The following is a 52181-nucleotide window of genomic DNA, read 5'->3' as shown; positions in this document are numbered from 1 at the left end:
GAAGCCGATGTCCGATCCGAAGCGATAACGTGCCAATGTGATCTCATCATCAGAGAAAAAAGGCGTTACCAGACCGGCGCCGGCCTTGTAGGCATGTTCAGCAATTTTTCGCACAAACGGCAGCGCCGCGGTCGGCGCCGTGACCAGCAAATCCTGTCCCGGTTGTAGCCGAAGTCCCACTTTGATTGCGACTTCAGCGAGGCGATCCAGTTTAACGGGATCGATTGGAGCGATGATCTTGCCGTCTTGAGTGTGCATGGTGGGGAAGGGCCTGACTTGAGATGTTGCGTTTGAAGAACAGCTTTACAGCAATTTCAGGCATTTGATTACGAGAGATTTTGCCTAAATGTTACCCGACATTTCAGTCCTACGGTGTCCTTGGAGACCACGGCCCCCGAATGAGAAGAATTGCCGACAGACGACTCCTTCAACACAATCGGCCAAGAAGAGACATTCGGACTAAAGCCGAAACCAGGGCATCGTGAGGTAAACGCACCCGATCATCGCTGCCACGGGAATCACCCACAACCATCCCAACCAGAACGGTCGCAACCAATTCTCGGGCAAGAGTGCGGCGCCGACGCCGAATATGAGCGCTCCCAGCGCGGCCGCGGCAGTCCAACCGTACCAATACATCGCGGGCAGAAAGCCCCCCATCGACGGCCCGACGCTGTCTCGCGAATGATGAGTGCCGAGAAGTACGACGCGAATCGTCGGATAGACGGTAAACAGCGCGAGGTCGAGCTTGAGTGCGACCACGTAGAGCATCGCAAACGCTATACCGAATGCAAATGAGAACCTGCGAAACCATGGCGCGGGCATCATTTCCCGAACCCCATGATGTTGTTTACGACGTGTCCGATCAGAAAGCTCCACCACACGATGAAGGCGAGTATCAAGGTCAGGGCGGCAGGTGTTCGGGACGGTTGGTCGGGTCGCTGTTGTCGCCAACAGACCCAATAGGCCGGCAGCAACGCAAATCCGATAGAAACGAAATGCTCTTTGAGATCAAAGAGGCCAAGCGCCTGCCAATGACCAGCGCGCTCCAAATCGGGCCGGATTTCGACGCGGAATGCCAGATACAAGGTCGCTCCCAGCAACGCCGAGACAGAGTAGAGAACGATGATTGCGTTGCTGAATGACTTGGGTGGAACGCCGCGAAACCGCATTAAGAAGGAGCCACGCTTGCCGTGCGTGGGAATCCACGCCGCGATCGATTGATGAGTAATCGCGCCGAGCAGAGCGACCGCGACCAGCCCGTGAATGATCAGCAGAGCGGTGACCAGAAGTATCCTCCCGTCTTGATCAGACCTTTATCACTTGAAAAGCTCCACAGTCGCGAAAGGCTCGGCCGACCACGGCCGGAAGCGATTGAGGGTGAACTTGGTCTTCTGTCCGGGCTCAACATCCACCAGGACGTAGTTGTACTCTTCCTTGGGCGGCTCACCCTTCCAATAAAGGTCCGGCGGATAGTCTGCCGGCAACTTGATGCTCGTTCGGCCCGGGAGGATCGGGTCCTGCTCGGCGCCGCCACCGCCAAGCATAAGGTATTTCACGTTTTCGACGTCAAAGAGTTCGGTCGTGTGGACGTGTCCGTTAAATACCACCACCTCCATGTCCTTCGCGTAAGCCGCAATCACCTTGTGCGGATTATCCGGGGCAGGGATGGCGCCGAGGCCGGACCGGGCGAACGTCGGGTAGTGGAAGGTGATGAAGGCCTTGCGAATGCCCGCGGTTTTGGCTTCGTCCATCCACTGCTGCAATTGCTTCATCTGCTCTGCGTATTTCGGCCGATCGGCATCCCACAGCGAAGGCGACCGGTAATCATACTTGCCGCTCCACAGATAGATGAAGCGGACGCCATTAAAATCGAATTTGTAGATAAGGTTCTCCGGTGTGACCCCGAACTTCTTCAGGTAAGGCACAGCGTCCAGAACACCATCAATCTTCGGGTCGCCCCACACTTCGTGATTGCCCACGCCCATATACCACCGGCCCTCCAGACCGGCTGCGCGCATCTCGCTATCGGCGGGCGGAAGTTGCTTCAACATGGTCTCATTCACGCGCTTCCAGTACGGGCTGTCGCCGACTGTGCGGCCTTGGTTTCCCCACCAGACCACGTCGCCACTGTTCACCACGAATTTGGCACGCCCGGATTTGACGTCCTTCACGATCTCGCGCGCCACCCATCGCCGCCGTGAAGCCGGAACATCGTGCGCTGCACGCCGGGAAGCAGTTTGACATCTTCGACGGAGGCCTCCGTGACCCATCCCTTGTCGAGCGTCAACGTCATGACTTCCGACTTGGACTCGAATGGCATCACGACTTTGACAAGCTCCTTGGTGGCCGGATCGAAGATCGTCTTCACATCTCTCTTCACCACCGCTTCAGCGATCTTTTCCGGCATGACCAGCCCGAACATTTCAACGAACAACTGGTTGAGTTCCGGTTGCCCCTCCTTGTACGGGAGATACATCATCGGTCGCGAGTCACCGTACACCGCAAATGAAAAGGCAGCCGGAGGAGCTTGCTGCGCCGTCGCAGCCCATGGTGAAAAGGCCGGAAGCAGTGCCAAAGTCGAGAGCAGAACGCGGCGGGACATTCCGAAGCGAGAAAAAATCGGTTTCATGATTTCCTCCTTCGAGTTGCGTTGCGCATTGATGCGTGGCTGGCTACTCGCGCCGCAGCAAGACGTACGCTTTGGCAGCCAAATTTTTCATCCGCCTCCACTCTGGAGCGTGCAAATCGCGGACGCCCCGTTATTACCGGTGCCGCGGGCTAACCTCCAATCTTTGCTACGCGCGCGACTGAGACCAAACCCGAACGCCATAGAGCGACCCATTGAGCCAATATACGCTCTGGGCGGCCTGTCGAATATTGTCCTTAGTGAATTCGCGGGCGCAATCTGGTTCCCAACTGTGGCACCTGGGGTCCGAAATGAGTCCACAAGCAGACATTGGACAGCGGGGCAGGATCGCTTTTTGAACAATTGACAAGCCGCAGTTCGGTTGAATCCGAATATTTTCTGACGATGGATTTTGTAGTCGGAGGCGCTCCGGGCGCGGGCGGTGAGATGGAGAAGGTCAGCCAGGTATTCCAGCCGGTGGCCGGTTTTGCCGCCGCGGATGTGGCCCGGAAGATGCTGACCGCCAGCTTCATTCAATCCCGCATGGCGATTGCGCGGATTATCTAATACTTCTCGTTCTCCTCTCAGGCCTTATTGCGAAAATATACCCGCAGGAAGTTATCTTGTACTGGATTTCGTCCACGATTCCCCTGGGCTATGCGATGGATATACTCTCCGACTGGATGTTTTTCGGGATTGTCCCCGCGTTTGGCGGTAGTCCTTTGCAGATAATGGCGGCCCTGCTTCTTCTCTCGCTGACGTCTGTATACGGGGCGGTATTGTATTATCGAAGAGCACTTTAGGAGTGGAGGTCGGAGTTGCGGTGCCCGGCCTTTCGTGGACATAACTCAAGCCGCGGCGATGTCTAATTTCTGGGTCGAAATGGACATCATTCTGAATCGGGCGCCTCCGGGCCCTTAAGCGCTTCCTCGCAAGCGAACATAAATTCACAGCAGCGCAGTTGAACTGACTTTCAAACTGTCATTGAAAATCCCGCGACTTCACCTTGATTGTATCGATGTGTAGATCTGGGATGTAAATATCCCGCGTACGCCACCCTTTAGGCAATCCGCGGGGATCGGGAGTTGGCGACCCGTGATGGAAATTGTCGCCCCGGCCGTGCGGCAGTGGAAACGACGCATCTCGTCCGCCGACACTTGCAAGGTCCGCTGACAAGTCTGTTAGCTGTTGTGCCACGAGATGGACATGCGCCTGAGCATCGCGTACGATTTGAGCGGCTGCATAGAAACCCATCGGCTGCGAGTTGAGGAGGGCAGCGCAAAATACATCCGGATGCCAGCATTTAAGCCAAGAAGATGCATAGGCGATCAGCGCAAACGAGGCCGCGTGAGACTCCGGGAAGCCGTAGCTGCCGAAGCCCTCGATCTGAGTGAACGTGCGTTCGGCAAATTCGGGTTCGAAACCGTTGGCAACCATGCCGCCGATAAGCTTGGCTTTGAACTTGGAGACGCCACCGGAGAACTTGAAGGTTGCCATCGATTTGCGAAGCATGTCGGCTTCGCCCGGCGTAAAGCCGGCACACTCAATAGCCACGCGCATGGCTTGCTCCTGAAAGAGCGGAACTCCGAGTGTCTTGCCGAGCACCTTTTCGAGTTCGGGCTTGGGATAGTAAACCGGTTCAAGGCCGTCGCGACGCCTGAGATAGGGATGAACCATGTCGCCCTGAATCGGGCCGGGCCGCACGATCGCAACTTGGATAACGAGGTCGTAGTAGGTCCGTGGCTTGAGGCGGGGCAGCATAGACATCTGCGCCCGTGACTCGATCTGGAAGGTCCCAAGCGTGTCGGCCTTCCGGATCATGGCATAGGTCCGCGGGTCTTCAGCAGGGATCGAGGCAAGGTCGAGATTGATGCCCTTGTAATCGGCCAACATATCGAAGCCGCGCTTCATGGCCGAGAGCATACCTAGCGCCAGGACATCAACCTTCATGAACCGAAGTGCGTCGATGTCGTCCTTGTCCCATTCAATGATCTGCCGCTGATCCATACGGGCAGGCTCAATCGGTACCAACTCATCAAGGCGATCGTGAGTGAGGACGAAGCCGCCCGGATGCTGCCCGAAGTGACGAGGTACATTTAGCAGTTGGCGAGCGAGTTCGAGAGTCAGGCGGAGCCGCCGATCACCCAAATTGAGGTTGAGCTCCTGTACATGCTTTGCGTCGACGCCAGTCTCGGACCAGGCCCAGACCCGAGACGAGAGCGTTTTGATCAGATCTTCAGTCAGCCCGAGAGCTTTGCCGACGTCTCGTAGCGCGCCTTTGGTGTGATAGCGGACGACGGTTGCGCAAAGCGCAGCATGATCGCGGCCGTAGGTGTCGAACACCCATTGCATGACGATCTCGCGGCGCTCGTGCTCGAAATCGACGTCGATATCGGGCGGTTCGCGCCGCTCTTCGGAGACAAAGCGCTCGAACAGCAGGTCGTTTCGGCCGGGGTCAATAGAAGTGATGCCAAGGACGTAGCAAACGGCGGAATTGGCGGCGGAGCCACGTCCTTGGCAGAGAATTCCTTTCGATCGGGCAAAGCGTACGATCGCGTTTACTGTGAGGAAGTAGGGCGCGTACTTCAGCTTGTCGATCAATGACATCTCATGATTGAGCACGGCACGCACCTCGTCAGGCAAGCCTACGTTCTCGGTGAGGGGCGTTTCGAAAGGCTGCATTATTCGTCGATCGGGCGCTGCAGCGCCACGGTAAAGTTTACATCATCCAGCCCTATCGCGAGCACGAGATCTGGCGCGGGCGTGCCAAATAACACAGGGGCACGAATGCCAGTGTTCTTGCATGGGTGCCAACCACGGAAGCGGTAATGACGGATGCCGGTTCGAGGTCCCCGACACCTTCTCGACCCGTTGCGGCGAGCGCGAGCTCGCCTGTCGTCTGCTCACTGCCCGGTAGAGACGAATGCCTGATCAGACGCCTATGTCATCGGCAATGGATAAATTTTGTGACCGCGCCATCAAGAAACATCCGCTCGATGTGATGCCCGGCGCCTTCAACGAGACTGCGTGCCACCATCGGCAGCTCCCGGACGGAGCGCTGCACGTCATCCATCGCGATCGGCTCGTCGCTTTCCGGTACGTCGATCCGTGTGACGTTGTTCTTACCGACCAGCAAGTAGGCTTGGCCGAGGGCATTGCGGGACTGCGCGCGGGAGGCCGCATTGAAGGAACGCAGGAAAGCCCAATCCTTGATGCCGCCGTTGCGCGCCCGCTCATCGACGGTGAAGGTGGACTCACCCGTTCCCAGGCTCAGGATACGCACGTCCTCGCGCGCGATGTCAAAGCAGGCGAGGGCGTCGACTAGGGCATTCATGACCGGATTGTTGGCCCAGATGCCGCCATCGATCATGACGTAGCCGTCGTCCTCGACACCGGGGTAATAAGACGGGGCCGCCGTCGTGTGGAGCGCCACATGTGCAAACTTCTTGTGGCGGTCCTTCTGGTAGTCCGGGTGGTGCGGCGTCTTGTAGAGGAACGGCTCGCCGTGGCGCCCTTCGAAGCTCGGGATAACCAGCCGGGTGACGGCATCGTCGAGCACGTTGTCGCCAAAGATCCGCAGTAGTTCCTCCTTGAGGGCGGCCTGATCGTGCTTCGGCTTATACACCCAGCGCAGCACCCTCGATACCTTGCCCAGCCCAGCTGCCGGCGGAAAGATACGCTCGCCGCGATCGAGATAGATGTTCAAGGCCTGTCGGGCCGTCATTCCGTGGGCGAGCGCGATGATGCCGCCCGTTGAGGTGCCGGCGATCATGTCGAAGTGATTGGTGATGGAGGCACCGCCCAGGAAGCGGTTCTCGAGTTCGGCCAGGACGGCTGCCGGAAACACGCCGCGAATTCCGCCGCCGTCGATCGACAGGATGCGGAACGGGCGGCCCTGCGGCCAGGGCTGCTTCAGGCGAGCATGTTGGATCGTGCCGTCGGATCGGCGCGGCGGAATATAGTTCATTGCTTGGTCTCCGTTACCTCGGCGGATTCCGATCCGGCGTGCCGTCCGCCGCCGGTCCAGCGCCCGGTCATCAGCCAAAGTTCGTAGCAGGCGAGCCAGTCGAGCGCCCAAGGGACGGTCGTGCTGGCGATAGTCATCGCCGGTGACCATTCCCTCTCACGAGGATCGAAAAGGCAAAGAGTCGGATCCTCGGCCGGCGGATAGACATGGGGCAGCTGGCCCTCGGCGTTTCCGGGCATGCGGATCAACTCCGGTGAAAGCACTCGCACCTCGGGGAACGACCCGAGCTCGTATCGGATCTCCAGCGAGTAGCTTGCATATTGCGGCCGCACGCTTCCCACCCACCGGGCGGACTGAGCGCGGCGGTCGACACGGCGTGCAGCGAACTGCGGCCAGGTCGCCTTCATCGCGGCGACCTGCTCGTCGATGGAGAGGATCGCCGCCATCATCAGATCTTGCGCCCGAAGAAGGTGTGAGGCCGCGCCGCCGAAACCGCGGGGTTGACGGTCGATGCCCCAACCACGGTGGCGGTAGGTAACAGCACGCCGCCGCGTCGCGTGTAGAGCTGACGCGACTGCTGGATCCCGCCACCGACGTCCGTTGCAATCTGGTCGGCGGCGCGGGTCACGACGCGGTCGCCGAAGTTGTCGCGCAAGACGTCCATCATCGTATTGGGGAACATCCCGCCCTTGCGCATCGCCTCGAGCGAACCGACGAGCTCGTGCAGATGTTCGGCGAATTCATCCTGCTGAGCGATGGATTCCGGCCAGCGGTCGGTGAATACATCGGTCTCGCAGACCGGATTGGCGACATGCAGGAGCCGCCCGTACAGCGAAGCCTGCTCGATGTCGCGGATAATCCAGCTCGCGAGACGAACGAGCATGGTGCTGAGCGACGTGTTCGGCTGCGCGGCGAGTCCGGCGTAGTAGGAGAGCATCACCGACGGCGGGATGCGGCCGCTGTAACTGGCATAGCGGATGTTGCGGAAGCGCTTCAGGAGTTGGAGCGCGAGGGTCGCGGTGTTCTTGACGATGAAGTCGCACTGGTCGGGAACGTCGTCGACATCGGCGTCAGCACGCGCGGCAAGGCCAGCATGGTCGAGCCACCGCCGGTGAAACTCCTTCGCCATGCGCAGCTCGAGCGGCGTCCTGCTCGCATACCATTGTGCGAATCCATAGGCGTTCATATCGACGAAGCGGTCGTCGGCCGACCGCTGCGGACCCTTAGCGTGAGTGATCAGGCTTTCACGATCAAGCGTGCCGTAGACGCGAAGCGACGGCGTGACGTCGAGATGCATCTTGTCGGCGTAGAACAGGGTGACGCAGCGCGTCTGCCGCAACACCCGCTGCACAGGATAGTCACTGAGCGCAGATTCGAGCTTGGCCAGGATTTCGAGAGGCATCATTCCACGAAAGCGACCGCCGAGCTGCGAGACGATGTCGAGATCGTATTCGTCGTCGGTGCCGCGCGTTGAGATCGTTGCGTCAATTGCCATGGAGCCCTGCGGGTAGAAGTGCTCGATCTGGTCGCAGAAGGCGGTCGTGGCCTCGAGATGGCGCCGCACCGCCTCGTAGCGCGACTTCGCTTTGTCATGCAGCGAGGGCGGCAGCTGAACGCTGAGCGCGATCTCGGCGAGGATGCGGTCGAGAGGGTCGTCGAAGGGATTGAGGCCGGTCGGCGCAAGCTGGATGTTCACATCGATCTCCGCGGCGGGTGGGCTGAATCGGTGCATCTCGCCACCGCCCGCGCGATGTTCGGGATGATATGAATCTACGTACGTCTACTCCGAACAAGATGGGGAGCTTGAATGCGTCTGTCAAGGGACCTACAATATAGCTACTCCGAACGCAGTTGGGCGGATCGAGTGGAAGGACCGGCTATGAAATTTGGCGAGCGGATCAAGGACTTACGAACGAAGAAAGGCCTCACGCTGGATCAGCTCGCGCAGGAGACCGGCTCATCAAAGAGCTACATCTGGGAGCTCGAGAACAAGAATCCGCCCCGGCCGTCGGCCGAGAAGCTGTCCGCGATCGCCGGCGCCCTGGGGGTGACTGTCGACTACCTATTCGGGGCCGACACGCAGACGCTCAGCGAGGCGGAGGACACCGCCTTCTTCCGGCAATATAGCGGCTTGCCGAAAGATACGCGCCGGCAGATTCGCGAGATGGCCCGCATCCTCGACACGAAGACCCGCAAATGAGCGAGCCGAGCCGTCCCCGGCCGCTGAGGGAGGCGGCGCGCATTACACAGATGCTCGACTTGGTTCTTGGAGCTCATCGGTTTGATCGCGCGCCGGTCGACGTGATCGGTCTCGCGCTGGAGTACTCCCGCCAGGTTGCGCCCGATAGCCCCATCCATGAGGTCGTGGAGCGCAACATTCCGGGCTGCGTTGGCGCCTTGGTTTATGGGGAGGCGCGGCCGCGCCAATGGGCGATCATGTATCATCTCGGTCAGTCCGCGGGACGCCGCTCGTTCACCGTTGGGCACGAGTTCGCACACTACGTTCTGCACCGCGAGTTGATCGAGGAGGACGGTCGTTTCGACGGCGGGATCTATTGCGACGAGAACGCGGTGGTTCGTCGCGACGGGTCCGGTATTGAACAGGAAGCCGACGAGTTCGCCGCCGCGTTGCTCATGCCGTTTCATGACTTCCGTCGCCAGTTGCCAGCCAAGGATCGCGCCGATTTTGAAGCACTCGGTCGCCTTGCAAAGCGCTACGGCGTTTCGCTGACTGCGGCGATCTTGCGCTGGCTCGAGTACACTGAGACGCGGGCAATCATGGTGGTGTCGAACGAGGGGTTTGCCCATTGGTCTAAGCCCAGCAAAGCGGCGCTTAGATCGGGATGCTACATCCGCACGAGGGACACCGTGTTCGAACTTCCTCTGCAGGCCTTTGCGGCACGACGCGACTTTTCCGATGCGGCGCTGACCGGCGTCATGCAGCAAGCCGGCGTCTGGTTTGCCGAGCCGGTGCACGAGATGTGCCTTCGCTCTGAGCGATATGATCAAGAGATCACGGTGCTGCAGTTTGAAGCGGATGAGCAACCCCATCCGTTTGATATTGGCGCGGGCGCACCTGGCGCCACTTTGATCACGACTGACGTGGCGAGCCGGGATTTTGTCGATTGGGCTGACTTCCGGATCAACCTCAGTGGCCCTGGGCAAGATCCTCTCTATGTCAGCGACGGGGTCGACACTTACTACCACGATTGGCAGGTTTTGCTTGTCGCGGACGCCCTGGAGATGGGTGTCCGTTTGATCTTCGATACCCGTAGGCCGGAGTTGCTCAAGCGTGCGATGAGCGGGCGGCTGGCTGATATTTCCACGGACGCGACCTATGGTACCGTCTCGTTTGAGGGGCCGCGCGGTTTGGCGAAGGGGCTTGAATGGGCGCATTGGTTCGATGCAGCGGCTAAGGTTGAGGCGGTGAGGTCGCGTAAGCTCGCAGCCTTGGCAATGGGCAAAAACGGTAACGTTTTCACCCTTGAGGGTTTGGAGCTCATTGACTTCAATGCCGTGCAAAAGCGCAGCGCAAAGCACGCACTCGCCACGATTGCCGCCACTCGCGATCATGCCCGATCATTCTTGATCTATCTGTGCGAGCGCTGGGACGAATGGAGACGGCGAGGGCGGAACGAGGTAGCCGGCGAGTATAAGCGCCAAATTGGTCTAGCACTCCGCATGGCGATGCATGCGTTCGACAGCGACTTCAAAGGCTTCACGGTTGAGGTGGGGCGCGCCACTGGCCATTGTGCGAATACGCTCGACGTTATCTTCCCTGATTGGAAGCAGGATGCCCGCGATAAGGTCGAGCTGTCGCTGAAGCATAGTGTCGTTGCTAAGGCACCGACTGCTGAGGCTGCTCTAGCGTTGGACGATGCGGCTATCACAGATTTTCTGGATTGGTTGGAGCGAAACGACCAGTGGAAAGTCCATCTGAGTATCGAGGCTATTTTGCAGCATCAGTTTAGCGCCTCGTCCGTTGATCACAGCACGCTCGCGAAGGAGGTGGAATCTCTTTCGGCGACTTTTGAGCATCTCACCAATGCGCTGCTCAATGAAGCCGGTGTGAGTTCATCTGGGACGCTGATGAAAAAAGTGCAGGCGTTCTGGAACACTTCAACAGACGTTCACCAAATCCTGACGACCCAATTCGCGCTGGTCAGTACCAACGTTGCACCTCGCGCCAACCGTCTTGCGGCGATCTCGGCATTAACGCCGAACGGTCCCAACGTTGACGTTGCCCGAACGATTCTGGCTGCGGTGCTCTACCGGAACGACGGCCTGCACAATGGTATGGCATCTTGGACTGAGGCGGAGCTGCACGAGGCAGCGCGAGTATTCCTGACCGCCATGATGTTCTGCCGGAAAAATTTATTCGTCAGTGCTCCGACACCCTAACGATGTGTCTTCGCCATGGAAGGTCGTAGGATAGATCGGGATAGCCTAGCGCAGTTTGATGCGTCGACGGTTGGCTATGTCGCGGATAGGTCTGAATAGAATAAGTGGCCCCGGGAGTAAGTGTAAGTACACGATGTAGGAAGTCACCCAACGAAGAATTTTGCCTTACCTTCGCTGCGTTCCTGGCAGGGGAGACTGAACACGCGGGACTCAGCGGGGGCCACTGATTTGGTCTCGCTGCCATTTGCTGCGCGCGGGCTTGCGGTCAGAGCCCGACGGGAATCGACCGCTCTGGACAATCGCGGGTTTTTAATTCAACCTAGCGTAGAACTGCACTCTACAAGATAGTAGGCGCGCGCGACTGGGGGACAGGCGTGGCGAACGATATCTTATGGCTGTTCGACAAGTCGGGATTCACGCTGCACGCCGAGGCACCGCCCGGCGGCGAGACGTTCAGCGCCACGACGCTTGAGGTGGCCGGAACGGCGGGGCCGAGTAGCATCAAGCAGACGCTCAAGCTCAAGTCCCCCATCAACATTCCGCGCAAGCTGCTGAAGACGGGAACCGCGAACGGCCTCGTGTTCCGCAACAAGGATGAATTGGAGCAACTCGCGCAGGAGGAGTGGGCGGCGATGCGCGAGCGCCTGCGCCGCCGGCTGGCGCAACCGTTCGAAGTCTCGGTCGACAACGCCGATACGCTATTCGAGCTGCAGGCGATCGCGAGCCAGAAGGTCGCGGCGCGGCTCTGGCTGATGCCAGAGGTCCTAGATCCGGCCGCGATCACGGCCGACACCGTGCTGGTGCGGGTCGAGGCGGACGCGAGTGTCGACATCGACCTGACCTTGACGGCCGGCGCGGCCGCGTCGCTCAAAGGCCGATGGCGGCTCGACCTGCGCGTGAGAGCGGCGGCGTTGCAGGATGCGGTGGATGCTCTGCTCGCGCTCGATCTGCCGAGCCTGCCCGCCTTCGATCTCGACTGGCCGCGCTTCAAGCTGCCCAAGCTGAGCTTCGCGGGGCTAAGCTTCCCGACGTTCGGCAAGCTACCGTCGTTGTTCCCGATCTCCCTGCCGCCGTTTGCGACGAAGCTCGCCTTCACGCCGGACAATCCGTTACCGGATATCGCGGTCAGCCTGGTCAATGGCGATCTCTCGCTTGCCACCACGGGCCCCGCCGGCGGCAAGCTGTTCTACGGCGCCACCGAGATCTGTAACGTCAGCAACGCGACGTTCAGCTATGACGGCGTTGCAAAGAAGCACAGCTTCACGGCGACGCTTCAGGTGACGGACATTCCGGTCGGCCAGCCGTTCCCGGTCGATTTGGTGAACGACAAGCGCCTGCCGTTCAGCATCAAGATCGCGGCGGTCAGCACGACCGTGAAGTTCGACCCGATCGTGATCAATCCGACCAACGGCGCCACGGTGCAAGGCGTGACGCTCGCGCACGAGTTCAAGGGCATTCGGATCGCCGCGATCGACGACCCGACCTTGTTCATCGTGCTCGATGCCAGCTTTGAGACCTCGGTCCAGCCCGGCGGCGGCATCCACTCCAAGCTCACCGAGCTGAAGATCGTCGAGCCCTATCCGCTGGTGCTGATCGCCAAGGTCGCGACTGCGGCGGTCGAGGCGGTGGGCGAGCTGATCCGGCTGATCACCGCAATCCCGCTGCCCAAGGCGAACATGCCCGGCTTCGACATCGAGAAGCTGAAGGCGCTGCTGACGCTGCTCGGGCGCATGCTGGCCGCGGCGATGACGTGGCTCGCCAAGCAGGCTGGCGAGGGCGCTGGGCTGCTGGTCGGCGCCGTCGAGGCGGTCGCCAGGCTGATCGGCAAGCTGCTGGATGCGCTCGCGGACGCCGCGATTGCGGCCTACAAGGTGGTCTGCATCGAGATTCGGCTCGATGCGCGCAGCTACCAGATCCGCCAGATCGTCCTCACGCCGGCAAACGATCAGCCGATCGGCGGGGCGCTGAATCTCTCCGCGCTCGGATTCGATCTCGTGATCGACGCAAAGGTGAAGCCATCGCTGCTGATTGATTTCGGCCCCGAGAGTTGGTTCGGACTGATCGTCGAGCCCGTGGCCGGCGCGCATGCGACACTATCGACCGATCTCTGGCTCGACAAAGAGACCGGACCGCAGCAACCGCTCGGCACCCTGGACGACAACAGCGGCGGAGCCTCCGGTCCCGCGGAGCGGCTGATCGTGCTGAAAGCGGAGCCAGGGCAGGGCGGTGCCGATGGCGCGAAGCGCGACATCGTCGTCGCGGCGGTGCAGCGCGGGCGACTGCGCCTGTTCCTGCGTTTCGTCACCACCGGCGCCGGTCGCGCCAAGGACGTGACGCTGCAGACCGGCAATGCGACCTTTACGGTGCTCTCGAAGTACCAGTCGGCGCGGCTCGTGCCGGCCACCATCGGCGCCGACGCAGCGAACCACGATATCGTCCTGACGCCCACGGTCGGCAACGTCAAGGACCGGATCCTCGGCCTGCTGCCGAAGGCCGGCGACGAGACCGGCGGCGGTGGCGAATTCGCCAAGATGTTGGCGCAAAAGATTCAGATCGACCATCCCGAGCTGACCTTCAACGGCCCTGACCGAACCGCGACGCTGACCCTTGATGTCACGGTCCACCTCGGCAAGGATTTCTCGCCGCAGACCAAGCTCAGCATAGCCGCGTCGCTCGATGACCTGTCGATGAAGGTGACTGGCGGCGATCGCATCGCAATCAAGGCGAAGAACAAGGAGACGCGTCACTACCGGCCGCTCGGCTTCGACCTGGAAGTGCGCCGCAAGGAGGGGGTCACCGACGACGAGTACGAGCAGTTCTACCTCGACCTGTCGGCCGGCGGCGAGAAGCTCGGGCTCGGCCGCCAAGCGGACGCCTTCCTTTCCTACGATCGGGTCGCGTCGGCCGGGAAAGGGCTGCAGTTCCAGCTCAGCGAATTCGCGATCGGCCGGTCCGGCCTCGACCTCGAGGCGCGGATCAAGCCGGACGCGGTGCGCCTTGGCGGCGTCAATATGCCGTTCACCTTCACGTCGGGCGCGATCTCGATTAAGGGCTCGCGTTTCAGCGGCGGCTCGCTCACCGGCTCCGGCCAGCTGCCGAAAAAGCTGATCGGTGAGGCGAAGGCCGCGGTCGCGCTGACGCTCGGCCGCAGCCCGGGCGGCGGCGACGTCGTGGTCGAGGCGGCGACCGCCCTGATCGACAAGAGCGGCGATCCGATCAAGTGTCATTCGACGCGCTTCGACATCACCATCACGGAGCTCGGCTTCAGTTTCGTAATGGAGGAGAGCTACCACTTCTACTTCCTGGTGACTGGCAGCGCGACCTTCAATCCCGGCGACAGCGCGTTCGAGCGTGGCCTGCTGAAGAACTTCAAGGCGATCGAGATCCGCTTCGACAAGGCGCCGCTCACCTCAGACCCGCGCGTGCTGATGCGCGCGATCTCGTTCCTGGTGAAGCTGAAGCCGCCGAAGGTGATCAAGCTGTTCGACATCTTCCGCTTCGAGCTGCGCAGCATCGCGTTCTATCCGGCTGCCGACAAGTTCGGCGGCGACCCGGCCATGGGCTTCGGCGGCCAGGTCAACTTCCTCAACAGCGGCGATCGCGTCAGCATCCAGGTCAATTTCCACGAGATGCAGGTCGGTCCGCCGGCCGGCGACGACATCCTGCCGCGCATCCGCTTCGACGGCCTCGGCGTGGCGATCTCGCTCAGCGGTGTGAAGATCGGCGGCACCGCGATCACCGTGGATGGCGACCTGCCGTCGCTGTACCGGCCGAACGTGCTGCCAAAGAATGTCTCGGCGCAAGGCTTCCTGGCGAGCGGGTTTCTCGAGGTCCAGGGCTGGGCGCCGATGTCGGCGACGCTCGGCTTTCTGGAGCTGAAGAAAAAGGACGATCCCAGCGCCAAGCCGATCCACGCCTTCTTCATCTACGGCCAGATGTACAAGATGTCGGAGCCCATCGACACACCGATCGGCACGATCTACCTGCGCGAGGTCGGCTTCGGCTTTGGATACCGCTACACGCTTGCCGGCATTGCCCAGGCCGAAGGCGCGAAGACGCCCCAGGAGTTGGTCAAGATCCTCGACGAGGTGTCGAAGTATCAGGGCAGCCTCGACCGGTTCGAGGCCTGGGAGCCGACGTACGACAATGCCGACCTGACGCTAGCGTTGCGCGGCATGCTGGCGCTCTCCGCCGCTCAGCGCACCAGCAGCGAGTACAACGAAAAGGTCGAGGCGAAGCTTTCCAATCCGATCCTGCTCGACATCGTCGCAGCGCTGCGCACCGACCTGACGATCTTGATCAACCTACGCGCCTGGCTGTGCGTGAACTACCACAAATGGGTGACCGACGGCGGCGATGCCGACTGGAAGCGGGAGCCAGTGTTCCGCGGCTACCTGTATTTCTCGGCGCCGAAGCGCGAGTTCCTGGGCCGATTCATCTCCAACCGCAACGGCTTCATCGGCGAGCATCCGCCGATGCCGTCGCAGCTGAAGACGGCGATCCAGTCGACCGATTTCTCGGCGACGCTCTACATCCGGCCAGGCCTGTTCCACTTCGAGCTCGGTTGGCCCTACGAGCTCGGCTTCGAGCTCGGTAAGCGCGGCGAGGTGTTCTTCCTCAGCGTGCGCGGCGGCCTCATCCAGCGCGTCGAGGATTTCTCGGTCCTGCAGGGCATCGCCTTCAAGGCCTATGGTGAGGTGCATCTCGAAGGCCGCATCGGCTCGGACAGCTTCGGCGCCGCCGCCGTAGCGCACGCGACCTTCAATCTCGAGACGCGGCTGCTGTCCTACCTGTCGCTGCGCAACTTCGACGAGTCGATGTATTACGGCTACCTGCGCATCGACATCCTGATCGACGCGCGGATCGAGGTTTGGCTCAGCTTCAAGGTGTTCGGCAAGCGGATCCGGCTCTCGACCGGCTTCTCGATCAATCTTGCGGTGTCGATCGCGATCGAGGGCGTGGTGTCGCCCAAGGGACTCGGCGGCAAGGCGCATGCTGCGGTAGGTATCCGCGCATTCGGACGCACTGCCTCGGTGGGCATCGGCTTCAGCTTCAACGACGGCCTCCTGGAGCAGGCGCGTGCCCGCGTCGCCGGCTACATGACGCTGGGCCTGAGCACGCCGATCCCGGACAAGAGCCAGGACGGCCGGCGCATCGAGAGCAATCCGCCGCCGGAGCCGCCGCGCCACGAGCAGGCGGCGATCGCAGACCAGACCATCGACCAGGAACTCGGCGCCACGCCCGCCCCGGAGCCGGTGACCCCTCCCGTGCTGATCGGCCGGCCGATCACGGAGACGAACTTCTGGGCGATGCTGTTCCCGACCTCCTACGCGAGCGAGGCGGGCGAGTGGTACGTCATGCAGCTCGTGCCGCGCGACCACACGGCCGTCGACAAGGACGACAAGCCCGAAAGCGTCGCGAACCCCGCGGCCACGTTCTTTGCGTCGCCCGCGATGACGGGTGACCAACTGCAGACGCCGTTCCATGCGCTGAAGAGCAGCACCGCGGTTCCACAGCAGTTCTTCCAGCTGCCGTTCGAGGGCGCGGCCAAGCCCGTTACCTGGAATGAGGCATACGAGACCAACGGCGCCGAGGTGGTCGATGCCGGTGTAACGCTCAACGCGCTCCTGTTCGACCTGTTCCTCGATCCGGACGAGGAGCCGGGCAAGCCAACGGAGCCTTGCGCGCGTGCCATCGTGTCGGTGCAGGAGACCCTGGCGGACGACAGCAAGGCCGCGGCCGCCACGCTGGCGCGGCACGGGCGCTCACGCGTCGAGCTCTCGGCGCGGCGCAAGCGCGAAGCACAGATCGAGGAGGCGCGCTCGGCGATTCTCGCCTCGGTGCTCGATACGGCTGCGCAGTTCGCGGCCCATGGCGTTCCGAACGGCAATCTACCGACGCGTCATGCGGAGGTGGACGCGCGCGACTTCGGCCTGACCTTCCTGGTCTCGGAAGCGTCGCTCAAGCAGTTGTTCCCTGATCTCGCGACTGCCGAGAAGGACGGCGACATACTCAACCCGCCGCCCGGCGCATTCGGGGTCGTCAAGAGCGACGCCCCGGATGCAACAGGCACCGTGCATCTGTTCAACCCGCCGGTGCGCATGTTCCGCAGAGCGCAACCCCGCTTCACGCCGCGCCACGTCATCAGCGAGCAGGGGATCATGCTCGATTGGGATCTAGAGCCGGCCTGGGGCGAGTCGCAAGGCGCCTATCACGATCCGGAATTCCATCTGCGCCACTACCGCGTGCGGCGCACGATCCGCGGCCTGAAGAAGGGCGAATACCGCGCTGAGTTCGTCGTGAAGGCGGCGGCGCCCACTAGGTTGACGGTGAAAAACAACGTCACCACGCTAACGATGCTGCGGCCCCCGTTCCAGTTTATCGACGACCTGCGTCAGGCGGACCCGGACACGGGGGCGGTCGCCATCCCAGAGGATGTGCGCGAGGCCATGCTCGGCCTGCGCCAGTTCAAGAACGGCGACGCAAATAACGACGTCGATATTCTCTATGAGATCGTCCCGGTCGACATCGCGGGGACCTCGGATTTCGGCGAGCCCTATGAGGTGCCGATCATCAGGGCCGCGAAGCCGCTGCCGGTCTCGCCGCGCCAAGCGGTGCTGCAACTGACCTACGAGAAGCCGGGCTCACCGGAAGCGCCGAAGCTGCGCTTCCTGTTCACGCCGAAGCCGAAGGACAAGACTTTCGCGCTGCATCTGCGCATCCTCACCGAAAAGGTAGAAGCGCTCGGCACCTATGGCAACGATGCGCTGGAACAGGCCGGCCGGTTCGACGAGCGGTCGATCGAGCGGTTGCGCGGGAGTGACGTCGCGGAGTTCGTCCTCAAGCTGAAGCCCGGAACGGCGTCCGATCCGTTCGTGTTCCAGAACGATGATCGCGATCCCGGCAACACCGCGGCGTCTAATGAGGATGCGGCGCTGTGCGAGGAATCGAAGGATCTGACGCCTGGCTATTTCAGTGCGTCGATCCAGATGCTGAAAGACGGCAAGCTCGTGGACGCGAAGCTCAGCGCGATACTGACCGCGCTCGATGCTGATGATGCGAGTGTCGTTCCCGGTCTCTCGCGCCGCTTGTTCGTGCGCCGACTGGCCGCGGATGCCGTGAAGCCGGAAGACCTCAATGAGCCGGGAATGCACGGTGAATGGCGCAGCATGCCGGTCAATCTGGTGCTCGCGCGTGGCCGCGGATCGTCCACCGAGAAGCCGATCAGCACCATCCTCGATACCTTCGAGCAGCCTGTCCCATTGACGTTTAAGGCGCTACGCAGCACCGAAGGCGATGCCATCTGCGAGAGCGGACGGTTGCACCTGATCTATCCGCCAATTGACGGCACCATTGATGATATCGCGCCGGCCGCGGCCGGGGCGGTACCGAAGCCATGTCGGACGTTGCGCGATCCGGCACGGCGCACTGCCACCCGCCTGAAGTGGCAGGTCGATGCGCGCAGCCTGCGGCGCGATGACGCCGAGGGGTCCACTCCGGAGCTCTACCGCTGGATTGGCGGCTACGACCTGCACGTGGTGGATCCCGACGCCTTGCCGGCGCTGTCGGATGAGGACGACGTTAAGGCGCAGCTCGAGGATGCCGCGAAGCCGGTCGGCCGCGTCGCGCTGATGCCGGCCGCTTTCGACGGGCTCGAGCCGTCCGGCTTCGGCGATTTCGGTCGGCTCGAAGCCGCCTATCCGAGCGAGACCCTGCGGCTGCTCAAGTCGCCCAAGGGCGCGCGCACCTCCGGCATGCGGCGCGCCGGCTGGTACTCGCCGGCCGAGTCGACGGCGCTGTTCCCGCAGCCTGCGTTGCGGCGTTCGCTGATGCCGGATCCCGACGAGGCGCTGATCGCTTCGCTGTTCGCGCATGGGCGGCCGGATGCATTGCGCATCTCGATCCCGGCCTGGCTCAACCTGACCGCCGACCCGCTCGCCGCCTGGCGGTTGGCGGTGGCCGGCCAGCACGGTAGAAGCTTGGGCGAATATGATGGCGTGACGACGATCGCGCCCTCGGACCTGGATCCGGCCGCAAAGGTGGCCGACTTCCGCAGCGACGGCGGCTTCACGGTCGCACAGGTGCGGCAGCTGTTGCAGAACTTGCGGCTCGTCCCGGATGGCGCCGCGCGCGCCACCGCCTACCTGCAGGAGACCGAAGCTCTGCAGCGGCGGATTGACGATCCGGCGCATATGGCCACGGTCGGCCTGCGCATCGAGGTGCTGCGCGCCCGTCAGGATGGCAACGGCGAGCCGACCACGGACTTCGTTATGGTGACGAGCCGCGAGCACGTGGTCGATCTCGTGCCGGCGCTCCATCCGGTTCTCGGCGACACGCTCGCGTTCCTGCTCTATGCGTCGCAGGGCGGCGGTGCTGAGATCGAGGACGGTCGGATCTACCGGCGCTATTCGATCGTCGCCGACCCGGAGCCCGAGGTGAAAGCGAAGTCCTTCGCCGACTGGCTCGACGAGACGCCGCCCGAACGGGATCCCTATGGTTGGGGCGCGCTGCGAACGCTAGGGCTCGCCCGAGGCCTGCGTCTCTACGACAGCGTATCGGGCGAGTATCTACGCGGCAGCAGGCTGATGGACCAAGTGCGCACCGCGATGCGCCGCGCCCTGGCGCGCTATCGCGACACGAACACCGGAGGCCAGGAGGAGCGATTCAACGGCCAGCCATTCGTCGACCTGCTCACCAAGCCCTGGGGCAATGCTAAGCTGTTCTGGTTCGACGGCGGTGGCGAGGGCCTAAGCACGAGCGAGCAGGGCACACTGATCGACAACGAAACGCTCGCGGTGATCCAGATCGCACTGCGTCCCGCGCCCGACCGCCTGATTCCCGCGGAGCAACCGCGCGTCCGCTACTTCAAGATCGTTCCCGAGTCTGGCAATGACCAGCGGCCGGAATGGCACCTGAAACTCAAGGCACCATCGGCGGGCCGTTGGTTCGACGTGCTCTCGCGCTCGGGTGGCATGGAGGCCAATCCGGCCGTCCGGCTCGGAGACGGCGTGGAGCACGCCTTCCGGGTCTCGATGCAGTTGCCGAACGACGACACGGCGATCGCGATCGTGCGCGTGACCCTGCGGGACGCGACGCAGTTGGGGGCGGAGGAGATCAATGATGCGCTGACGTTGAGAAGCGTGCGCGTGCAACTGGACGGCACCCTCGGCGAGCAACCGGAGCCCTACACGAGCGAAGAGATCACACGACCGATCGCGCTCGAACTCAACGGCGACCGCGCGCCGGATCCCGCCTTCGGCAAATTCGAGGCGCTCAAGGGGCAGGACTGGGCAGACGCGCTGTTCCGCCCGGAGCCTGTCCGCCCATTCCGGCTCTCACCGGCGCCGGCCTTCCAGAACCTCGCCTATCCGCTGGCGCGACGGTTCGGACGGATCATGCTGCCGCAGGGCATGCCGGTGAGCGACGCCCCGGATGCGAAGGAGGCGGAGGCCGCACAGGCCGCGCGCGCTGAGATCGCAACTGGCATCGTGCGCTTCTGGACCCGCTATCTCGACCACTGCGCACCGCAGGCGATCGAGGCCGGAATGATCTTCTTCTCGCTCGGCACGGTCGCGGATCCCGGCGTATGGCGGCGCGCGCCCGACCCCAGCGGGTTCGTATCGGTGACGATACCGGATCCCGAGCGCTGTGGCGCCCGCCGGAAATTCGCGATCCGACCCTATGGGCGCTACGAGAGCTGGATCAAGGCGCTCGAGGCCCCGGGCGCCGTGGATGAGCCGCCCGATCTGGTTGGCGCCCTGGACGCGGCCAGCTTCGGCAACCAATTCCTCGACGCCACGCTGCCGCGCACCGAGCCGCTCGAAAAGCCCGTGATCCTGGCGGCGCAGCGGCGTCCGGCAGCGGACGACAAGGATTTGCCGCGCATGGAGATCGTCGTCGCCCATGGCACCGACATGGTGCTGGCGCAGGCCAATCGCCGCAACGACGCGATGCTCGCGCCGCTCGGCATCTCGGTCGGCTATCGGCGCGAGTTTCCTCACCAGGAATGGATGAGTGGCCTTGTGAAGGAAGGTCAGGGTTACGACGCGTTGGCGGCGTTCGGTGCACCGGATGCCGACGCGAACTTCGCCTTCCCGGCGCTCGGGGAGGCCTATGCGGAGGCGCGGCTGGTGGAGTTGCGCAAGCTGGTGCCCGATGCGTGGCTTGGCTCGACGCTGGTCTCCGCGGCGAGCCTGCCGTACTTCTTCCGCACCCATGCGCTGGTCCATATGAGCGCCGGCATCGTCGTGTCGGATACAACGCGTGCGGTCTTCGAAGAAGGCTTCGCCGAGCCGCACCTGCCGTACCGGATCACGGACGGCTACGACCAGCGCGCCCGGTCAGTGCCGCCCACCTACAAGATTGTGCGCGAGGCCGGCGTGACCACGATCGTCTTTGACCTGGCGCTGCACCGGTTCATCGACTGCATGTCGGCGCGCGAGGCGATCCTGTGGTTCGGCGGCGCCGGGCAGCATTGGACCGGGATCCGCAATGTCGTGCACCTTCCGGAACCGGGTATCAGCTATCGGATCTCGATCGACGCTTCGATCCCGGGAAGTGGAGAAGTGGTCGCGCGCGCCGGCGAATTCGATCTGCTGCCGGTGGTGCCCAAGAGAGACGAGCACTCGGCCTACCTGGTGCAGTCGACGGGGCAGTTGCTCGTAGCCGCGGCTCACGACAATACGAAGCCGCTGCTGATAGAACCGGAGGGTCTGGTGGAGGATTGGCGCCTCCGACTCGCCGCGGTGCCGCGCGATACCGCCGCACTCCGGCCGTTCGTGCAGGAGGTGAAAGACGACCTCCTGACTCTGCTGAATGAGAGGCTCAGCCAGTCCGTCCATAACGACGATCTGGTCTCCATCGATGTGCTCTCCGATCACGTCCTCACCTGCGGCTGGCAGCCCGCGATGGCCGACTGGACGCCGCTCTGGGACAAGGCGATGGCGGCGCTGGGGTCTGCGCCCGAGGCGCAGGACATGCTGCGGCAATGGCAGGCTCTGCCGCAACAGGGCGACAAGCTGACTGTGCCGCTATCCTATCCGGCGCTGAACCGCTCCGACGCGCTGCAGCGCCTCGATGACCTATGCAAGGGGCCACCGCGAGCAGTCGGGCGTGAATTGCTCACCGTGCGTCCGCTGCCCAGCGATGAGGATCTGCTCGGCTTCCGGCCGGGTGCCGTTCCGACGCCGGTCGAGACCGAGCTGTGGGCGCTGCTGATCCGGGTCGCGGCCGCGCAGTTGTTCGGGCCGGGGCGAAGTCCCGTGGTCTCGGCCAGCAAGGGAACGCTGGCGCCGCTTTACCATCCCATCGCCCGCCGCCTCGAGGGAGAGCTCGAATGAGCGAGACCAGCCGGATCGCAGCGATACGGATTGCCGGCGGCGAGAACGAACCGTTCTACTCCGCGAAGCTGCGCCTCTTCTACTGGGACAGTGGTACCAATTCGGACCTGATTGTGAAGGACATCGCCGGCCTGCGAGTGCTGCTCGCCGATGCGGAGGCCCGGTCTGTCGAGCATGGCGGCACGCATCAGGTGCACCTGCCGCTAATGCTGCGCGGCTATGTCCGGCCGCAGGAGCACGGAGGCGGGACCAATCACGGAGTCGAGCTGCGCCTGGAGGGGCAGGGGACGATGTTCGCGGGATCGCTGATCACCGACAAGCCCGCGAACGATGTGATGCTGGTGCCGATCGGCGGCTGGCCACAGAAGCTTGGCCCTGACATCGAGCTTCCGGCGTTGAGACTGACGGCCGGCATGGTTCCGGCCGCACTCGCGGTTGACGGGCAACCACTGCAGAAATTCTTGAAGCTCGCCACAAAGAGCGGCCAATCCACCTTGTTCGGCGGCTTCCAACTGGAGAAGCCCGCGACCAAGGTCCTGCCGCTGACATTGGTCCCACACGGCATCGAGCTCGACGGCGCGTTGCCCGACCCGACGCGCGACCTGCTCGATCCGCCGGCTCCGGGGGCGCGGATCCGCGGCCGGTTCCGTCTCGAGCGCCGTCCCGGCCGGGACGGCGAGACCCGCTATTGGCTCCGCCTGATCGCCGGGCATCCCGATGCGCCCGAGGCCATGGAGCAGCTCGAGGCGCGCATCGCCCGCGCGTTCGGCAGTCTCGGCGGCGAGAAGAACGCCCCGCTGGCCCTCCGCTTCGACCGCCGTCCCGGGGTGCCGCCGCTGATCTGGCCTTTGAACATCACGTCGACCGGACTGGCCTTGATCAAGACCGTGCCGGGCGACTTCGAGATGGGGATCGAGCCTTCCGCGATCGACGCGCGCCTGCGGACCATCAGCGACTTTCCGGGCGACCTTCCGGGTATCGCGGCGATCCATGGCGAGTATCTCGCGTGGTCCAAGATGTCGGACGGCTTCGACGTGGTGATCGCGGCCGGCCCCGATACAGCAGGGGCGCCCAAAGTCGTCATCCAGTTTGCCCGAGAGGCGGATGGGTGGAAGCCCCGTCTGGAGAACACTTTCGCGACGCACCCGATCGACGTGCCGCTGGATGCGACCGCGGCGCGCCTGCTCGCCGTCTACAAGAGCGGGAAAGTCGTTGCGGCGACGGCGACGCGTCCACCTTATGCGTTCCTTCCGCTGGCCGATGGCTGGCTGCAGCTCGACCTCGCCACGGCGCGCAAGCAGAAACCGCCCGAGGCGGTGGCGCCGCCGAGCGCCATGACCGGCCGGATTGTTGCCGCCCATGGCACCTCTGCCGACGGACTTCGCGGCATCGTCGTTGACGATGCCGTGCGGCTGGCGCTGGTCATGCGCTGGCGCAAGCAGGACGGGGAATTCCGTCCCACGAGCGGGACCCTCGACATCCGTGGTGCGCGAGGCCAACTGCGCGGCTTCGTGTTCGTCGCCGAGACGTCGCCGACCGCTGCGGAGGCGCTGCCAGATCTGCGCCACGGCCCGGCATCGACCCGCGACCTGCCGATCGCGTTCAATTCCCCGCAGACCGGACTGGTGCTGAAAGGGACCTTCACGTGGAAGCCCGACGGGTGGTCGCTCGACGTCACGGATTTGCTGCACGTTCTTTCGCCCGACAGCGAGTGCGAGCCGGCACCGTCTCACGCCGCTGCGCTGCGCGGATACGGCTGGCAGGTGCCGCACGACCGGCCGTTCATCACCAACCATCCTCTGACGCGAGCCGCGGTGACGCCGGCCGAACCTTCGGTCTCGCGCGGTCTGTTGCGCTATGCCTTCGAGGGTGGATTCATCCTCGCGAACACGTCCGGCACCGAGGCTCCGGCGCTCAAGGTCAAGCACCCTCCGGCCAGTCCGAGTCAGGACGGGGAAGACTCCGGCTCGTTCGTCGCCGATACGCTGGTGCTGACCACGCTGGCTGGCCCCGAATTTGCGCCCCGGCAATGGCCCAAGGAGGAAGGACAATTCAGGGCCGCGCTACGTCACGATCTGCCGATCCTCGACGAGCTGTTTGCTTGGGCCGATCCGCCGCCGCCGAAATCGGGTGCCAGCCAGCCGCCAGCCGCCGATGCGGGCGGGGAGGGACCGATCGTCACCGCGCTCGATCCGGTACGCCTCGAGGAGGTCTGGCGCCAGAACCGTGTGCGGATGGCGCTCACGCACACGCAGGACGCATTTATGACAGGCTGGGTCGAGGCCGGTGACAATCACGACCAGGACATCACGACGCTGGTGCAGCCCTACAGCTGGAAAGCTGTCAAGGTGAAGTTCGACCTGGCGCCGCGTTGGGGCGCCTACGAGCTCGCGGGCGACGGCTATGCGCTCGACAAGGCGCTGGCGGGGCTGCGCGATGATTTCGACGTCGTAGGGGATCAACTGAAGGCCGGAGGACAGGCGATCGTCGTGCGCGGTAATGCCGCGAGCCTGTTCGAACGGTCCGATTCCAAACTGGTATGGGATTCACGCGGCACGGGGCTAGCGCGTGCGGCCACGCACGGCGTGCGCCCGGTCGGGCTGAACGACATCCATAACGACAAGCTGCGCGAGTGGCGCGGCGTGCTACGCACGCTCAAGCAAGTGGAACGGATCGAGATCGATGTCACCATTCCGTGGATGACCGCGGCGCGGCTCGCCTTCTTCGTCCGCGACCTGCCGATCGAGAACCGCGTGTTCGACGGCGCCGCGAATCCGGTCGAAAGCGCGCTCGGCACCGTCGGACAGGCTTTCGACCGTTCCAACTTTCCGCGCGCTTTGCACGAATGGCGGTTGATGGAGGAGCCTGAGGCGCCGATCGGAAACAAGGCACCGAAGCCGTTCGATCTGCGGTTCGGGCCATTCCTGTTCAGGCCGTCGCGGCTGTTGCGTGTCGAGCTCGACTCAACCGGCACGATACAGGTCATCAAGGTAGTCGGCGCCCTGCGCATAGGCCTGCGCCTGGAGCCTGGCGGAGCCTCCACCGCCGAGCCGGGCCCGTTCGGCGCCGATCGGATCTACGAGCGCGCGGATCTGTTCTGTTTGACGCTCACCCGCAACGGCAGCACATGGACGCCAGCCTGGGCCGGCGTCGCTCTTGAGCATCCTGAAGGTCACCCTGCGAAGCTCGTATTCGCGCCGCGCGAGCCGAAGGTCTCCTGTATGGTGCCGTTGACGGTCGACGACGCCGGCGGCATCGCGTCTTCGGGCAGTGCTCCGATCAATGCCACGGTCGTGCTCGACATTGCGAGCCGCAAGGTGCAGTTCGGCGCGCGTCTATTCGGCCGGACCTGCGAGTTGGAGTCGCAAGCGATCATCGGCGCGCAGATCGAATTCTTATTCAACCCAACTGGTCAGGCGGCGACCGCGTCCCACGTGCTGCTGCGCGTCGACCGTATCGCCGTGAAGCTCGGCGCCGCAAGCCAGTCGGTCTGCATCGACGGTGCGCTGCAGGTGATGCCCGAGAAGACCAAGGTGCCGGATGCGATCGACGAGCCGGACGAGGCCGCGGCACTCGTCCATGTCGGGCGCGACGCGGCGTCGTTTCGCTGGCTCGACCTACCGGCCGCAGAAAAAACTGAGTCTTTCAAGCTGTATATCGACCATGCGTCCGGCCGCGTCAGCGCCGCATGGGCCGGAGGCTGGACGCAGGCCAAGCCGATGTTCGGCCTAGAAGCTCCGGGCGACTGGAAGGTGAAAGCGCGGCTCGAAGTCTTCGTTGCTAGCCCCGAACCGCTCAAGATGCTGGCTCCGCTCGCAGCAGAAAGCGCTTGGGCAAGAGTCGCCGGCCTCGCGGGGGGAGCGAAGAACCGCATCGACCATCGACTGCGGGTCGACGCGGACAACGCGGCGCACCATCTCGACATCACCTGGGAGGCCGGATTCACGAGCCCCGTGCGCTGGCCGGTGAACGGGTTGCGCCAGGCCAATGGCAGCGCGCTGCCCGATGCATGGCGGCGGCCGAAAGACGCCGACAGCAAGAAGGCGGGCCGCAGCCGCAAGATCCAGATCAAGACCGGTGAGACGCTGACGCATGCCGTGACGGCACACTTCCGACGCCACCGGATCGAAGCCGCGCAACTGCGCCGGGTCGCCCACCGCATCACGCCGCGAGCCCAGATCGTGCTCTTGGCTGAGGTCGAGCACGCGCTCACCGGCAGCGAACGCAGCGTGACCTTCAAGACTCTCGATCACGTCGCGATCACCTCCTTGCAGTTGATGATCGATACGGGGCAGGCCTACGGCTTCGCGCCGCGCTATCCGGGGCGGCGTTACCGCGGACAGGACACCCACGCCAGAGTGCCGCATCCGGGTCTTGTTCAACTGCCTTGGGCCGTGTCCGGCTTCTTCGACGAGGCCCTGATCCGCCTCTACGCAACGACCGCATTCAAGGCACAGCGCGATGCGCCATTGTTTCTCGGTGGCGCCGCGGCGCTGTTCCCGTATCGGATCGAGGCCGAGCAACGTGCCGTAGTGGCGGTGGTGCCCTGGACGGGTCTCGATGCGAAGCTGCATGCTGCGCTGGGGCCGCTTACTCAGGCCGGCGGCGCGTGGGAGGTTGCGGCACCCGATCTGTGGGGCGGCAGCGCCTATGTCGGACCGTCGACGCAACGCGCGATGGTCATTCCGAGTCAGTCAGAGGCCGCGCGGATTCTGTCTGCGCTCGGCGATGCCGGGCTGGTGGCTGCCCATGAGACCGACGGCCTCGCGCGGGTGATGCCGGTCGAGCAATTGTTCTTCGAGAACCTTCGCGCGGGAAGCAATGGGCGGCTCGAAATCGGTGGCGACGGCGCTTCCGCCGATATCCAGGCCGCGCCGTTCTTCCTGCGTGCCCTGATGGCCATCGAGGCACGCTGGAACGCGACGCCGGCCGCGAACGGGCCGGCGGTGTGGCGCGCGCTGTCGCTCCATCCGGCGCGCGGCAAGGCGGGCGGCACGAAGATCGATCCCGTTGTGAGCGTCGAGATCAAGGCATTGCCGCCGCAGGCCGCGGGCGCACGCGCGCAAGTCCCGGCGGATCTGGTCGCGCTGTCCGCGCGACGGGCCGCGCACGAATCTGCCTACCGCCTGGTGCAGGCGGATCTTGCCGATGACGCGGGTGACCTGAAACCCCGCGCCGAACTGGTCGCACGAGCGCGCGATCTCGACCGGTTCGTCGAATGCGCGATCTGCGAGGTGGACCGCGAGGGCGCAATGCCGGGCATCACGGTCGTGGAGATTCCAAGTTCGTGCGTCCTTCGGGGCAGCCCCGGCGGCATTGCGATCGATCATCCGGTGCTCGCGCCATCGCCGTCGCTTGGCTGGCCGAGCCCCGAGAAGGTCGACGGGCTCGACAAGCTCGCGCCGCGGCTCGGCGGCGAGCGTCCGGTGCAATCGTCGAGGGCCGGCTTTGCGGCGCGCTTCCGGCAGATCGGGCTGCCGGGTCATGTGCCTGAGACCATGAGCTATCTCGGCTTCAGCCATCGCGTCGCATACCAGCGAGACCTACGCGTGCCGTTCGAGGGGCCGGCGGCGCGGCACCTGTCGCCGGTGAATACGCGGCTGCGCGCGCCGACCGACGAGTCGCTCGACGCCCCGGCCGGGTCCGGGCCTATCCTCCCGCCGTTCTTCGAGCTGGCCACGATCGGGCGGCGGCCGGGTGTGTTCGAGATCGTGACCGCGGCTGTCACGGTGGCGGCCGAGAACGAGGCGTTTGATCTGGAGCACGTCCGGTTCGGACGGCCTGCCAACTCGGGGCCGGTGGTCGCGCATCAGCTGCGCACGCCGCGCTCGCCCGCGCTTCCGGACGACGCGTCTGACGTCGAGGCCGCCGGCGATGAAAGCGAGGTCCTGAAGTTCAGGCGGCGCACCTATCTGTCTCTCGCCGATGGAAGACGCGCCGACCCTAACGCGCCCTTCATCCTCGACAGGTTCGGCTCCTTATCGGAGAGCGCCGACGTAGTGCGCCACGAGGAGAACGACAAGCACTTGCGGGTCGCCCTGTCGCTCACCACGGTGCCAGACGCCGCGGCGACCATCGGACTGATCGGGCCGAACTGGGATGGCCTGCTGGCGATCAAGGTCGATGCGGCCGCGGCGAACATTGCCGATCCGGCAAGCAAGTTGAAGGAGTTCCTGTCAGTCCGATCGGCGCGCCTCGAAATCGGGGCGGCGTCATTCGCGCTGGCCGAGAAAGAGTTCCCCATCGCGTGGCCGTCCTCCACATGGGTCGTGTTGCTCCAGCATCAACTGGGGCAGGCGCGTGACGCGTTGCGCCGCGCGACCGTCGATACGCCGATCCGGATTGTGATCACGTTCGGCCACGAGGATCCCTTGCCACCGGCCCCGCGGCCGAAGGCGATCCTGCCGCTGGCGCTCGATCCGGGCGACCGGCGCGTCCTGCGCAGCCGAACGCGCACGATCGCCTTCGGCGATCCGTCCTATGACCGCCAGCTCGGCAGCACCACCGAAGGGGAGATCGAGCAGATCGGCGATGCCCGCGGGCTGCTGTCGGTCGACCGGCAAGAGTACGATCCCGGTGCGACGCTCTACTTTGCCTGCGACACGATCGATCCGGCGACCGGACTGTTCGCTAGCGATTCCTCAGCGCCGAAGTTCACCGTTCGCTTCTTCCGGCTTGCCCCATCGAGTCTCGACGGGAGCCCGCGTGTGCCCGAATTGCTGGTCGTTGCCGGCCAGGTCCCAAACAGCGGCGACCAGGGCTATGAGCTCCCACGCTACGTGCCTTACGAACTGCCACTGCGCTTGCTGCGTCGCCTCGGCACCGGTGTGGACGGAGACGCGCCGCTGGAGCCCGGAGATCGGCTTGAGGTCAGCGCCGATCTGAAAGTGGGCCCCGTCAGTAAGACAATCAAAGTGTTCGTCAACATCGTCGCGACGCCGGTGATCGCGCCGCCCCCTTGTGTCTATTCGGTGATCGATTCGACGGCGGCCGGCGCGAAGGCTGTTTCGCGCGTCGTCCTGCACGCCGCGGCGCCGCTGCCGCAGCACATCGAGCATCCAGCGCTGCGTGAGGGCCTGGCCAAGGGCTATGTGAACCGGCGCGCGCTGTTCGTCTGGCGCTTCGCGCGCATTGGCACCGGCGATGGCGCGATCGAGCTCGTAAAATTCGACCGGTCGGGCGGCGCACAACTGCCGGACGACGCGTAACCGAAATTGTCGGGCACGACGCTCGCGAGCGAGGGGAGGCGATATCGTGGTGACGATCGCGGTGGCTGCGAGTGGAAGTCCCGTCGCGTCCGAGGATCTCGACCGGCGCGCACGGCTGGTCGGACGGATGGTGGCCGAGCTTGGATGCGATCTCCTGACCGGCGGCGGATTTGGCGCGATGGAGATCGTTGCTCGGTCGTTTTGCGAAACGCCGGGACGATCCGGGCGTTCAATCGGGGTGATTCCGGGGGAGGTCACGGGTTTTGCTAGCGCGACGGTAGGAAGGATCACGAAATACACACTGACTCCGAAAGTACCTTACCCAAATCCATGGATCGAAGTGCCTATCTTCACGCACTTGCCCGGTGCCGATCCCAAGGGCGCCGCTTCGCGCAATATTCTGAACATGGCGTCGGGCGACGTAATCGTCATCCTGCCCGGAGCCCGGGGGACGCAAGCCGAATTCGAGATCGCGGCCGGCCTCGGCAAGCACGTGATCGCCTTTGTCGGGCGCGGCGATCGCATCGGTGGCTATACGGTCAACGGGCTCCGGCCGCACGCCGAGATCGTCGACGACGAAGGCACCTTGTGCGACGTGCTGCGCGAAAAGCTGCTGCCGTTGTCCTTGCCGAAGCCGACCTACACAAAACTGCGTAGCGTCTACAAGACGAGTCCGACGGAGATCCATTCCTGCTCCATGCAGTTCCCCAACACATGCGCGATCCGGATGAGCGAAGCCCTCACGCAGGTCGTTACGGGGATCAAGGACAAGTTCAAGACCGGTGGGGTCAACCTCTGCCCGCACGACTACGTCAGGGGCGCCGAGGATCTCGCAGGCGTGCTGCGCAAGGCGGAGGTATTCGGGCTTTACGATCACGGCTTCTCGAATCCGGGATCGCCGCCGTCATCGGTCGATGGCAAGCAGGGGTTAGTCGCCTACATCAACGTGCCGGGATTCCCTGGCCAGGGGCACATCGACCTGTGGGACGGCACGGCGCCTGCCGGAGAAGCGTATTGGAACGCCGATCCGATCTGGTTCTGGAAGCTGGATCACTGACCGCACCCGTAGCGCCGCGAGCCACACCGGCACATCCAAGAAAGGACGCAACAATGGTCTACTGGACCGTGATTGGGATCGAAGGCGACGTTCAGGCAAGACTTTCGGGCTGCTGACGCTCGACACCGACACTGGCAAGTGGACCGTCGCGGGCCCTAGCAGCGTCGACAAGTTCTTCACTGCACAGAACGGGACCATCAAGTTCGTCGGCATCCCCGAGAAAGGGACGCAGCTCGCCAGTTCCCAGTCGGCCGAGGTGGCGTTCCTCAGGCGCTCAACGGCTACTCCCGCGGTCGGCACCTGGAGTCGGAGAAGGGCGCCAATCTCTCCGCCGGAGGCCTCAGCCGCGGCGTGTCGGCCTATGTGCGAGTTTTCGACCCTGTTGTTCAGGTAGCGGCTGGCCGTTGTTTACCCTCAGGAGCACCTCGCGCTTCGCCGTCCGATATCGAAGGACAGACGCTGACGGTACTTTTGTGGCTCTTGTTTTGTGTTGCTTTTTCTACAGCTGCATTCGCCGGAAGAAGGTAGCGCCGTCTTTGACGCCTCTTAGTCTGCCGCCGAAGGCTGTGCAGCGAACATCGATGGCGCGCACGATCCTACGGTAACAACAAGCCGCTCAGTGCCAAAATTGCTCTCTCCAGGCACACTGTCAATCACTCGCGCCGTTTCTCGCCACGGAAGGGCTTTGCCTATGTCGGATAAATTGCTGGTGAGTGTGTGGGGGCTGAGTATCAGCGCAGAAAGGCTTTGGGGAATAGCTGCGGCCATCATCATTGTCGGTATCGTGGCGATCGTGGTGCGGGGTTGATGAGAACTGCTGTCGAAGCGCGCTCATCTGCGCTAAAAAGGCTAATACTGCTTCGGGGGCTTTAGATGGATGTTGATCAATTTTTGAAGTCAGCACTAGCCTTATACCATTCGGCGCCGTCTTTCGTTATTTGGAGCGCCCCAATCCTTGTTGGTGGCTATATCGGGTTTCTATGGTCGGGCTATGGATTTGGAAGATGGGTTCATAACGCCGAACTCGCGGGATTAAAGGCAAGCAACGAGGCGCTAAAGGCGCAAAGCGAGGCGACCCGAACCTCAAACGAGGTGCTGAAGGATAAGGCAAGTGTCCTCGAAGAGCGGGTCAAGCTTGCTCAGGAGCAGGCTGCAGACGCCAAAAGCAAGGCCGAGGAATTCAAGGCTGAAGCGGACGAACTTAAAGATAAATTTTCCAGTGAGTTCGCAAGTGTTGGACTACAAGACGCCATTTCTCATCTCGATATGAAAGCGTCAAACATCGTCTCCGCCAACAATGCGGTTTCAGCCACACTCGGTGGCGAAAAGATCGTGTGGTTTGGCGGCGGCCATCAGGTGACACTCAGTAAGAACGATCAGAAATAGGCTGCGTCCCGCTTGTCTCGCTCTGCTTGGCTTCAAGGGCGGTGATGTAGTTGCGAGGAGCTTCACACTCGTTTGTCGCTATGAAGTAGCCTGGGTGAAGAGACTCGATTGCCCTTTGCACCTCCACGCTCCTTACAGGAGCGGCTATGGGCTGGTTCATGGCTGCGGCAGTCCTAGCGGCCAATTCGTAATTGACGCGCCCCGCAAATGCTGAGGCGGTCTTTGTGCCCAACTTTTCCGGCCGAGCACGGACACCGTAATCTGCCGAAATAAGCGGGGGGCGCATGGATTGATAGAATGATTTACGGAGAGGCCGTTCGGCTGCATCGACAGCGCGGCTAAAGGCTTGGCGCTCGATGCCAACAACACCTTCGAAGCTGACGGTGCCTTCGTGAATAGTCTTGGTTTGCATATTGATTTCTTTCCTTGAACAACTGAATCGTGCTCCGGAAAGTTGTATACCGCAACGATTAATCGCAAAAAGAATGGAACGCTGCGTAAATCTTGTTCAAGGAAAGTACGCAAGCGCTCCGACCTCAAACTCTCACAGCGTTTGACTCCCTGCAACCATGCTTTAAGCCTTTGGGACGTTATAGGAGGCGTTCCATGCCTAAAGCTGCTCAATCCATCACCAGCCAGTTCAAAGCCCTTACAATCGAGGAACAGGCAGCCGTGCTGCCCCAACTGGTAGCTGTTCATGAGCAAAGCCGCGCGCAGCGTATCAAGTTGCTCGAAGCAGAGATGGCACAGCTCCGCCGAAAGGACGTGAAGTCATTCATCCGTCCAGTGGTGAAGAAGACACGCGCGAAGCCACAAGCCACTCATCGCAGCAAGAAGGACAGGACGTTGACCTGGTCGGGGCGCGGCTCGATGCCGCGTTGGATGCGTGATGAGATGAAGACGCTTAAATTGAAACCTGATGCTTTCCTAATCGCCAAGAGCAGACAGTGAGCTTCAAATTCTGGGAATATGAGCACGAGGTCGTTGTAAGCGCGCCTGAATTTAAGGTCGATCGCCTTGACCGCCTGGCTGGAGGTCGGAACGGCGGCTGGGGAATGGAGTTCGAGGGTGATTGCATGAGGTATCGCTTCGAGCATCTCATAGATGCCCTCATGTTCGCTATTTATTGCAATGTGGAAGTAGTCGAAGCACCAGAACGCTATTGGTCGCTCGGCTTGGACGAATCTGCCCCCAACGGAGGACAGGCATGAGGAAAATCATTTCGGGATTTGATGAAGGTGCTGAAGTTGAAGCCGGATGCTTTCCTGATTAAGCGATGAGCAACAATTCATTTTCTGAAGTCATCAAACCTGACCGCCCATCGCCGCAACGATTGCGCGAACTATGTGATGCTGCAGACAAGATTGCTCCCAAGGCATGGGCCATTCAGTGGATGCAGGGTGAGGTGTACTTCAGGTTCAAAACCGTAGAACAGGCTGGGCAGTTCGCCTTCATCTCGTACACGGGGATAAAATATTGATTGCCAGGATTCTCTGATTGCGAGAGGATTCGTTTAATACGTGATTTCGTTCTTAGGCGATTTTTCACATCCACCCACCGGATGTCACGAAATAGTGGAAGCTCTGTTCCGTTATGGGCGAAGGCGTCCATTGGTAGGGAATAGCTCTGTTACCAGCATGTAGCCACTGACGAGGCTGCTCGGCTGGCAGATGGTTTAGGACCTAGCCGTTCCGTCAGTCAGCCCCGTGCAGTTGCCGGGGCTTTTGTTTGCCCTCTCATGCACTTGCGCGTCTGTTGAATGGTGGAACGCAAAGCCTAGTCTGCTGACAACGGAGAATAGGCGATGAGCAAAATCATCTCGGACTTTAAAGCCCTGAATCTTCAACAACAGCACGAGGCATACCCGCAAATCACCGCGGCCTATAACGCTGCGAAGGAGGCGAGACGACAAGAATTGGAGGCAGAAATTCGCGGCCTTGGCTTTAAGCCAGGCGAAGGCAAGCGGCCGCCCTCGGCGACAGTCAAGTATCGGAGTCTCCGCGACCCGTCCAAATCATGGGCGGGCCGTGGAGCTGAGCCGAACTGGCTGAAAGCCGAGATGGTCGAAAGCGGGAAGTCGCTGGATGCTTTTCGTGTTGGCTAATCTCCCCTGAGCTGTGCCCAAACCGCCGTGCCGATGACTGCGATAACCGTCACGTGGAATCCGTGAAGGTACGCATCCATCAGCCTGCGCATTTCGGAGGGGTCGCCAGCGAGAATGCCGGCCGTCATTGCCATTCCGCCAGCGGCAAATGCGATGGCGGCACTTAGATAAAGTCTGTGAGGGAAGGTGTTCCCCATCTCAATCGTCCTTTTCTTTGGCCTGATTGGGAAGGGATTCCAAGCGTCAACATGCACGTTGAAGATCCCTTTGAACCCTTTCAGGGGAGGATCCTCGAACGTGCCAGCTCGCCAGAAGCAGCATTTTCGAAGAAGTCTTAGACGCAACGTGTTCGATCACCTGGGTGATCGACAGCGCAACGAGGCCTACTGACCATCTCAGCGCTCTAGCGAGCTTTCCACAGATCAACCGTGGAAACCTGGCAGGCCGTTACGGCCCGCCACCCATGAACTTAGGGAGCGCCACGATTCGCATCAAGGGGAGTGCGGAAAAAATCTTGAGGAAAATGTCCCTATAGGCGCCGACCTATTAGGGCAGGAATAAGCTGGTCACGACTCCACCGAGACCGATGCAGACGACGAACCTCATCACCTCAAGTTTCCGTAGGCGCAGCTCAAGTTCTTTATCCGTCAGTCTCGGGCCGGTGTACGGGTACTTGCGCACGTACCACTTCAACATTTTGAGCACGGCGTATCTCCTTCGCGTGTGGTGGTGCACGGCGTAGAAAAAGCTTCCGAGAGTCAACCGGCTCCAACTCCATCATATCTTCGAAGCTGTCCCAATCGTCAGAGCGGAGCGTTTCGTAACACCACAGAGGCGCACAGGGAATGAAGGTCACCGCGCACACGCCGTTTAACTCCAGCGCGATGTGAATGAGCTGTTTCACGGTCTTCTGCTGCTTCTGCGTGGTGTCGATGCTTCCAGCGGGCTGCTCAATCAGCACGCGGATGTGCTTCATGCGCATGAAATTCCGATGCTGCACCACCGTGCCGGTGCGACGGATTGTAATCGTCGGATTGGGTACATCCTCGTAGAACACGCCGAACGTAATGCGGAGGGGTTTTTCGGACATGGCCGATTTCTATTCGCGGCCGGGCAAAAGAAAAGCCGCCTGCAAAAATATTGCAGACGGCTTTGTTCACGTTGGCTCCGGGATGGGGAACGAAAGTTGTCGTTCGATAACCGCGGGCGCAAAGGGTGAAGTGCCTGGGCCGAAGGTGATTTCGACCTTTGGATTCTGTGCCGTCGCCATTTCAGCGAGCAGCAACACACTGGAGAGCTGCGTCTCCGACGGCATCGGCGGAAATCGCAGAAGACGCCGACGGGGGCTTCCTCAATCTCGGTCAGGTTATCAACGGCAGCTACCATGCCGCCATTTTCGATGAAGTGAGTGAATGACGCGCGCGGGTTCGTCACCAGCGCGAAGCTGATTTTCTGAAGCATGGTGATGTCTCTCTGTGAGTGAGAGCATCAGCATGATTCAGGAGGATGTATACCGCACGTGATTTTACGATGTATCTCGGTGCGTTAGGAGTTCGTCTGAAAACGGCTGACGATCTCGTTCGCAAGAGCTGCATCTGTCAGCGCCAGAATCTTTGCGACGACTCTCCAATCTACAGCGCGGAAGTAGTTACCTTTCAGATAGCTGGTCTGCACACCAACAACTCGGGGCGGCATCCATACCGGGCTTCTTGGTGGGAGCGCCCAAACTGAACCTCCGCTAGCACCTGGCAATTTCGGGGCCTCGACTTCATTTCCTTCGTGATCGTCCGCGATGGTACCGTACTCGAAGAATAAATCGGTTCCGCCGGGTAACCTGTCTGGGTAATCGTCGGGAGCTGCTTTGCGATCTGCATAAGCGCAAATCGACTTATACAGTTTCGAGACCTTTCCCTCGTTCTTAATCGCGTACGGAAAGCCAAACAGCACAAAATCAATTGCTTTGTCCGGGTCTAGAACATTATCGAGGCTCAAGAATTGCCACCCGCCAGAAGCGATTTTTTGCTTTGCATCGAGGTCCAAAATTTCAAGAACGCATGCGTCGTATTTATATTCACTAGGCTTTATAAGTGCGCAGTTTCCGAGGCTGATAAAATCATCACTGTAGGGCTTATTGGGTATCAAGAATTGTTCGGGCTTGTAGCCAAATTCAGTAATGGTGTGCAACGCGGTGATGAAGAACATTCTTTGTTCAACTCGAAAGAACGTTCCAGACGCAATCGGCCCATCAATTTGCTCGGGATGTTGGTAGAATACCGGCGGTGTGCGAAAGGTCATGAACCGCTCGTAAACTAGAATATCTTGCTTTTCGCGAAGCGTTGCCATGATTCTGAATCCAATTTTTGTTGACGTATACAATAGTCTGACTCACCTTCACTGCAAGGCCGGTGAGCATGGACCCTTATCGGCCCGACCATTTATGACGGTGCGTTGGTCTAACAACAGAAAGAAGGTGCATGGATGCAATCACACCTGCAATAAAGCCACGCGTTGCCGTCGAAGGGCAGTGGCGCGACGGCGGCGAGTTTAGCGTTGACCCCAAGTGGTGGTCAGAAGCTTCTCGCAACCTGGCAGGCTGGAAAAGCCGTTGGTCGGTGAATGGGATGATGCCCTAGAGCATCACAAGATGGAGGCGCGTGTCGTGGCTTGGCTTCGCGTCCATGATGGCCCCGTATCAAAGAGTTCGGCAAGCGGGTGGACGTTCGACATGTTCAAGCTTGAAAAGCCCAAGGATAATTTCACCCGCGTCTGTAACGAGCTGTTGAAGGATAAGCGTATCAGCTTTCGGGCTAAAGGCCTTTACAGCGTCATGTTCTCAAAACCCGATGACTTGGTATTTTACGAAGGCGCTCTTGTTGATGAATCAACCGAGGGCAGAGATGCCGGTCGCGCTGCGATGAAGGAACTGATCGACGCTGGCTGGGTCTCGAAAGAGCAACCTCGTGACACCCGTGGCTACATGATCCCCGCAGTCATCAGGCTCCACACATCCGTCGCCGGAAAATCCACCACTACTAAGACTGATCGAACAAATACCGATGAAGTAATTCCCCCTGTATCCCCCCAACCAACGAAAGCATCCCGACGTGGACGAGCGCCTGCAATCAGCCTCGACGAGTTTCTGCAAAACAGCGGAGGTGAGCCGCCAATCACCTTCGGTCACTACGCAGACACTCTCGGATGGTCACCAGAATTCGCAGCGATGTCTGGCGGAAATTTTGTCGATACTGGCGAAGCCCCGATGCAAGGGGTGGCGGCATTAAGCGCGACTGGCTTAGTACCTGGCAGAACTGGTGTGATGGTGAAAACAGCCGACGAGGCCGAACGAATGGCGATCGCTCTGACAGCGGACTTACTGCCGCCCTCCGTTCAAGCGTGGCTAACCGCCATGGAGCGGCACAGACTGGTGGTGGCGTCAGTGGGGGGCAGGCCCCGGTGAAACCGACGCTGACCGAGCAGGAGAGGGCAGCGGTATCCCGGTCGGTGCAATCCCTTTCTGAGATCCTTCAGCCTGCGCGTGATCGCGGGCAGGCATTGGAAATCGTCATCGGGAAGCTGTTCGCCGGCTTTAACGTCTACACCGGGGATGAGGGCAAGCTTAAAGCCCAGGTCGCGGTGTGGTGCGGGGAGCTGGAGGAATTCCCCTTTATGCAATCCGGCGTGCCGCGAAGTGCGCGGTGCGTGCAAATCAGAAGCTGCCTTCACTGGCGGCGTTCATCGCAGATGTCCGGTTAGCAATAGGGGGAAGGGTTTTGGAACGGAAAAGGCTTCTCGTTGCCCTCTAGGGCGTCGTGCAACGCAGTAAGTGTTCAAGACCTAATAATTCCGGAGGCGCGTACTCCAACTTCAAGGACACGCGCCCATGACGACTTCGTCCACCCTGCATATCCAATTCCGTTCCGCCCAAATCAAGGGCACCGGCAAACTTGGTGTCAGCCTAGCCTTTATACTAGTGATTACGCTCATTTTCGGTTCCAGCTTGACTCTCGGTTCTGGATTTGTTCTTTTGCGAGAAATCCGGGAAATCTCCAATGAAGCTCGACTTCCTGCGCCGAGAAATCGAGCGCATGCGCGTCCAAGTGCGCCGTCAACGCAAGGACATCCAAACGCTGACCGTTGCCGGAATCAGCACTGTTGCAGCCGAGGCGCTGCTCGACCGCATGCAAAACAAGGTCGATGAGCTTTGCGCTGAAAGAGACCGGCTGATTGGCGAAGCCCGGGTGGCCCGTGGCTGACTGGAAGCCGCCGGTAGGTGGCCCACACCAGGTCGCCATCAACGCCAAGCTGTACGAATCCCGGAAGGCCGAAGTGGGTGGCTTCTTCGGCCGTGAGCTGTGGCAGTCCACGCACTACTACAGCCACGACCACAACAGCTACGCGGTCTTCGCCTTCGCCGACAAAGCCGAGGCGGACCAGTTCATGCGGGCTTTCGATGGTGAGCCGTTTGACCCGCGGGATGCGGGCAGTGGCAGCAAATGGATGTACTGGTTCAAGGGAAGGGCTGCGGCCCGTGAGAAGAGACGCAGCCCTTACGATTTCAGGTGGTGACCGTTCAGAAGGCTTTCCAGCCGTCCTCGCCCTTAACGACGCGCCGGGTGAGGTCATCGCCCCGCACCGTGTAGGAGCACGTGTACCCGGGTTGCCCGGCCGACTCCGAACAGGAGACGTTACTAAGCTCTGACGGGTCGCGTCCGAGGGCGTCGGCGAGTTCGTTCGTGGAAGGCCCGCAGGAGAGGACGCTCAAGCAGGCCAGGACGGATAAGTGACGTGGCTTCATGCTTCCCCGCTAGAATGTGCTGCGACAATCGTCAGTCAGCTTGCGGGCGCGTCCATCCACAAACACGGTGTCGGAATTGACGAGCTTGCCGTGGGTTCGGTGAGGCTGGCACTTGCCGCCGAAGGCAACCGCAGCGCCTCTCCAGTTAAACCATCCGACACGGGCGCCATCGGCATAACCGACCGCACCTGTGCAGGTAGGGTCGTTGCCCATGGTTTCCTTGCGGAGGACGCATTTCGCGTGGGCAAGAGGTGAGAATGAAATCAATAGTGCCGTAGCAAGAAGTGTTCGTTTCATAAGCGCTCCTGATGAGAGGAGCGCAGAACCTATTGAGCCGCAAAAGCCACTAGGTTCGTCAACGAGAACATCGGAAATAAACTTGCGTCGTGCTCAATAAGTCGGCTTCCGATGCGTCCGGCAGTCAAACGGGCCGTCGCTGCCCGTGCCCTTAATGCTGGCGTTATAGTAGCGGCCCATCGACGGCGCATTCAGGAAGGCGTCGTAGGTCGTCGCCGGCATCTCACAGTAGGGGTAATAGGTGCCCTGGAGCTGGACCACCATGAACTGCTGCGCCTTGTCGTAGCAGGCCCGGTTGATGAAGCTGCTGCGGGTGATGTCGGTACAGGCGAAATTCTTCAGATCCAGCATGCCGTAATATTTGACGTTAATGGTCTCCGCCTCGACCCAGGTAGCACCTGCGAGCATTGCGACGGCGACAGCAAAAAATCTCAACATGATCCCTCCATGGCCAGATGAAATCACAAACTCACCAGAGGGCCAACACGACCGCATCGCGAGTTATGCACCGAAATCTGCGGGATGACGCGGGAGTTACCCTGTGTCGATGACGAGCAAATTCTCTAGCAATTCCAATACTTATATAGGGGGCGACGTGCACCACTTGCAAAACGCGGTCAGCCTGATTTTCTACGGTGTCAGCACCCCTTGCGCCAAAATTAAAAATCGTCGTTATGAGTCTTGCTGCCCGCGGCGATTCGAAGCTCTCAAGTTTTAAATGGAGAGCTACGCCAATGTCTGAGCGGCCAAAATTCCAAATCCAAATCTGGGGCATTCACGTCAGCGCTGAAGGTGTTGTCGGCATTGTCGGTGCGGTAGGCACCGTCCTTGCGCTCCTGGCCTTCTATCGGTTCTGACCGTCGATGACATCGCGACGCTTTGACAGATCGATTGACGGTGTAACGGGTGCAGCACAAGATTCGGTATCGAATTCACTGTGCCGCTCAAACCGATGCCATGCCCGAGACCTCGGGTCACTCGGTCCAGCATAGCCTTCATGCCGACTACCTATAAGAACTGGAAACGCGACTTTATCAAATGCTTCCGTACGCAACTACCATCCTCAGCCGTGATCCTCTGACATCGATCAGCTGCTGCGTGGGCCTATCGCCATCAACGACCTCAAAGCCGTGGCCCGAAAACAGCGCGTACGCAATCTCGATGCTGGGGATCAATGAAAGGGGCCTGCATACGGACCCTTGAGCGATCTCGGTCCTGCGGGAAGCCGGGTCAAGGCCGGGTGATCCAAACACCCTGGCGATCGCGGGGCAGCGACTCGGGTAGGGCGAATCAATTGTGCAAGCAGAATCTACATCGTCGCCGCACCAGTGGCCGCCGGCGCCGACACCTGCCGATAACCGGTGGATCCCAAACTCGACCTACTTGGCCGTCTACGCCTGCCGTGCGCAATCAGAGATCAAGTTCTTCCGTCAAACTTCCGACCGCGACCGTCTTGCGGGTGTCGCGTCGCTCCTATGACGGGACCTGCAGTCTTGGATGATTCCACTTGGACCCGGCCGAGGTCAGCGCGTGGACGGTTCAGCACAGAAGGGCCCGCATGATGGCGTTTTCATATTCGGTAGAATGACGATCACGTTCGGCGGCCGCCATCACGTGCTGAAGGTAAATCACTCTGTTCGGCGAGCCCTCGCGGAAATCGCCAATGTGGCAACCTTGGCCTTTCCCGCCATTGCGGCAGAGATGCCGACGTCGCCGAGATAGCAGAGGACACGAGGACGGTCGGCTTTACTGGGCGCTGGCATGCACCCAGGCCAACAAGCTGTGCGTGTCTCTGGAACCGCGACGCCATGAAGGACGCTACGTATCGGCCAAGAGAGAGCTGCTAATGCGACGAGCGACGCGGAGCGCCTGACCGCTCAGTGCCAAAATCGAGTCCAGCCGGTGCCAAAATCGACCGTGTAGGACAGGGGGAGCAACAGAAGCGGGATCGTATCCGCCGCTTCCATATCCACAATTCGCATAAGGTATATTATGGAATGCGACTGCGGTTTCATTTTTGTTGCTTTTTGGTGCTGTGCAAGCAACAGCCGGACGCATTCGGGTTAAAACGGCGGTTTCGACTGTTGCAGCGAGCGTTACAACGCCGCGGCTTCTTTTGTTTCCTCCAAATCCTGCATTGCAGCCGCATCTTGAATGAACCGTACGTCTTGGGACGGCATCCTGACGGCTTCCAGTGTCGGAACGAATATCCGTTCGCAAGGCTATGCCACGCACGCCAAGATTTGCGCCGTCAGCGATCTCTTAAAATCGAGCGAAATGTCCTTGAATTTGTTGAGAAAAAATCGGCTCGTTTGAGTTTTAATTTAGACAGCTGGCAGTGAGAAGGTCGGTTAGGGTGCTTTGCGTAAAAATCACCATGCACGAGGCACCCTTCTCCGCCTCTCCTGCGGTTTAGCCGAAGCTGGGCCTTGATTAGGCCTTTCCCGAGGATTCGATCAACTCTCCGGGGATTGAGTCACCCGACTCGATACTCCCTGATCGCCACGGGGGTTTTCTTTCAACCAGCTTAGATAGTCCCGCAGCGAAGCTCGGAATTAGGCCGCTCGCGAAGCGCGCTCCCCATAGCGCCGTAGCGAGCGAGCGGCCGGCGGGACTTGGCTCTAGGTTTTATTGAAGGCCTGGGAAAAGCGCGAGCTGAGGTGTCAGCTCATGTTCACCATCTTCCAATGGCCCGGCGGAAGCGACGGAGACGCGCGCGAGATTCTTGGCGGTTTGTCGGCCCGAACTTACGCACGCTGGAAGGCAGGCAATCCGGGACGTATGGACCGAGATCTTGCAACGCGCCTTTCGCTGTTGATAAGCATTCACAAGCGGCTGCGCTACCTCTTCGCATATCCGGAGCGCGGTTACGCCTGGATAAGCAAGCCAAACGACGCGTTTGGCGGTCGCTCGCCTGCGGAGATCATGGGACAAGGCGACGTATTTTCGTTGGCTCGCGTGCGAGCTTACTTGGATGCCGAGCGCGGCAGCTGGTAACGTCGCCAGGCGAGACCTCACCGCGTTTCTCGGCCAAGTTCGTTTGCACGTCCTCGATGATCTTGTCCGAAGCGCGAACTTCTTGTTCGACCTTCCGGACATCCTAAGTCCCGGATCGTCTCATTAGTCCCGGATCGTCTCATTCGTCGTGGAGATGAATTCTAGGCATACTTCCCGATCGTCCAAGATGCCGTTGTGAATCCCCACATAAGACTGCATTTCTTCGACCCCACATAAGGCCGACGTGTTCCTCGAGAACCTGGCCATCGGCGATGGCAGACAAGCGCGTAATGCGCGCTGGTCACGGATAGGAAGTACGAGCGAGCTTCCGCAACGAACTACTGCTGCGTCTCTGCGGGATACTCGTCAAAGATTGCCTTGATGGCGAGGTCAAACTTGGCCATCGCCGCTTGGCGGTCCGGCCGGCCAATCGCGTGCAGCTTCATCCCGGCAATTTCCGCGGTGACTTTTGCGAGCGTCCTGTCCTGGACGTCTTGGAGCGAGATATCGAGCTCCTCCGCGATGACTTCCATCAGCGCCCGGAACATGAATGTTTGGGCGAAGTATCGACCGACTTGCGCGGACGATTCCTTCGGATCCGTGTTGTCGTCAGAATTTTCAGTCATACGCCCCCACTCGGATACTGACGTTAGGAAGATGATCGGTCAGGCATCGATAATCGCCGTCAAGCGCTCGAACGTTATGCCGTCTGGTGCTGCATCGAGATAAGGCCGAACTCGAAAGCGAGCCTAACGACGCGCCATCAGCTGCTTGACGCGGCTCTTGATATCGCTCCGCGCCGCTAACGCCGAAATTTCCGTTTATCTGCCGATTGCCGTGCTGGAAACCAAAGAATCGAGAGTCGATTTCGAAACCCCGCCGAAGCGGGGTTTCTCAGTATAATCATGCGGCTGGTCCAGCATTTTCTCGCGTATTCATATCGTTACTGCTGGAGTAGGACATAGGACTTCCGTGCAGTAAGTGGCGCCGCCAGTCGTGACGCAGTAAAAGCACGTCTTGCGAGTAGAAGCGTCCGGAGATCCATCGGTCATGCGTAGATACTTGCCTTGCAGCGGAGCCCCATCGGTATCAGTTGCACTGTACTTGACGACCGTTCCATCCCTAGCCGCCCGAAGAATGACCCCCCCCCTGCGCTTTGTCGTTCGATCGTACCCGTCAACGACTCCGCGTCGGGGAAAAGCATCTCGTCGCTGATAGTGATTTCCCGGATTGATTCAAGCCTGCCGTTCATGCGCGAGCCTCCCTGATGAATGTCATTATAGGCACGGTTCCACCCAGCAATCGCAGGTGAATTCGCCGCAAATGCAGTACATGCACTCGACGTCCGCTGGAACGTCGGAGGCCTCAGTCGCATCCGTCAGGTGCATCCTGCGCACTGGAATCGGCTTTCCTGATGAATCATGGGCGGTATAACCAACGATGCGGCCACCTTCGACGTGTGCCTTAACTGTTATTCCGTCGTTCGAGGTGTGGGTGTGTGGACCATCTGATAGAGTCGGGCCGAATAGCGACTCTTCGTTTATTTTGTATCGGATTTCCGTTGGTCCTTTGCTCATGAAAAGCCTCTCTTTCCTTGGTTAAGGTCCAGATAGCTATTCCAATCACACGGCAGCCCCTATTATCCGCTCGGCTGAGAGCTAACCGTTTGCAGCACCTAGAGTGATATTAGAGCTTGCGTGAGGATGCTCGGCATGGGCACAAGGAGTGATGCACTTCAACCGTAAGACTTCGGCTCAACTTCCTGAGCTAACAATAAAAATTATAATGAACCGCCAACAAGATGCGCTGCACCAGCAGATCGCGCCCGCTAAAATTCCGTGCTGAAATCCCCACCTCCAGGGTCGTTTGAGCCTACCGACTCTTCCCCCGAAGTCATATGGAATTTTTGAAAAGTGGCTGTCATTGCGCGCGACAAATCGTCGAATTGACTACGTCATTTTCGCCAACTGATGTCGCGAACAATGTGATGATGAGAGAGGCAACAACAACAAACCGGCGGCGTCTGCGGGCGGTGGTAGCCGCTCCGGGATTCGAACCCGGAACCCTCCCGTTATGAGCGAGCCGAGCAACCAAGACGATCTAGATAAATCAGATAGTTAGCTGCTATCCGCACGCGTTTATGCCTATCTATAGCGACCGTTTCATTGGCGAAACATTGGCGGGGGTTTCTACCGCACCTTTTGTCCGGGGAGGGACGCATCCAGCGAGGGCGAAGTCATCCCCCTCGTTGCACAACAGCTGACAGACTTATCAGTTAATCTTCCGAGTGTTGGAGAGCGCGGTACATCGTTCCCGCTGCCCCACGGACGTGGCGACTATTTCCATCACGGATCTCCGACGCCCGATCCTCTGGATTACCAAGGGCTGGCGGACGCCGGGGGCAATCAGCAACCTATCGCAGCATCTCCGGTCTAAAATCGGAACGCCGGCTAATCATTTTGCCGGACACCATGAAAACACCATCACCTGTGTAGTGGGGGTGTTTTGGCGATGAGGCGAACGTGCGCTTTGACTACCTCAAAGATAAAAAAATTGTACTTATCGACCGACGCATCATCGTGCATTCGGCATTCGAAGCTTGCGTGGCACTCGCTAATGAGCGGCGCATCGACCAACGGCATCTTCCGCAGTGAGGCCGAATTGGACGAACTTGTCGACTTCGCTCCCGGTCGTGTTACCGATCCCGACTACGATGTCTGTGAGCGCAGTCGTCGGCAGATTGATGACGCATTGGCCGGTGTTGCGGATCATCTGAAAACTGTGACTTCCACTCGATATCATTAACCCGATCAGCGCCGGTGAGAACTCCAGAATCGTCTGCCAACCGAGCGTCATGATGTTGGTTTTCCCTTCCCACCTCGATGACACCAGCACGATCGGTCCCGGCTCCAGGTATCGCCGGACTTTGCTTACCTGAAAGTCACTCTTCTTCGCTGATGTTGGCATAGGACCACCTTCGACATTTTCCTAGCAGCTTGGCCTGCGGGTATCTGTGAATTCAAAAGACGCGCCGCCCTTTTCCCACAACGGAGTGCTTCCGACGCGTTTCCGCAGAAATGCTCGGCCACCGCGCAGCGCTACTCTGGAAGACCTACGGAAGTTTGACGTTGGGCTCACGTCCCCACACTCTGAGCTTTCCAAGTTCTTCGACAAAAGCCTTAGCCTCCTTTGCCCCAGCAAGGGAAATGCAACCTTCGTCGAGATCCTCGCTCATCACCCCTGCCTTCTCCAAAAGCGGAAGTGCAGTTTCGACATAGGCTATAAATTTGCAGTGAGCATAGGCATCCGCGACAAAGTCACGCGCGGTCGATTCTTGCATGAGGTCGTCCATCGCCCCTTCCGCTGCCAACAGCGCAACGGCATCATAAAGGACGGACGGACCTCCATCGATCATCTGGTCAGCGTCGATCCAGCTTCCATCACTGGCCCCAGCACCTGTCACCGTCGGAGCGATAATCTCAAAAGTCGCTCCAGCCTTTGCCACCGCGGCCTTAAGGGCATTGAGAATAGCTGCATCCGTCCCTTCCGTAATGAGAATGCCCAGCTTCCGCCCTTCGAAACGCTGAGGTCCCTTTTCAACGATGCTAAGGGCTGGTGAAGGCTCAAGATCCTGGCGGGTCGGCATGGCCGCATCGGCAGGCTTCGGCATGTTCTTAAGGCCGAGCGCGGTGCCAACCTTGTTCGCCAAAGTCTCATCAATGTTCAAGAGATGAGAAATCATGCGCTCCCGGATCACCGGCGTCTTGACCTTGCTAAGTTCAAAGGTGAGAGCGTTGGCGATGTGGCGCTGCTCACCCATGGTCTGGCTGATAAAAAACTGGCGGGCCTGGCTGTAATGATCTGCAAAGCTCTCGGCGCGCAACCGGCGCTTGGGCCCCTCTTCGACATCAGCAAAGGAAGTAAAGCCGCGCTGCGGGGATTCGCGCGGACCCTCGCCAAAGGAGTTTGGCTGATAATTCGCGCGTCCGACGGGATTGCGGATCGCCATGTGCCCGTCTTGCTGGAAGTGCGCAAACGGGCATTTCGGCGCATTAATCGGGATGTGCGTAAAGTTCGTGCTCCCGAGCCGCTTGAGCTGAGTATCGAGGTAAGAAAAATTGCGGCCTTGTAGAAGTGGATCGTTGGAGAAATCGATGCCGGGCGGCACATTCTGCGTCATGAACGCAACTTGCTCGGTTTCGGCGAAGAAGTTGTCCGGCATCCGATCCAGAACGAGACGGCCCACTGGGATTGGCGGCACCAGCTCTTCTGGAATGAGCTTGGTCGGATCAAGCACGTCGAATTCGAAGCCATCAGCGAAATTCTGATCGAACAGCTGGAGCTGCAACTCCCATTCCGGGAAATTGCCGCTCTTGATTGAAGTCCAGAGATCGCGGCGATGAAAATCCGGGTCGGCGCCGTTAATCTTGACGGCTTCGTTCCAAAGAACCGACTGAAGACCAAGTTTGGGCTTCCAGTGGAATTTCACGAACGTCGATTCGTTCTTGGCATTCACCAGTCGGAACGTGTGGACCCCGAACCCCTCCATAAAGCGAAAGGAGCGCGGTATGGCCCGGTCTGACATCACCCACATGATCATGTGCATGCTCTCGGGTGTCAGACTGATAAAATCCCAGAAATTGTCATGCGCGGATTGTGCCTGAGGAAATGCGCAGTCGGGCTCTTCCTTGACGGCGTGGATGATGTCGGGGAATTTGATGGCATCCTGAATAAAGAAGACCGGGATATTGTTTCCCACGATGTCCCAGTTGCCCTCTTGAGTGTAGAGTTTAACGGCAAAGCCGCGAACATCTCGCGCAAGGTCAACGGATCCCTTGCTACCCGCGACCGTCGAGAACCGGACAAATGCCGGAGTGCGTTCGCCCTCGCGCTGAAACAGATCGGCCCGGGTGTATTTCGAAAGCGACTTGTAATTCTCAAAAAAACCATGAGCCCCATAGCCGCGAGCATGCACAACGCGCTCCGGAATGCGCTCGTGGTCAAAGTGGAAAATCTTCTCTCGAAAATGGAAGTCCTCAATCAACGTCGGCCCGCGTGGACCGATCTTTAAAGAATTTTGATCGTCGGAAACCGGACCGCCTTGAGCCGTGGTCAAGACCGGAACGTCGCCCGCTGCAATCTGATGCAGCTCGCCCCCTTCTCCACGTGCGAGTTTCTGATCGTGAACGGTTGCTACCCCGCCCGTTGAACCGTTGGGCCTCTTTGCTTTCGCCACGGCAGCTCCTCAAAATGTCGGATAAACTCAACAGGTAACCCATCGCAGACACGTCCGTTCCTTTGGGGGGCTGAATGTGGTTACAAAGGGCTGTGAGTGCTTGCAGGAAAGGTGTCGCAGTTGCCGTGGGCGACATTGACCACTGATAAATCGCTCCCTTCGCGAACCGTATCCGCCTCCAACGATCCCTCAGGAAGCGAACGCAGCAGTTCCGCTTGCGGTTTGGTAAAATAAATCCAGTGCGCCCAATCTTCGAGCTCCAGCACGACGACCTGTCTATTGTGATAAGGTTCAACATCCGGGCTTGGCTCTGTCGTCAGCATCGTGAAGGCAGGAAGCTCACCGTTCTTGCCCTCTCGCCAAAGTCCGGCGATTGCCGTGAAGGGCGACCCACTCAGCGTGAAGCGATGCTTGGCTTTCGGATATTTCTTTCCCGTGAATTCGAAGAACGCTGAGCCGAGCGCGATCGCCGGGAACAAGCTATCGCAAAGGCAAAAGCCGCGATCGAAGAAGCAAAGCGGGGCCATGAAAAAATAGTGCACGAAATTGAAACGCGACGAGCCGCACTGGACAAGCGCTATGAAGCCGAGGAAGCGCGCTGGGAAAAGCAGAAGGAGAAATTAGATCGCACTCTGCGCCCGGTCAGGAGTTGAGCGCGGCAACTTCAAGACCGACGATCAGTGCGTGTTGGTTTTATGCCAGCGCTCGAGGTCGTCGGGTGTGAGTTCGCCGGGATCTTGCTCCTTCTCAACAGGCTGCTTCCAAGGCTCGTTGGTTTGCTCAAAAGTCTTCTTGTCGGTCCGTTGCCGCAGATCGCTGTTTGGTTTTTCTCGATCCATTTCGCTGCTTCCCTGTCGTGCGGTTCACTACCGACCTATCTGGAGATCGGGCGTTCATTTGGCTCGTGGGGAAAGTTCTCACTGATAGATCTTTTCGTCTCCTTTGAGACGGTAAGCGGAGCTGCGATAGCTAGGATCATCGCCAAAGCCGCAACGATCCCAGCCATAAAATAAAAGGGCTTTTTCATTAATCCTCACTTCGGAGGCTAATCTCGTCGAGCCGAGCTTGTTCCCTTCAAGACAGGCCTGTCGTCCGACCACGCGGCGAATCCGACCAGTGCGTCGAAACAGTGCAAGCTGCTGACGAGAGACGTCATATCCGGTAGCGCGGCGTCGGGTTCGGCAACACGTCACTCGTTCATATAGTTTTCCAAATGTGATCGTCCGATCGGCGCTTTGTTGAGGCTTTGCGCCGCCCAGTTGGGCTGCTGCGTCTTCATCATCGCGCCTTCACTTCATCAAACCAGCCGCTGTGAGGGCCCGCGTGATCACTGCATTGACATCGATGCCGCCTTCGCGCCTCCGGGTTCTCGATCCAAACCCGCCTGTGTTCGATTGTTTCCGTTGATCGTTCGGAACCCCTTCAAGTACCGGCGGCGTTGTTGTCAACGACGTCTCTCGGGCTTTGTGAACTTTCCCGGTCAGACCGAAAAACTTCGCAATATGAAACGATGAAGATATTCCCGCCTCGATGAGAAACGCTCCTTCGACGCCGAATTGCTCGCCGCTTTCCGCAATCCCAAGCGGTGTGCCATGCGCCATATTGCTGATCGTGAACGATTCAACAGCTGTCTGTCCGTCGGAGTTTTGCCACGACTTGCGTGGATGGCCATCGACCATGTCTTCCGACATTGGCAAGAGTGGAAGTCCGTGCACGTCCAGCCATTGCTTGATGATCTCATCCGCGTTGACCGGGTTGACGGTTCGATCAGCACTTCCATGCCAAATCGATAATTTCGGCCAGGGACCTTTATGAGGTGAAGCACGCCGAACCAGATCTCCCAGTTCACGGTTCGAACGATACGGGACCTGGAACATCCCGCTGAGCGCTTCCTTCACATTGCTCGCGACGCCGTATGGAAGACCCGCGATGATCGCGCCTCCTGCAAAGACCTCGGGATACGTTGCAAGCATGACGGTCGTCATCGCGCCGCCGGCGGATAAACCAGTCACAAAAATGCGCTGCGGATCGATACCGTGCTTGCGCACGATGTGATCGATCATTTGACGAATGGAAAGCGCCTCGCCGCTGCCGCGGATCGTGTCTTCGGGATTAAACCAGTTGAAGCAACCGTTGGCGTTGTTCGTTGCCGTTTGCTCGGGCATGAGAAGCGCGAATCCGTAACGCTCCGCCAACGTCGACCACCCCGCTCCCGCATCGTACCCGCGAGCGTTCTGCGTGCACCCATGAAGGACAACAACCAGTCCGCTTTTTGGAGGAATGCCGTCAGGCACAAACGAAAGCATTCGCAAGTTGCCGGGGTTAGAACCGAAGCGCGATGTTTCGATCAATGGACTGTGGGCACCACCGGCTCCGGGGGATCGATAAAATCTGCCCAATCCTGCTATTTTGTCCAGCTTGGGAAGGCGTCGAAGAAACTCGATGTTTTTTGCTAGGGACACGGCAGTTCCTTTGTGAAAGAGACTACCAACTGCCACGAAGCCAGGAAGTTGCTGCACTGCACACAAAAAACACGAAGCTTCAGGAGCTGGTTTCTTAGTGGCGGGGAACTGAACGCGCAGCCGAGTGCTTACAAGGGCCACCGACTCGCGGTAACGGAACGTGCGCAGCAGATTTTACTTGGCCTCTTGCCAAACGTTCGATCCGTCCAGACCGGATTCGTGCGGATGGCTCTCAGGATCGGCTGGCCGTGCACTGCAAATCCACGAAGCCAGCCGGTACCTCACGTCCCGCGAACTCCGGAGTGAGATATGTCTAAGATACTGACTTCAGCTCTAGTCGCGTTGCTCGTCACCGCCTCCGTTCCCGCGCTGGCTCAGGGCTCCGGAAGCGGAAGTGGCGGCGGCTCGGCCGGCAGCAGCGGATCCGCTTCCGGCTCGGCAAGCGGCGGGGGCACTGGCACATCGACGGCTCCTTCAGCTAACACCACTGGTGCTGGCGCTGCTTCCGGCACGACCTCAGGTACGAACCCGAATAATAGCGTCAATTCAAACAATGCTGCCGCCACCTCGCCTTCCCAGGCCAGTCGAAATTCCGGTGTGGGAACAGCGCCAAATGGCCGACCAGTCGGAAGCCCTGGCTCCGGCTTAGGCTCGCCAGAGCAACCCATCGACAGCCGCGTACGCTGAGAGAACCCTGCCTGACACTAGCCTTATGCCGCGGAGGCTTTAGCAGGATTTGGCGGAGCTGGACGCCGCATTCCACGCGCCAGCCAGTTTCATCCACGTATCAGCTAATCATCAGACCGCTCGCCTTCGCGGATCTTCTCAATGTCTTCAGGCTCTTTTTCATCGAGACGGGTTAAATCATTCCTAGCCGCTTTGTGGACGTGGAGCAGTTCATCCAACTTAGCTTGCAGAGCCTGCGTGTCCCGATGTTCAGATCGTTGAATCACGAGGGTCATGCAAAGCGTGAGAACTGTTGTTGCGGCGTGCCAATCAAAAGATTCGTGGTCGAACAGGACCCATAGGATGACGTAGCATCCCAGCGCGGCGAAGGCTGCGGGGCGCGCAGTCCACGTCCCAGCATTAGTAAGAAATCGCGTCGACCATTGCGGCATATTGATGAACGGACGAAGCAGCTGAGGGTTCCGTTAGTACATTGCCTGCTAGTCAGTTTGCTCAGCCTTCGATCCTGGCCGATCGTTCGATGCTAAGTCTTTACGAACCCACTGCCATGGTGGAGTTCTCTGATACCGGGGCGAGCGCGACGGATCGGTTCATCGGAGAAACGCGGATGGCTCTCTATGATCTGCCTGTCTAAGCTTCGACATCCGAGGCAGCTGAATCGGTGAAGTTGTCGCCATGACCTCCGCGTCACTCCAGAAGCAGATCCGATCTCTCTACGAGGGTGCAACACCGAGCGGCATCTTCTTCCGTTATGCTCTGCTCGCGTTCGATATTGTTACGGTGCTGTTTATTATCGCAACATCGTTCCTGCCCTCCAGCCAAGTTATTGAAACCCTCGACGTTTTGTTCGGGCTCGTGATCCTTGCAGACTTTTCGGCCCGCCTACTTGTTAGCCGGCATCGGCTCCGCGACTTCACGCGCCTCTCAACCTGGACCGACATCGTCGCGATCGTTTCATTCCTAGCGCCCCTCGCGGGCGAAGCCGGCGGCTTTCTCCGTATTTTGCGCACGTTGCGGCTGTTGCGCGACTATCAGATGTTGGTGCGGCTGCGGGTCGATAGCCCCTTTCGGCGCAACGAGGAGGTGATCTTTGCCGTCACCAACCTCGCAGTGTTCATCTTCGTGATGATGCGGTCGTTTACGAAACCCAGAAGTTTCGCAATGACCAGATCGCCAATTATGCCGATGCGCTGTATTTCACCGTTACGGCGCTGACGACGACTGGCTTTGGCGACATTACCCTGCATGGCACGGTCGGCCGCTTAATTTCAGTGGTGATCATGATTTTTGGCGTGACCTTGTTCTTCAATCTCGCCCGCGCGCTCTTGACGCCGAGCAAGGTGCGGTTTCCCTGCCCAACCTGTGGGCTCCAGCGCCACGATAGCGATGCTGTGCATTGCAAGGCGTGTGGCACGGTGTTGAACATTCCCGATGAAGGCTTGACCTAGCCGCCTCCCGGCAAACTGAAACCGCAGCTCATATTCAGCAATGGCTTACACGGCGGAAGCGCCTTAGGTGCCTCGGTTTCGAGAACAACCTTCCTAAATTTGTGCGTCTACCTCGATTTACCCTTAAGAACGCTGAGCCGTCCGTCGCCTTCCAGAGTTGCCAACTTTATC

General features: G+C 60.4%; 36 protein-coding genes and 4 pseudogenes. 18 read left to right on the top strand and 22 right to left on the bottom strand.

Translation table 11 applies throughout. From position 1 onward, the window contains the following. The 5 genes from ACP0KA_RS27825 to ACP0KA_RS27805 all read right to left on the bottom strand — a co-directional run. The coding region (locus ACP0KA_RS27825) for an aminopeptidase (protein WP_424632199.1) at positions 1-258 on the bottom strand (258 nt) is incomplete at its 3' end. 201 nt (positions 259-459) lie between these two features. Then, complete coding sequence (locus ACP0KA_RS27820; protein WP_424632198.1) at positions 460-825, bottom strand: hypothetical protein; 366 nt, start codon at positions 823-825, stop codon at positions 460-462. Next, positions 822-1085 carry a hypothetical protein gene (locus ACP0KA_RS27815; protein ID WP_424632197.1) on the bottom strand — a complete coding sequence of 88 codons (264 nt, stop codon included), beginning with the start codon at positions 1083-1085 and terminating at the stop codon, positions 822-824. Before ACP0KA_RS27815 ends, ACP0KA_RS27820 begins: the two co-directional genes overlap by 4 nt. A 231-nt stretch (positions 1086-1316) precedes the next feature. Then, a complete protein-coding gene (locus ACP0KA_RS27810; protein ID WP_424632196.1) occupies positions 1317-2186 on the bottom strand; it encodes a metallophosphoesterase family protein in 870 nt (289 codons plus the stop codon). Beyond that, positions 2168-2629, bottom strand: a complete 462-nt coding sequence (locus ACP0KA_RS27805; RefSeq protein WP_424632195.1) for a hypothetical protein — start codon at positions 2627-2629, stop codon at positions 2168-2170. Before ACP0KA_RS27805 ends, ACP0KA_RS27810 begins: the two co-directional genes overlap by 19 nt. A 327-nt stretch (positions 2630-2956) precedes the next feature. On the opposite strand from ACP0KA_RS27805, the gene ACP0KA_RS27800 reads away from it, so the two are divergent. Beyond that, positions 2957-3193 (top strand): hypothetical protein, encoded by a 237-nt coding sequence (locus ACP0KA_RS27800; RefSeq protein WP_424632194.1) that lies wholly within the window; start codon positions 2957-2959, stop codon positions 3191-3193. Between the two features lie 414 nt (positions 3194-3607). Here the strand turns inward: ACP0KA_RS27800 and ACP0KA_RS27795 are convergent. The 4 genes and pseudogenes from ACP0KA_RS27795 to ACP0KA_RS27780 form a co-directional block, all read right to left on the bottom strand. Next, positions 3608-5272, bottom strand: a pseudogene (locus ACP0KA_RS27795) (hypothetical protein); the annotation flags it as partial. 298 nt (positions 5273-5570) lie between these two features. After that, entirely contained in the window at positions 5571-6593 is a 1023-nt protein-coding gene (locus ACP0KA_RS27790) for a CBASS cGAMP-activated phospholipase (RefSeq protein ID WP_424632193.1), read from the bottom strand. Next, positions 6590-7039 (bottom strand): hypothetical protein, encoded by a 450-nt coding sequence (locus ACP0KA_RS27785; RefSeq protein WP_424632192.1) that lies wholly within the window; start codon positions 7037-7039, stop codon positions 6590-6592. Before ACP0KA_RS27785 ends, ACP0KA_RS27790 begins: the two co-directional genes overlap by 4 nt. A gap of 2 nt (positions 7040-7041) precedes the next feature. After that, entirely contained in the window at positions 7042-8325 is a 1284-nt protein-coding gene (locus ACP0KA_RS27780) for a nucleotidyltransferase domain-containing protein (RefSeq protein ID WP_424632191.1), read from the bottom strand. A 147-nt stretch (positions 8326-8472) separates the two neighbouring features. Between ACP0KA_RS27780 and ACP0KA_RS27775 the strand changes: the two genes are divergently transcribed. The 6 genes from ACP0KA_RS27775 (at position 8473) to ACP0KA_RS27750 (ending at position 31984) form a co-directional block, all read left to right on the top strand. Next, a complete protein-coding gene (locus ACP0KA_RS27775) occupies positions 8473-8793 on the top strand; it encodes a helix-turn-helix domain-containing protein (protein ID WP_424632190.1) in 321 nt (106 codons plus the stop codon). Beyond that, positions 8790-10994, top strand: coding sequence for an ImmA/IrrE family metallo-endopeptidase (locus tag ACP0KA_RS27770; protein WP_424632189.1), 2205 nt, complete (start codon positions 8790-8792; stop codon positions 10992-10994). Before ACP0KA_RS27775 ends, ACP0KA_RS27770 begins: the two co-directional genes overlap by 4 nt. A gap of 374 nt (positions 10995-11368) precedes the next feature. Continuing rightward, positions 11369-22333: a hypothetical protein gene (locus ACP0KA_RS27765; RefSeq protein WP_424632188.1), complete on the top strand. Its 10965-nt coding sequence runs from the start codon at positions 11369-11371 to the stop codon at positions 22331-22333. Beyond that, positions 22330-29541 carry a hypothetical protein gene (locus tag ACP0KA_RS27760; RefSeq protein ID WP_424632187.1) on the top strand — a complete coding sequence of 2404 codons (7212 nt, stop codon included), beginning with the start codon at positions 22330-22332 and terminating at the stop codon, positions 29539-29541. The genes ACP0KA_RS27765 and ACP0KA_RS27760 overlap by 4 nt, the downstream gene beginning before the upstream one ends. Positions 29542-29587: 46 nt before the next feature. Further along, positions 29588-30598, top strand: a complete 1011-nt coding sequence (locus tag ACP0KA_RS27755; protein ID WP_424632186.1) for a T6SS effector amidase Tae4 family protein — start codon at positions 29588-29590, stop codon at positions 30596-30598. 873 nt (positions 30599-31471) lie between these two features. Then, complete coding sequence (locus ACP0KA_RS27750; RefSeq protein WP_424632185.1) at positions 31472-31984, top strand: hypothetical protein; 513 nt, start codon at positions 31472-31474, stop codon at positions 31982-31984. On the opposite strand, the gene ACP0KA_RS27745 is transcribed toward ACP0KA_RS27750, so the two are convergent. Continuing rightward, a complete protein-coding gene (locus tag ACP0KA_RS27745; RefSeq protein WP_424632184.1) occupies positions 31962-32396 on the bottom strand; it encodes a hypothetical protein in 435 nt (144 codons plus the stop codon). The two genes, ACP0KA_RS27750 and ACP0KA_RS27745, sit on opposite strands and share 23 nt — an antisense overlap. A gap of 194 nt (positions 32397-32590) precedes the next feature. Here ACP0KA_RS27745 and ACP0KA_RS27740 point away from each other — a divergent pair, with 194 nt between their 5' ends. The 4 genes from ACP0KA_RS27740 (at position 32591) to ACP0KA_RS27725 (ending at position 34088) form a co-directional block, all read left to right on the top strand. Further along, positions 32591-32935, top strand: coding sequence for an H-NS family nucleoid-associated regulatory protein (locus ACP0KA_RS27740; RefSeq protein WP_424632183.1), 345 nt, complete (start codon positions 32591-32593; stop codon positions 32933-32935). Then, positions 32932-33195, top strand: a complete 264-nt coding sequence (locus tag ACP0KA_RS27735; RefSeq protein ID WP_424632182.1) for a hypothetical protein — start codon at positions 32932-32934, stop codon at positions 33193-33195. The genes ACP0KA_RS27740 and ACP0KA_RS27735 overlap by 4 nt, the downstream gene beginning before the upstream one ends. 65 nt (positions 33196-33260) lie before the next feature. Further along, a complete protein-coding gene (locus tag ACP0KA_RS27730) occupies positions 33261-33464 on the top strand; it encodes a hypothetical protein (protein ID WP_424632181.1) in 204 nt (67 codons plus the stop codon). Between the two features lie 324 nt (positions 33465-33788). Continuing rightward, positions 33789-34088: an H-NS family nucleoid-associated regulatory protein gene (locus tag ACP0KA_RS27725; protein WP_424632180.1), complete on the top strand. Its 300-nt coding sequence runs from the start codon at positions 33789-33791 to the stop codon at positions 34086-34088. A gap of 640 nt (positions 34089-34728) precedes the next feature. Here ACP0KA_RS27725 and ACP0KA_RS27720 read toward each other — a convergent pair. Both ACP0KA_RS27720 and ACP0KA_RS27715 read right to left on the bottom strand, forming a co-directional pair. After that, positions 34729-35178, bottom strand: a complete 450-nt coding sequence (locus ACP0KA_RS27720) for a hypothetical protein (protein ID WP_424632179.1) — start codon at positions 35176-35178, stop codon at positions 34729-34731. 455 nt (positions 35179-35633) lie between these two features. Beyond that, positions 35634-36431, bottom strand: coding sequence for a hypothetical protein (locus tag ACP0KA_RS27715; protein ID WP_424632178.1), 798 nt, complete (start codon positions 36429-36431; stop codon positions 35634-35636). Positions 36432-36813: 382 nt separating this feature from the next. On the opposite strand from ACP0KA_RS27715, the gene ACP0KA_RS27710 reads away from it, so the two are divergent. From ACP0KA_RS27710 to ACP0KA_RS27695, 4 genes are all read left to right on the top strand, one after another. Continuing rightward, a complete protein-coding gene (locus tag ACP0KA_RS27710; protein WP_424632177.1) occupies positions 36814-37545 on the top strand; it encodes a hypothetical protein in 732 nt (243 codons plus the stop codon). Continuing rightward, the gene (locus tag ACP0KA_RS27705) at positions 37542-37841 is read left to right on the top strand and encodes a hypothetical protein (RefSeq protein ID WP_424632176.1); all 300 of its coding nucleotides are present in this window, start codon (positions 37542-37544) and stop codon (positions 37839-37841) included. Before ACP0KA_RS27710 ends, ACP0KA_RS27705 begins: the two co-directional genes overlap by 4 nt. A 296-nt stretch (positions 37842-38137) precedes the next feature. Beyond that, entirely contained in the window at positions 38138-38341 is a 204-nt protein-coding gene (locus tag ACP0KA_RS27700) for a hypothetical protein (protein ID WP_424632175.1), read from the top strand. Further along, the gene (locus tag ACP0KA_RS27695) at positions 38334-38654 is read left to right on the top strand and encodes a hypothetical protein (RefSeq protein WP_424632174.1); all 321 of its coding nucleotides are present in this window, start codon (positions 38334-38336) and stop codon (positions 38652-38654) included. Before ACP0KA_RS27700 ends, ACP0KA_RS27695 begins: the two co-directional genes overlap by 8 nt. Positions 38655-38892: 238 nt before the next feature. Here the strand turns inward: ACP0KA_RS27695 and ACP0KA_RS27690 are convergent, their stop codons facing one another. Then, positions 38893-39180 (bottom strand): hypothetical protein, encoded by a 288-nt coding sequence (locus ACP0KA_RS27690; protein ID WP_424632173.1) that lies wholly within the window; start codon positions 39178-39180, stop codon positions 38893-38895. Between the two features lie 93 nt (positions 39181-39273). Continuing rightward, positions 39274-39618, bottom strand: a complete 345-nt coding sequence (locus ACP0KA_RS27685) for a KTSC domain-containing protein (RefSeq protein ID WP_424632172.1) — start codon at positions 39616-39618, stop codon at positions 39274-39276. A 296-nt stretch (positions 39619-39914) separates the two neighbouring features. Here ACP0KA_RS27685 and ACP0KA_RS27680 point away from each other — a divergent pair, with 296 nt between their 5' ends. After that, positions 39915-40037, top strand: coding sequence for a hypothetical protein (locus tag ACP0KA_RS27680; protein ID WP_424632171.1), 123 nt, complete (start codon positions 39915-39917; stop codon positions 40035-40037). Between the two features lie 1813 nt (positions 40038-41850). Beyond that, a complete protein-coding gene (locus ACP0KA_RS27675) occupies positions 41851-42177 on the top strand; it encodes an MbcA/ParS/Xre antitoxin family protein (RefSeq protein ID WP_424632170.1) in 327 nt (108 codons plus the stop codon). Between the two features lie 338 nt (positions 42178-42515). Here ACP0KA_RS27675 and ACP0KA_RS27670 read toward each other — a convergent pair whose 3' ends face one another. From ACP0KA_RS27670 to ACP0KA_RS27635, 8 genes and pseudogenes are all read right to left on the bottom strand, one after another. Beyond that, the gene (locus ACP0KA_RS27670) at positions 42516-42803 is read right to left on the bottom strand and encodes a hypothetical protein (protein WP_424632169.1); all 288 of its coding nucleotides are present in this window, start codon (positions 42801-42803) and stop codon (positions 42516-42518) included. 1787 nt (positions 42804-44590) lie between these two features. After that, a pseudogene (locus ACP0KA_RS27665) lies at positions 44591-45144 on the bottom strand (flavin reductase family protein). Between the two features lie 145 nt (positions 45145-45289). After that, a complete protein-coding gene (locus ACP0KA_RS27660) occupies positions 45290-47413 on the bottom strand; it encodes a catalase (RefSeq protein WP_424632168.1) in 2124 nt (707 codons plus the stop codon). Between the two features lie 80 nt (positions 47414-47493). After that, positions 47494-47868 (bottom strand): annotated as a pseudogene (locus ACP0KA_RS27655) (SOS response-associated peptidase family protein); the annotation flags it as partial. A 222-nt stretch (positions 47869-48090) separates the two neighbouring features. Next, positions 48091-48252: a hypothetical protein gene (locus ACP0KA_RS27650; RefSeq protein ID WP_424632167.1), complete on the bottom strand. Its 162-nt coding sequence runs from the start codon at positions 48250-48252 to the stop codon at positions 48091-48093. A 450-nt stretch (positions 48253-48702) separates the two neighbouring features. Beyond that, positions 48703-49875, bottom strand: coding sequence for a PHB depolymerase family esterase (locus tag ACP0KA_RS27645; protein ID WP_424632200.1), 1173 nt, complete (start codon positions 49873-49875; stop codon positions 48703-48705). Between the two features lie 374 nt (positions 49876-50249). Next, positions 50250-50441, bottom strand: coding sequence for a hypothetical protein (locus ACP0KA_RS27640; protein WP_424632166.1), 192 nt, complete (start codon positions 50439-50441; stop codon positions 50250-50252). 225 nt (positions 50442-50666) lie between these two features. Further along, on the bottom strand, positions 50667-50993 hold the full coding sequence (locus ACP0KA_RS27635; RefSeq protein ID WP_424632165.1) for a low affinity iron permease family protein: 327 nt from the start codon (positions 50991-50993) through the stop codon (positions 50667-50669). Between the two features lie 244 nt (positions 50994-51237). On the opposite strand from ACP0KA_RS27635, the pseudogene ACP0KA_RS27630 reads away from it, so the two are divergent. After that, a pseudogene (locus tag ACP0KA_RS27630) lies at positions 51238-52010 on the top strand (potassium channel family protein). Positions 52011-52181 lie beyond the last annotated feature (171 nt).

Source organism: Bradyrhizobium sp. SYSU BS000235 (assembly GCF_049747295.1).
GTDB lineage: Bacteria > Pseudomonadota > Alphaproteobacteria > Rhizobiales > Xanthobacteraceae > Afipia.
The sequence above is the reverse complement of the archived record's forward strand: the minus strand, read 5'-3'. Positions and strand labels throughout refer to the sequence as shown.

What these genes read in the sequence shown, in the direction of transcription:
- ACP0KA_RS27820 (WP_424632198.1), bottom strand. Translation starts at nt 825, where the DNA reads ATGATGCCCGCGCCATGGTTTCGCAGGTTCTCATTTGCATTCGGTATA.
- ACP0KA_RS27805 (WP_424632195.1), bottom strand. Translation starts at nt 2,629, where the DNA reads ATGAAACCGATTTTTTCTCGCTTCGGAATGTCCCGCCGCGTTCTGCTC.
- ACP0KA_RS27790 (WP_424632193.1), bottom strand. Translation starts at nt 6,593, where the DNA reads ATGAACTATATTCCGCCGCGCCGATCCGACGGCACGATCCAACATGCT.
- ACP0KA_RS27785 (WP_424632192.1), bottom strand. Translation starts at nt 7,039, where the DNA reads ATGGCGGCGATCCTCTCCATCGACGAGCAGGTCGCCGCGATGAAGGCG.
- ACP0KA_RS27780 (WP_424632191.1), bottom strand. Translation starts at nt 8,325, where the DNA reads ATGCACCGATTCAGCCCACCCGCCGCGGAGATCGATGTGAACATCCAG.
- ACP0KA_RS27775 (WP_424632190.1), top strand. Translation starts at nt 8,473, where the DNA reads ATGAAATTTGGCGAGCGGATCAAGGACTTACGAACGAAGAAAGGCCTC.
- ACP0KA_RS27770 (WP_424632189.1), top strand. Translation starts at nt 8,790, where the DNA reads ATGAGCGAGCCGAGCCGTCCCCGGCCGCTGAGGGAGGCGGCGCGCATT.
- ACP0KA_RS27760 (WP_424632187.1), top strand. Translation starts at nt 22,330, where the DNA reads ATGAGCGAGACCAGCCGGATCGCAGCGATACGGATTGCCGGCGGCGAG.
- ACP0KA_RS27750 (WP_424632185.1), top strand. Translation starts at nt 31,472, where the DNA reads ATGGATGTTGATCAATTTTTGAAGTCAGCACTAGCCTTATACCATTCG.
- ACP0KA_RS27745 (WP_424632184.1), bottom strand. Translation starts at nt 32,396, where the DNA reads ATGCAAACCAAGACTATTCACGAAGGCACCGTCAGCTTCGAAGGTGTT.
- ACP0KA_RS27740 (WP_424632183.1), top strand. Translation starts at nt 32,591, where the DNA reads ATGCCTAAAGCTGCTCAATCCATCACCAGCCAGTTCAAAGCCCTTACA.
- ACP0KA_RS27730 (WP_424632181.1), top strand. Translation starts at nt 33,261, where the DNA reads ATGAGCAACAATTCATTTTCTGAAGTCATCAAACCTGACCGCCCATCG.
- ACP0KA_RS27725 (WP_424632180.1), top strand. Translation starts at nt 33,789, where the DNA reads ATGAGCAAAATCATCTCGGACTTTAAAGCCCTGAATCTTCAACAACAG.
- ACP0KA_RS27720 (WP_424632179.1), bottom strand. Translation starts at nt 35,178, where the DNA reads ATGTCCGAAAAACCCCTCCGCATTACGTTCGGCGTGTTCTACGAGGAT.
- ACP0KA_RS27715 (WP_424632178.1), bottom strand. Translation starts at nt 36,431, where the DNA reads ATGGCAACGCTTCGCGAAAAGCAAGATATTCTAGTTTACGAGCGGTTC.
- ACP0KA_RS27710 (WP_424632177.1), top strand. Translation starts at nt 36,814, where the DNA reads ATGTTCAAGCTTGAAAAGCCCAAGGATAATTTCACCCGCGTCTGTAAC.
- ACP0KA_RS27700 (WP_424632175.1), top strand. Translation starts at nt 38,138, where the DNA reads ATGAAGCTCGACTTCCTGCGCCGAGAAATCGAGCGCATGCGCGTCCAA.
- ACP0KA_RS27690 (WP_424632173.1), bottom strand. Translation starts at nt 39,180, where the DNA reads ATGAAACGAACACTTCTTGCTACGGCACTATTGATTTCATTCTCACCT.
- ACP0KA_RS27685 (WP_424632172.1), bottom strand. Translation starts at nt 39,618, where the DNA reads ATGTTGAGATTTTTTGCTGTCGCCGTCGCAATGCTCGCAGGTGCTACC.
- ACP0KA_RS27680 (WP_424632171.1), top strand. Translation starts at nt 39,915, where the DNA reads ATGTCTGAGCGGCCAAAATTCCAAATCCAAATCTGGGGCATTCACGTC.
- ACP0KA_RS27675 (WP_424632170.1), top strand. Translation starts at nt 41,851, where the DNA reads ATGTTCACCATCTTCCAATGGCCCGGCGGAAGCGACGGAGACGCGCGC.
- ACP0KA_RS27670 (WP_424632169.1), bottom strand. Translation starts at nt 42,803, where the DNA reads ATGACTGAAAATTCTGACGACAACACGGATCCGAAGGAATCGTCCGCG.
- ACP0KA_RS27650 (WP_424632167.1), bottom strand. Translation starts at nt 48,252, where the DNA reads ATGGATCGAGAAAAACCAAACAGCGATCTGCGGCAACGGACCGACAAG.
- ACP0KA_RS27635 (WP_424632165.1), bottom strand. Translation starts at nt 50,993, where the DNA reads ATGCCGCAATGGTCGACGCGATTTCTTACTAATGCTGGGACGTGGACT.